Genomic DNA, 46,316 nt, shown 5'->3' with positions numbered 1-46,316 from the left:
AGATGACTAAATTCCTCAACAATCTTTAGTCTACTTCAGTAGACTTGAGCTATTAGCTTGGGAATTGATTCCCAAGCGGGTGATGAAGCCAACAGTGAAGCTAAACAAGCTTAAGTTGACACCAATGGCGTCTCGCCCGCCCCACAAGATTGGGTAATTTATTTATTGGAAGTCCCTAAGCGTCCAAGTCAGTAGATCGAAAAGTTTTCCATAACTCTTACCAGCCGTTCATTTGAGTTTAGGAACACAATTTGCTGTAAGGAGTGTTAGAGTCTATTTTTCAAGGAGCGGGCGTTGTTGGTTGGTTAAGAGTGCAGTGCAAGCGTAGGTGCAGCCCGTCGTAGACATCGCGATCATCATCCCGAAAGCGTCGGCTGAAACCCTGATCATTTCGTCAACTTACAAAAATTTTCGATCTACTGATTTTCAGATTTACTTGTTAGGCTGAGGAGTTAGCCGCAAATAGGGTTTGACTTCCTGGTAGCCTTTGGGGAATTTTTCTTTGAGTACTTCTGGATCTTTGAGTGAGGGGACAATTACAACATCGTCTCCATCTTTCCAGTCAGCTGGTGTTGCCACACTGTAATTATCAGTCAATTGCAGAGAATCAATCACCCGCAAAAGTTCATCAAAGTTGCGTCCTGTGCTGGGGGGATATGTGAAACTCAGCCGGAGTTTTTTATTGGGGTCAATCACGAAGACCGATCGCACTGTCACAGCCGCATTCGCATTGGGGTGGATCATGTCGTAAAGGTCAGAAACCTTGCGATCCGCATCCGCCAAAATTGGGTAGTTAAGGGTGGTGCTTTGAGTTTCTTCAATGTCTCCCACCCAGCCTTTGTGGGATTCTACATCATCAACGCTGAGTGCGATCGCTTTGACATTGCGCTTGTCAAATTCTGGTTTGAGCTTGGCAACTGTGCCGAGTTCTGTTGTACAAACAGGTGTAAAATCAGCAGGGTGAGAGAACAGCACAACCCAGCTGTCACCTGCCCATTGGTAAAAATCGATGTCGCCGTGTGTTGAGGCTTGCGTAAAGTTGGGTACTGTGTCACCGAGACGGAGAGCCATGTGAGATTCCCTGTATTTAGAAAAGCATATGTGTTCTACTTTGCCATCATGACATAAAACCCCTATTCCCCAATCGGAGTTTAGCAGTTTGAAACAAAATTTTAGCTTAAAAAGTAGAAGCCTCTCACCTACCCGATAGGGAGGTGATGAGATGAATACGAGTGAGTGACGAATTGACCAACTAGCGAAGTCAGTAATGTTGGTCGATGATAGCAAAGCTTCTTCGGGTACTCCCGCGTCGGAGTGAACATTTTCTTGATTAGTTTTTCTGCCGAATATTTGATATAATACTACCTAATAGGTGTAATTAAATTAAATGCTGAAAAGCAGCCTGTTGAAAAAGTTAAGAATTATTTCTAAAAGTCCCTAGGGCATAGGGCTTTAAAGCTCAGTCAATGTCCTCATAGAGGAGTCCCTGAGAAGCCCACACTCACTCTCATTGGGAGTGTGTGGAGTATGTCACGTTGTCAGCACTCTTGGATAGATGGCAATACAGTAAATATGCGTTACCCAGAACCCTTGTAGAGACGTAGCACTGCTACGTCTCTACATTTTATTGTGCTATTATCTGCGTTGGGTTAATTTGTTCCTGAGAATTTCTTGGTAAGCTTGGATTGTTTGCTTGGCGATCGCATCCCAACTAAAATTTTCCAATGCATATTTTTGGGCGTTTAATCCCCGTCGTTGGCGTTCTTGGGGATTTTCCAAAGCTTCTTGCAGTAACTCTACCAGTGTTTGCACATCTGTTGCACCTACCCAACCCGACTGACTATCGCGTATCTGTTGACAAATATGCACTTGGTCAGAAATGACTACGGGTACACCCGCTACCATCGCTTCAGCTACAGCAATGCCAAAATTTTCGTAGTAGGAAGGCAAGACAAATAAATCAGCAGATTGTAGTAAACTAACCTTAGATTCACCAGTAACAAAGCCAGTAATTGTAGTGTGCGATCGCAGTGGTGAATTTTGAATTTCGGATATTATCTTTTGTTCGTAATCTGGATCTTGGGGATTTGTCCCAGCTAAGACAAAATGAAACTGATAACCAACCGCTAACAGTTTTTCTAGCGCCGGAATCAATAAATTTAACCCTTTTTTCGGGTCGATTCGTGACATAAACAGCACTAAAGGTACATCCTTTGGTATTTTTAGCTGACTACATACATTTTTAATAGGCGATTCAGGAGGAATCACACCCAAGGGAATCACCAAATCTGGTGTAGATACTCCAAATCGTTGTGATATTTTAGCTTCTTGATTGCTGGTAAAATGAATAGCCGCCGCACCAGCTAAATTTTGACGTTCTATAATTGCGACATAAAGCCGTTTTAATTGCTTTTTCTTGCGTAAATCAGCCGGGTCGAGAGTACCTAAAGGACGGAAAATATAAGGTAGTTTTTGCTGACGACACACAATAGCAGCAGCACTACTTATGGGGGAGAATAGAGCATGAATATGTGCTATGTCAAACTTCTGAGCATGACGTTTTAGCCAGTTTAATAAATCGAGGGAAAATTTGTAGCGCCGAAATGGGGCGCAACGAAAGTAAATTATTTCATAGCCATCTTGTTTAATTGGGCAATTTAAAGGAACATCCAGAGGTGTTTGACCATTATCACCATTACTATCAGTTGTGACAATTGTAACTTCCACTCCCTCTTTTCCCAACGCTGGAGCTAATCCTAGTACCATTTGACTGGGGCCTCCGTAAATTAAAGAAATTGAAGGGATAATTTGTAATATTTTCATTTTTTTTGTCATTTGTTCTTTGTTCTTTGTCATTTGTCCAATTGTTAATGACCAATGACTAATGACCAATAACCAAATACGGTTCACAAAAGGGCTGAAACTCTTTTTTTTACGAACCACAGAGGCGCAGAGAACACAGAGAGAAGAGAGAAGGAGGAAATGCTTAACCCAAGTGTATTGACCAATGACTAATGACCAATGACCAATTCTTGATAAAACTCTAATTGTTGTTTAGCCAAAGCTTTATTTGTATATTTAATCATTGCTTTTTGATAACCCATTTTACCGAGAGAGTGAGCAAAATAGGGTTTATCCATTAATTGAACTAAGCAATTAGCAAGGGCTTGGGCATTACCTTCAGGAAATACTAAACCAGCATCGCCAATTACATAGCGAATTTCACCGGAATCAGAACCAATCACAGGTACTTGGCAAGCCATTGCCTCAATTAGCACATGACCAAATTGTTCTTTCCAACCAACAGAAGTTAAGGTTTTAAATTTGTAAGTTGTTTCTGAAGGCAATACCAAAGTACTCATTAAATTTATATAGTTTGCAACTTCGTCATGAGGGACACTTTCAACAAAAATTAACCGTTCTTGAATATTGTTTTCTGCCGCTATTTTGATTAATTCACTTTGTAATTCCCCCCGTCCCAGCAGGAGTAATTTCCAAGCTTTATTTTTCACATTTATTAAGGCTTGTAAAAGTGTTAATAACCCCTTTTCTTGCACAAAACGTCCCACAAAACCTACAACAAAATCTGCTTTTTCAATGCCCAATTTAGCTGCTAAATCTGGTTGGGCTTTGGGAGTAAATAAACTTTCATCTACGCCCAGTTGGGGCATAACTTTAATTGGGCCTTGATATCCTCTTTCTCGCAACACTTCCGCTCCATCTTCATTGCCAGAAATGATGCCGTGGCTGTGGTTGAGGTTATATTTTTCTAATAAAGCAATTGGCAATTTGAGATTATATGGTAGGTTCCACCAAGTAAAAAATACATTTTTTGCTTTGAGTCCTAATAGCTTATTTAAGGCAATCATTTGAGTATAAGCCAATGCTCTAGAGCCTTGTTCTACTTGGATGATTTGGGGACGAAATTGTTTTAATAAAGATATCAAATCAGCCCCAAATGTCAGGAGTCCCTGATGATTTTGACTAAAATTAGAAACTGGAACTATTCTAAATTTGCCTTCATCTTGGTATTCAGTTTCAATAATTCTGTTTTGTACACCACCTGGTTTCCAGCGCTTTGGAACTACAACTGTCACTTCAATGTCAGGTTCTAGTTGAGATAAAGCACGCAACTTTTCACAGTTAAGGTCTACGATATAGGTGTGACTAGCAACTAAGATTTTCATTGTCATTTGTCATTTGTCATTTGTCGTCATTTTTTTTCAATAACTAATATTCCATACCCAATGCCCAATAATTAAACTTTTTGATCCAATCGACTGTAAATTTGACCATCATTCCATATTGATTGGATGACAGTACCCAAGGCTTTGAAAAAACCCAAAGTGTAAAAAATAGCGCGAGTGGCAATTTTAATGGGGGAACCGCTTTTATGGCAAGGTGGGCGTCCCAGGACGTGACAGTCAAATAAACGGGCGTATAGGCGTAAAGCTTGAGTAGCAGTGAGGTTTTTCAGCCCCAGTAAAAAATGGTTGTGGTAAAAGGTGAGTTGGTATTTGAGCGATCGCATACTAATATCATGACAACCCCCTGTTTCTTCGCCTAAATGCACCAAATGAGCCTCTGGGTCGTACCAAATTTTATACCCTGTTTGTCGCACTCGCAAACAAAAATCTGACTCTTCGCGCACTGCACTACCGCGAAACCTCTCATCAAACCTCAGCCCGTACTTGGTAAAAATTTCGCGGCGAAATGACATATTACAACCCCTTGCTGTCAGTACTTGTTGGGGTTTGATGGTATGTACTAAATCAATATGATACCAAGCAATTCCTGGATCCATAGCTTGGGGAGGGAGATATTCAATCTGTAAATCTCCTCCAGAATCAGCCAATTTCATTCTGTCAAATACCCGTCCAGCCACAGCCCCCACCTCTGGGTTGTGCAAATAATTTTTCGCATGGGCTGCTAACAATCCAGAAGTTAACTGAACATCATCATCAATAAATAATATTATTTCACCAGATGACCGTCGAACAGCATAATTCCGCGCTCCTGGCAAACTCGCCCAATCTAAGTGCAACCATTTAATTTTACCTGCCTCCGCCATTTCTTCTAGGTAGGCTTGAATTTCTGGTTGGTGTTTTGCAGTTTGGTCTACAACTAAAACTTCAAAATTTGGATAGTCCTGTTTTAGGACATCCACAATACTATCGCGTAGCGGTTCCTCTCGACCATAGGTCGGGATAACTACAGTCATTAAAGGATAATTATAATTATTCATGATTTTTTAAGTAATTTTACTACTTGTATAATATTTTTACCCTAATCCAGAAAGTTACAATTCACATTCAGTCAATTGTTCATACTCCTGCTGTAGTATAGAGATGATCAAATAATTCATTTTGCTTTTCTGAGTTATGCACAATTTGCGCTTGAGCTAATGCTTTTGTACTTAAAAATTCATAATGTTCTCGTTTATCAGTTCTATCAAGAAATTGAATTATTTGTTGCAATGCTTGCTCTGCTAAATAGTCATAAGCGCTATTGACAATTTCCCAATATTCATTAGTTTTCGTTTTCTCTCCATGCAGCCAATTACTCCAGTGCCGAATTTCATTAATTGGTAATTCTAAAATATAGCCGTTTTCTCCATGACGAATAAACTCTGGTAAGGCGCATACATTTGTCGCAATTGCCGGAGTACCAACGGAAAATCCTTCGATGATACTATACCCATAAGTATCATGTAATGTCGCCATTAACTGAAAATGACTCTGTGATAATAACTCAATAACTTTGTCATTAGGAATATTTTTATGAAAGACAACGTTATTGAGATTAAGTAACTTTAAATCCTCTACATATTTGGTGCGATCAGGAAAATCTGTCGGAACTCCTGAACCATGTTCCAATCCCGAAATTATATGTACAGTAATCGGTAAACCTAATTTTTCAGCTTTCTTGGCGAGTCTTAAAGCAACAACTCCACCTTTGCGGGCAATGTGGTTGCCGATAAATATAAGCTGAAGATTTTCTTGTTGTTGATAAATTTTAGATTGATTAACTCTCACTGGAAAATTTGGATGAATTACATCTATTTTTTTACTTACTTGTTCTTCTATTTTCCAACCTTCTATCCGCTCAACTAATCTCAACTTGGCGTAATCAGAGATAGCAATAAGTTTTTGGCAATTCTCTTGTGCTAAACGATTATTCAATAATTCATAAATTGCAGCTTCACCTGGGTTTTGAGGATTTCTATATAAAACACGATGATCTTCAAAGGTGAGAAACCAAGGTTTATTGGTATATAAAATTCTGTTGAAAGAATGAATAACTTCGTATCTTCCCCATACAGGTTGCCAAGCAATAAAACTCCCAAAAGGATACCAAATTTTTTCTATAGGATATCTGCCTGCGGGAAAAGGCTTGGGGCGGATGAGTGTATGGCGAGAATTTCGAGGTAGGTTTGGAATGCTGAGGTGTTTTTGACCTCCGATGATAACTTTTACCATTTTTATTTGATTTAAATTGTTTTCAGAGATTTCTTCTGTTTTTTTTGCTCAGGATTGGCATCTTCGTTATCTTGTCTCTCCAGTTCTGGCAATTTAAAAAGAACTCCCGCATAAAACCAATAGTAGACAGCAACTGGATCAACATCTAGAGGATAGTAGTAGGTGTTATAGCTAATAAACAATATAAACACCCACAAAGCTGCTCCGTAACTGCGGAAATTACGGTTCTTTATGGATCGATAGGTTTTAAAGCTAATAATTGTTAAACTTGTTACCAAACCCAGAAACCCCAGCACCCCAAAAATTCCAACTTCATAAAGTACTTTCGGGTAGTAGGTTTCCACAAGCTTAGTTTTACCCATTGCACGGGCAGAGTTAGTTGCTCGACCTAAGCCACTTCCCAGAGGCCCGTCTACGTTTTTCCAATTTTCTTCAAATTGCTGGATGATAAAGTCTTGAGGTGGTGAAGCTTCCCATCGACCTGTAAAACTCTCGGTTCTCTGTTGTACGACATCAGGGTTAGTCACCATCGCAATTCCTAGAATCAAGGCAAGTCCCACACCTATGGGGATAAACCGTTTGAGGTTGGCAATTTGACCAGTAAGCAATAATAAAATAACGAAGCAGGTTGGTACTAAAGCTAAGGCGATTCTTTGTCCAGAAATTACAGCATTGATCACGACTGCGACTAAAGAACCTAAACCAACCAACCGCCACTTTATAGAAGGGTCAGTGAAGCCGGTGGCAAAGGTAAAAAAGGTGCTGGCAATTAAGAACCATGCCCACTGCCAAGGAGCTACAAATGTCCCTGGTAAGCGAATAATGCCTTCTTCGGGGCTATATACTAGCGCTCCACCAAAATAACACCTGGCTTCGAGTGTCGCTCTAAATAAGGCATCTCCTTCAAGACCTCTAGTGCCTTGACATACACCAGTTAGTAGTAAGAGGTATTGAATAAAACCCAGGACACAACAAATTAATGTGAGGACAATCTGGAGGCGCGATAAAAATAGAAAATCCCGCTTATCGCGAATTAGATAATAGGCACAAGCAATCAGGGGGACATAGCCTAAAAATACTTTCAGTCCCAGAATTCCCATGCCTACAGGTATTTCTGGGGGTGCTTTTTCCAAGAGTCCGAGACTAGGCGGGTTAAACTGCTGACCACCATTGATAAATAAGAGCGTTAGCAGACTGCAACCTAAAACAATATAAAATGGGATTTTAATGCCTTGGGGAATAATTAGGGGTAGCCCCTGTTTACGGCAAGTCTGCCAAAGTCCAATTAGCGCTGGAATGTAAAAAGCATCTTTAGCCAATTGGAGTATGGGACTATTGCCTAAATAATAAGTGATAGTACCGCCAACTGGGACGTAAATGATGAAGGCATATAGCGCTTGGCGTGGGTATTTATAGGAAAGAGACATGATCAGTATCCCTAAGACACCAGGAACTGCCGCTTTAATTCCAGCTACGAAAAAAAGTATCATGCCAAAGAAGACACCGACAAAGGTAGCGGTGCTGAGTAAGCTAGTGAATTCTTTAAGTGCTTGAGCTGCTTTGCGCTTTTGGGCTAACTGTTCTTTGAGGCTAAGAGTAGGAGTTTCTTTTTCAGCCTGTTTTTTTGATTTTTGAGATTTTGACTTAGATTTCGGCATAGTGGCGCTGTAGCCTATTAGCCTTAAAAAACATCTATAGCTTACATACAAATGGATTGTAATGGCTATAGCGTGTACAAACCGAATTCATCCTGAAGTGATTGAGTTAAGGATTTTCGATCAAAAATGCTGAAGTTTAACTTCATTGAACCGTAAAAAAGATTTTCTCCTGTTTCTACAATGTAAACTGCGCCAAGAAATGGTAATGGTTCAATAGGTTTAGCTTTGTTTTCTAGCACGCCTCTGACTTTTCCGTGGTCTATATAGTATTTGTAGTATCCATAGCCCCGATTATATTCTGCATTTTCTGGTAAAAAATTTAAGTCATATCGGATAATATTAGATGTGCCGCACATGGAATAAAAATTTTTTCTTTTAATATATATATATTTACTACCTTCTTGATATTTATAACCTTTATTGATAAACCATCCATTAGAGTTAGGATGTTGCTTAATAAATGCAGCTAAGTTTTTACTGATGCAATCATCTGCATCAACTGTCATAGTATGAGTTGGAGAAAATTGACGAGCATACATTAATCCCTTTAATATTTTGCGCCCTTTATCTGTGTCTCCTCTAGCTATAGGGTTAGTCTCGTTGGGAGGAGGAAAGTCAACTGTAAGATAAGTAATCTGGGGATGATGAAATTCTATTTTTGGCTGTTCATGGCAAACGACAATAGCTTGAAAATTAGGAGAGGTTTGATTGCAAATTGATTTGATGCATCTTTCAAATAATTGGATGACACGCTCCCAGGAATTGGAAACTTGCGGACTTTTAAGTGGGATAACAAAAACAAGCATTTTATTACCTTATAGAAGACCTGACTTTTCACGGCATCTGGAAAACCTCTCTTCTATTTCTCTCTCCTAAAAGGAGAGAGACTTTGAATTTCTGTTATAAAACAATACAGTTCAGTTAAGGCTAAAACTCTTTGCCAAAGTCAATTTTTTAACGAACCGCAATCGCGTAGCGTCTCCCCCTGGGAGAAGGACGCAAAGGACGCAAAGAAAGAGAAGAAAGAGAACAAAGAAATGCTTAACTGAACTGTATTGTGTTATAAAAGAGACTATTTATATACTAGGACTTACGCAAAAACCCTCTCAAACTCTCATTTCTCCCTGAACTCTGTGTCCTCTGTGGTTCGTTTGACCTTACCTGTGCGTAAGTCCTATATACTTAAAAGTGCAAATACTAAATTTTCCGCAGATGACCAAGGTTGGTTAATTTGCAGAAGCTACAAGAGGACTTTTTAAACATTCTCTAAGAGCAAGCTCCTCGCTTGCTCTGATGTCGCTCATGTGATTAGGAAAGGCTATATGTGTTGCTGGACTTGCGAAACTAATTCATTTGTCCAGTGGTTGGCAAGGTCGCCATTGGCAGCTTCTACCATCACCCTGATGACTGGTTCTGTGCCGGAAGCGCGAACCAAAATTCTGCCGGAATCACCCATTGCAGCTTCAGCAAGAGCGATCGCTTGTTGCAGAGGTTGACAATCTTGCCATCCTAAACGGCGATCGCGATCGATTACTCGCACGTTCCGCAATAATTGCGGATAGGTCTGGAAGCTTTGATCTACTAATTCGCGAAGAGAAACACCCGCCTCTTTCACCAAAGCTGCTATATGTAATGCTGTTAACAAGCCATCTCCAGTCACAGCATAATGACGGCAAAGAATATGACCTGACTGTTCGCCGCCTAGCATTCCCCCAGTCCGCAACATTTCGGCTTGCACATATTGGTCGCCGACTGCGGTACGAATTAACTTACCACCTTGTTGTTGCCAAGCTTTCTCAAAGCCTAAGTTGGCCATGACTGTAGATACAATCAGGTTGTCTGGCAATTGTTGGTTTTGTTGTAAGTGTCGTCCCCACAGGTAGAGAATGTAATCGCCGTTAACTTGCCTTCCTGTATTGTCTACTGCTAAGACGCGATCGGCATCGCCATCAAAGGCAAAGCCGATGTCGGCGTTGTGTTCTTGTACTGTCGCTGCCAGAATATCTAAATGAGTGGAACCGCAGTTAACATTAATGCGATCGCCATCTGCTTCATTATGCAAGCAGATTACTTCTGCCCCCATTTGGGTAAATAGTGATGGTGCTAACCCAACTGCTGCTCCCCATGCCAAGTCTAAAACAATCTTCATTCCCTGAAGATTTAGAGCAGTGTTTAACGGTTTTTTCAACGCCTCACTATAATGCCCCACTAACTCCAAACGTGAGTAATGCCGTCCGCAATTACTGACTTTAGTAATAGGTGATATCTTGCCACGTAGTCCGGCTTCTATTTCTGCCTGCAATATTTGCGGTAACTTCCCACCATTGCCACCAAAAACCTTAATTCCATTGTCTTCTGGGGGATTGTGGCTGGCAGAAATCATCACTCCGCCGATGGCATCACTGATGCTGGTGAGATAGGCAATGCCAGGAGTGGGGCATAATCCCAAATACCAAACCTCTAATCCTGCTGCTGTTAACCCTGCACTCAAAGCCATTGCCAGCATATCGCTCGAGTTTCTGGAGTCCTGTCCGAGAATGACTGGCCCGACTTGAGTAGCATGGTTACGTAAAACAATCCCCGTCCAAAAACCAACTTGTAATGCTAGGGGCGCACTCAGTAATTCTCCCACTCGTCCGCGAATCCCATCTGTGCCAAATAAGGGATTTGCTGGTAGCGGGATTAAATTCAGCCCAAAACTGCTCTCAATCTCTTTGCCCAATCCCTCTGTTTCCGAAGCAGAACCCCCCGATATGCCCAGTGCCAGAGTTATAGATGAAACCATACGTTTAAACACTCCATACAATCACACTGAAAAATAGCACTTAAGACTTTATTCAGCAATTTAGTCATGCTTTTTCTTTTTAAAAATTCATTCTAGATTAAGATGATCTTAAGTAATAATACTGAAATATTCCCTCTGTTTTTGTAAATCTTTGATGAAATCACTATTCCTTTTTACGTTATCAGTAAAGTCTCCACATTTTGCCTATTTCAAACTCAGAGACTTTACTCTGTGCGATCATCTTATCCTGTTGCGCTTACTTGTCCATGTTCTCAACAGCAGCAAGCCGGACAGCTTCTACCTCAACATTCAGTTGTTGAGCAATCTGTTCTATACTCATTCCTGTTTTTAGTAACAGTGGCACAGCTGCTTTCAATATTTCTTCTCGTCCCTCAGCTTTCGCTTCCCGATAAACCCTTGTTTGCTCTAAAGTCAGTCCCAACACGGCTTCCACTTCCTCTCTACTCAAAAACGAAAACTTGTAAACAGCGATCGTGGTCACAATATTAAAATTATAGACAGTGGAGAACGCAAGGAGTGGTTGCCTTATCACGAGGAAAAGTCAGATTTAGGAAGATATTTTCAAAAGTTTTCTTCTCCAAAAATTACAGCTAACATTGCATATCGTATTGGGAAAAAAATGTCTTAAATTAGAGGCGGTTCTTATTTTTTGCTTAATCGCTCACTGTGTACGAGCTAATAATCGTTAATTTAGGTATTTGTATGTGATCAAAGACTACTTTGTCCACACAACAAATTTGATTTATCAATGCTTTCAGCCCTTAAAAAGCCCCGACATAATACCGAGGGCTTTTTCCATTAGCTTTCGAGCGTCTGCTACAAGGGGCTTGTTATGCCGCAGCAAGTACTACTTCACACACTGCGTTTAGCCAAAACCCAAAACCACGTTTCTTAAATCGCCATTACTTCTAAACTTCTCACACAACCTCCATAATTGTAGGCAAATTGTATGATTCAACTGGATAGTTGGTGATGAACAGTTCCTTGCCTTTGTCAGCATAAGGTTGTTTGTAGTTGTTCATCCCGTATTGCAACTCCCATTCATAAATGTAGGCAAAAGAAAAGTGATGCCGCACTTGTTCACAGTTATCGTAAGTGATCAACCATTTGTGTGAACACTCCGACATCAGTTTGGCAAAGCGAGAATGGTCAAAACAGGTGTGCAAATCACCTTTCTTGCCATAAAGCTTAGATTTAGTCTTGCTGAGATAAGGTGGATCTAGAAAGATAAATACATCTTCTCCCGGTTCGGTAAGTAGGGTGCTGTAGTCGAAGTTACTCACACGGCTATTAACAAAGCAACCATTCAAAGCCGCTAGTCGCTCAATCGAAGAGTCTGTAAACCGACCTTTGAAGGAAGCACTACTATAACCGCCACTCTCAATGGTTCCTGAAAAGCTGATCCGGTTAAGAACAAAGAACCGCACACCCCGCTCTAGTGGACTCATGGTACTAGTATCTGCGGCTGCGAGAGATTTAAACAAGGCACGTCCATCTGTTGTCTGATTTTTTACTTTCCAGACTGACTCAACTAGCTCTGGTAGATTGGTTTTGACTTGATACCAGAAGTAGTACAGTTCAAGGTTTAGATCATTGACCCAGCAAGGCATACTGGGGTACTTCTGTAAAACATGAAAAAATACAGAACCACCGCCGACAAAAGGTTCACGGAATTCCTTAAATGTAGGAGGTAGATAGTGAGCAATCTGAGGAATTGCCTTTTGCTTACCGCCGGGATAACGTAATGGACTTTTAAACATAAGGAATTATCGTAGCAGTAAGCGGATTTTTTATACCAATTCTCTATAAACTTGCACTTAATGATTATCCCTTTCTTTCTTGGCGTTCTTCTCTAACGAGACGCACTCGCGTTTGCGGTTCGTCATTAAAAAATTTAGTGCATCTTCATGAAGAATTGGTATTAGTGCCTTAGTATCAAATTTTAAACAGCGCGATCGCATTCATGCAGTACCAATGTACTACATACTGTGGCATACTCAAAGGGAATTGATCAAATTAGTAACAGTAATCAGCAGTCTTATTGCTGTGTAAAAAACTACCAAATCATCGCAGCTTAAAAATTTTTAATATAAATTCTCATCAAATAGTTTTAAGGTAGCGTTTTAATGGCTTTTTTAGCCGTTAGTGAATTAAAACTCCGGCAGTTAACTTTTTAAAGTTGAGAAATTTAGCATGAGCAGCAATTTAGCAACCAAATTACGTGTAGGCACTAAAAAAGCCCACACAATGGCAGAAAATGTAGGTTTTGTCAAGTGTTTTTTAAAAGGAGTAGTCGAGAAAAACTCTTACCGGAAACTAGTTGCTAACTTCTACTTCGTCTACTCAGCGATGGAAGAAGAAATGGAAAAGCATAGCCAGCACCCAATAGTTTCTAAAATTAACTTTCCCCAGTTAAACCGCAAGTATACCTTAGAGCAAGACCTGAGTTATTACTTTGGTCTCAATTGGAGAGAGCAAATCAAACTATCTCCCGCAGGTGAAGCTTATGTAAAGCGCATTCGGGAAATATCTCAAACAGAACCAGAACTCTTAATCGCCCATTCCTATACCCGTTACCTGGGTGACTTATCCGGGGGACAAATTCTCAAAAACATTGCTGTAACAGCGATGAATTTGTCTGATGGGCAAGGAACAGCCTTTTATGAGTTTCCAGAGATTCCTGATGAGAAGGGATTCAAAGCCAAGTATCGTCAAATTTTGGATGAATTACCCCTTGATGATGCTACAACCGATCGCATAGTTGATGAAGCTAACGCCGCCTTTGGCACGAACATGAAGATGTTCCAGGAATTGGAAGGCAATTTGATCAAGGCGATCGGTGTCATGTTGTACAACAGCCTTACACGGCGTCGTACACGCGGTAGTACTGAACTCGTCACTGCTGAGTAACTGTATTGAGATTGCGGAGTATGGTGTGTGGAGTCATAAATCCAGACAGCCTGATGAAGGATAATTCATAGCTGTTTCGGAGGAAAGAGCTAAAAACGCTCAAAATATTTAGGGGTAATAGCCTTGTGACTGCTTTTTATTGGTGAAAGCAAGCATGGGGAGATTGCCCCTCAATTATTTTTAAAATTGGTATAGTTCCAAATCTCATAGTCAAATATAGTCAGACGTTTGAAATTTAGGTTTAAGCTACCCCAAATTCAGGATGGACATCCTTGGATATTGGGATTAGTGGCCTTGGATGTACTACCAGACATCCCCTATCCCTTGACGGGATTACTTTTTTTATTGATTAAGGTCTTCTTAATCAGTCTGAGGTAGCTTCTTACTGCTCTCAGTAGAGATTATAGCCATTTATTGGCTATATCTGAATAGATTTTGTTTAAAGTTTTCTAATACTCCATCGACCCTGGCTTTGGGATTGGGAGATTGGGGCGATCGCCCTTAGTACAACATTTCATAAATTCGTAGCGAATTCTCTTTGCGTTCCTACCCTACGGGAAGGCGAAGCGCCTATGCGCTTCCCTTTGCGCCCCTACCCTGCGGGAAGGCGTTCGCGTAGCGTCTCGTAGAGAAGCGCCTATGCGTTTAAATTTCAACCCTCAATTCGCCACGATTTTATGCTGCATCTGTACTTAGAGTAAATGGCTGAAAAGTAACTTATGAAGTACGTACGAATTTACCTCAAGGTCGAAAAGCTCGTGTGTTGTTTTGCATTTATGACGGAAAAACGAAAAAATAATAATAACTGAAAATCCTTCACTTGACAAAAATATGACTATTTCCCAATTATTTAACGTTGCCAATCTTTTTGTATTGCCATTTTGGGCGTTGATGATTTTATTGCCAAATTGGAAAGTGACACGGCAGATTATGTCATCATACTTACCTTTTATGCTGTTGGCTGGGGCGTATTTGTATTTGTTTATCAACAGCATTACGCCAGAAAATGCCCAAGCTTTATCCAATCCCCAACTAGCTGATATTGCGCGATTTTTTGCAGATGAAACAGCTGCTGCAACGGGTTGGATTCATTTTTTAGTGATGGATTTATTCGTCGGTCGCTGGATTTATTGGGAAGGGCAAAAAACGGGTATTTGGACAATTCATTCTCTGGCTTTGTCTTTGTTTGCTGGGCCTTTAGGGTTACTGTCTCACATCTTGACTGACTGGATTGCTAAGACATTTTTCCCGAAGTTTCAGCAGAATGAAACGGCGACGGTAGCAGAACAAGAAGTATCATCAACTGGCACATAATATAGTGGTTCTCAATTGCATGGAATCACAGACCACTCATCAGGGCACAGCATTGCTCATTGAGATCTTAAAAACGGGATAAATAGGACGAAAAGCCCCCCTTAAAAAAGGGGGGATCTCCGAGAACCAAACATACTAACCGAAGCGTATTGCCCTTACTCCCATTAATTACCTAATTTGAAAATCATTAAGCGTTATCGTGTCTATAGTCGGCATCTAACCAACAGCGTGGTAAAACTTCACCTGAAGGAAAAACAAGATTTTCTTTTTTAAAAGTATCAGCTTGTTGTTCTTCTTGACCTTCTTGGTCTTTTGCATGAACAACATCACTATTAGGGTCAAGTAATTCCTGAATTTCAACGATTTTTACCAATTCACCACTATCTTTGACTTGTAAAAGCATAGAAATTGCCTCAATAAGTTTCCATGAAAATTCAGAGCGAGTCTTAATATAAACTCGGTCACATCTAAACTGATTTAGATCGTCGATATTCCTTAATTTTTAAAGGAAAATTTTACCAAATATGGACACATATAGCGCTTCTCGAATGAAAGCAATACACTTTGACCTCTCTCCAAACCTCTCTCCTAAAAGGAGAGAGGCTTTGAGGCTTACTCCCCTTCCCTCCAAGGGTTGGGGGTGGGGGTTAGGTCTGTATTTCACACAATTGAGAACCGCTATAAATTAGACGAGATTCATCTATGTCTATCTGTATTTGTATTTTTAGAAAATTGACATAGTAAACACATTCCCAATTCAGCATCTTGAGTGAGGGAATGCTAACCGATAAAATTGTCTAATTCAAATAATCTTAGTTTTAGCGATTAGATTTCGCGTTGATATTTTTCCAGAATATCTACTAAGGTGACTTGGCATTGCAGTGGTAGTAAATCGATTAAAGGAACTTCACGTCTACCGCCGCCAATTTTTATTGGAATCGATGCCAAGACTTGTAAAACTCGGTCTTCATTTACAGCGTTGGAAGTAATTAAGGGATACAGTTGTTCGGCAACAAGAGTATGGAGTTTGGCATTAGATAAATAAAGATGCCATTTGGCAACGTCTATGTAGACGTTTTCGCCAATTTCGGCTGCTAGGGCTTCCAGTAGTTCTGTGGTGTTAGTCTTAGCCATAAAAATAACCCTACATTCAGAAAGAGTGCGAAATCTCAGGCTTTTTTACATTATCACTTAATTAACAGGCTGATTCCACTACCACAGGTTACAATCGCCCCAGCATCAGGAGTCAGTCTTCAGGTGGATTTGGGTGGAGTTTCGGTGTAGTTGGCGATCGCAGCAATATAAATTAGATGCACCAACACTAATATTGTCCAACTTGCAGTGAACCAGGGCAGCCACTCCCAGGTAGTGCCTTTTAAGATGTGGAAAAACCACAACCCAGAGTTAATAGTAGCAGCGATCGCCACATGGACGGCAAAATTCATCCGGTCATCGATCTTGCGGTAATCAGGGTCTTTGCGATCGGGTTTGCGAGGCCAACGAGGAGGCATAAATATTTGTTACAGATTTCAATACACCCTATTCATTCTAAGGTTTTTGTGGCAGCCGTTACTATTAGACTGCGAGAACTAAGTACAGATGCAGCGTAAAATCGTGGCGAATTGAGGGTTGAAATTTAAACGCATAGGCGCTTCGCCTTCCCGCAGGGTAGGGGCGCAAAGGGAAGCGCAAAGGTTCGCAGAGAATTCGCTACGAATTAATGAAACGCTGTACTAAGTAAGTTAGCGCGAAAAAATTGAGGTAGCAACTTTAAACCTTTGGGGGCGTTATAAGTGAATTGATGCACCACTATGTGCAAGAATGATAAACAGCATTGGCTGAGAGGAAAACTGCAAAGAAGTTGGCGAATCTACCTATTTTGTCGAATAGTTGGGGTAGGTTGGTAAGTTGAGTTGGATCTCAGTTGACTAATCATGAAGAATGTACCCAGAGTTAAGGCTATAGATAGGACTGCGATCGCTAAAGAGTTAGTCTTCCAAAAGCTTAGTTTCCCTTGTGTATAAGCGGTGTTGGCTATATTCACTTCCCGCCTAGCTTCTTCTAAAATTGATTGGAGAGCATTTATTTGTTGATCTTCTAGTTCTGCATATCTATCTTGTCTAAAAGCATTTTCTAGAATTTTTATCTTTTCCTCAGAAGATAATTGAGAAAGTTCTCTGGTGACAATTTCATAGGGATTAGTTTGCTTTACAGGTTGTGACGATGGAATTTGAGAGTTTGGTTGAAAATTTTGTTGATAAAATTTCTCCAGTTTTTCATGTTTGACAGGTTGTGAGGATTGATTTGGCTGAATTGGTGGTTGAATCGGAGTATCTTGTCGAATTTCTTTTTTGGTAAAACTGTAGACGTTGTTTTGCGTTCCAGGTTTTGATGATTGGTTTTGAGGTGTTTGTGGTTGAGTTGGGATACGCTGATTGTTACCTATTTCATTTGTCTTCAATGACCATTTATACTCACTATCTTGGACAACCATATTCTTTAATGAAGAATATAAGTAATGGTTGACTTCTCGTCTTTCAACTCCCAGCATATTAGCAATTTTTACTGCCTTTATGGGAGTTCCACGTTTTAATATTTCAACAATTTTAGATTCCAGACTATCCATATTAGCCACCAATTTTAACTTTATAGAATAAAGTCAGACAGTACCCTCTGCAAAACTGTCGATAATCTTTAGCATTGTTTTGTCACCTAAGCCTTTGATACGATTAACGGCATCGCTAAAGGATAAATATTTACCATTTGCTTCTCGTTCACTGAATATTTTTTCGATTATTTGAGATTTGACATTAATCCGGCTCAATTTATGAGTCAGTTTAGTTAGATTCCAAGTATTAAGTGCTTCTAATGGTTCAATTGGTTTTGGAAGTCTATTTTCCAGTTCCTTTGGAAGTCTATTTTCCAGTTCCTTTAGTTGGTTATAAATATTTTCAATTTGACCATTCAACTTCTCTTCCAATCCATTAGTGCGTTTTTCAGAACGTGATTCTTGGTCTTTCATGCGAGATTCTATCTTGATGAAACGGGGTTCAATACCATCTGAACTAACAGATACATTGTTGGCAATAGGATCTTTTGATTTTCTAAAAAATTTAACTTGCTTAGTTAAAGTTTCCTCATTTTCCGACTCAATTATAAATACTCCAATCATCTCTCCTTTACGAATATCTATTTCTCTAGCTCTAGCCGCAGCATAATACTCAAAGTCTCCATCTACTACTTCAAAAGATTGCAAACTTGTTCTGCGGACTACAATAGGGTTAATAACCCCTTCAGATTCTAAAATTAACTGAGCAGCTTGTTCTATATCATCATCTGCAAAATTTGAACGAGGCTTGCTGGGGGTAATTTTTTTGACAGCAACAAGTGATGTGGACAATTTCATTAAGTTAGCCCTATTTTTTGTAAAACTTCTATTGCTAGTAACTCAAATTCTTGTGCAGCAATTGAATCTGGCTTAAAATCAAGTACAGAAACGGGATCAGCTATCTCGATATCTCCTATCATCAGAGATTTTTCAGCACATTTTGCTAGATCCTCTCTATCGTAAATTACTGTATCCATGACTTGAAGATCATACCGTTTTGGAATTGCTTCTAATCTTTTAGGTAAAGTATGTCTCACAAATTGATTATTAGTAGATATCTTACAAGCAAGGATACCTAAAGTTTCAATAGGAGGTTTTCTTATTTGTCTTCTAAATGTATTGATACCTTTGATAAACTCTTTAACATTTGTTAATCCTTGGTTTGCAAAAGGTTTTAGATCAGACGGAATAATAAGATAGTCGGAGGTAATCAAAGCAATTCTCGCATACAGATTAAGTGATGGTGGAGTATCTATAAGGACAACATCATATTTATCTTTTACAAATTCTAACTTATCAATAAGTACCAGTCTACTACCCTCAAAAGCATTTAAATCAATTTCATTTCTCATCAAATCGATGTGCGCAGGAACAACATCAATTTCAGGATTACAGAAATTAGATTTTCTGGCTACTTCCGAAATAGGATAAAGTTCTTCAGATTGCAATATTTGAAGAAGGTTAGAATCCTTGATATCATCAAATTCTTCATCATCAAATTTGACTAAGCCTGTGGCAAAGGTAGTGTTAGCTTGACTATCAAAATCAATTACTAAAACTCTTTTACCCTTTTTTCGGATAGCAGCAGCCAGATTAACTACTGTAGTTGTCTTACCAACGCCGCCTTTGTTGTGATAGATTGCGATTATCTTCATTGAATTTTCTTTCTGAGTTTCTATAATTGAATTATTTCCATTTACTGGAATTTCCAAATTATTCTTAAACTGCCTACTTTTGAAACTATCCCTAGCAATTAAACCTTTAATTTCCTCTATTCTTGCTTCAACTTCCTTGCCAGAACATTGAAATACTAGCTGAATATCATATTGCAATTTTTGATAAATTCTGATTTCTTTGCCATTAGTCAGCAATCCATATTTGATATGCAAACTGGTTAAATAATGCCTGAGTCGGATAACATGATTATTTAAGTTTTGTTTGGGATGCTTTGCCTCCATGACGACACTCAACGGCGAATTGGCATCTAAAACAAAGGGAATCACTTGTGCGGCAAATGCTAAGAAATCTAAGCGGATACTACCAACGGCAACTTCTTGATGCCAGGTGTCAGGAGTATAACCTAGCTGCGGTAGCAAATATTGCACTATGAGTTTGCTTTCAACTTCGCTTTCGTTACGGCACAGCTCAGGATTAAAAGGCAATATTTTTTTACCTCTAAATAATTCTTGGATTTGAAACAAAACCTGATATTTGCTAGATTATGGCATAGTCTTTCTTATTAGGTGTGATATAAATCACTTAAAAAAAGCTAAAAAATCATCATAAAGTTAGTAGTTGTGCTGTTAAAGTACCAATTTTGAAAGCTAGGGCGTATTTTCAAAGTCTTATATCCCACTTAAAAAGTGGGCTTTAGGATAATTTATTTCTTGGAGTTGCCTTATGTCTCCCCTCTCTTAAACATCTACCGTGTATACACAAGTCGGCAGACCTCTCCCCAAACCCCTCTCCGAAGCGGAGAGGGGCTTTGAAGATTGACTCTCCTTCTGTTGAAGGGTTGGGGCTGTTCTTGTTAGGGCTGAGAGCGCTTTGAGCAAAATCAGGACTTACGCAAAAACTCTCTGCAACTCTTATTTCTTGGCGTACTTGGCGTACTTCTCCCTTGGCGCTAGCCTCTCCCTTTGGGAGAAGGGGAGACGCTACGCGATGGCGGTTCGTTTTTTCATGATTTTGCGTAAGTCCTAAAAATAAGTCACTTGTGTATACACCGTAGCTCCCAAACATGGGATTCGGGGAACTAGAATTATTTCTCCCCTCTCTCAAACATGGGAGAGGGGCTGGGGGGTGAGGGAAAAGAATGTAGAGACGTAGCAGTGCTACGTCTCTACAAGGGTTCTGGGTAACGCATATTTAATTTCACCAGATGTCTATTTTGCTTTTCTAATCCCAGTTATTTGAAAAATTAACTCTGCTGCTTTATTCATTAACGAAGTGTTAATCTCAAGTTGATAATTCCCCTGTTTTAAAACCTCTGTCACAACTTGACTGAAATCTGCATTACCTTTTCTCGCACCCAAGCCATTAATTGCACATTCAATTTGCCTCACACCACAACTTAAAGCAATGAGTGAATTATCTACCGCCATACCCAAATCATCATGACAATGTACTGAAACGACAGCTTCATTAATATTGGGTACTCGATTAAAAATCATTTGCAGAAGTTGCGAAAACTCTTGTGGCGATGCCAAACCTAAGCTATCAGGAATACTAACAGTAGTAGCACCACTCTTGATTGCAGTTTCAATAGATTTACACAAAAAATCAGGCTCACTTCTGGGAGCGTCAAAAGCACTCCATTCTACATCATCACAGGAATTGCGTGCTAGAGATACACTATCTTTGATTGTTGCTAATACTTCTTCTTTGCTTAATTTAGATTGATTTTTCAGATTTACGGGAGTATAAGTGTGAATTCTACCTCTTATCGCTGGTTTAATTGCTTCAGCAAGAGTGATGATTTCATTGAGATTGGAACTTGCTAGACCACAAATAATAGAATTTTTAACTATTCTAGAAATATTAAAGACTTCATCAAAATCTTTTTGAGAACTTGCTGGATAACCAACTTCAATAATATCTACTCCCATTTCTTCGAGCAATTGGGAGATGGTAATTTTTGCTTGCAGATTCATCTTGACACCAGGCGTAAGTTCTCCATCACGCATGGTGGTATCAAAAATAATTACTTTATTATGATTTTGTGACATATTGGCTAGACAAAGCGATCGCTTAGAGGTTGTTTGAAAAGTCTAATTTATTACTCGCCGGGCGACTAGAAGTCGCGGCTACACAAACAAAACCTGCCTACGCAGGTTAAAAACCTTAATTTTTCGTTAGTCCACCAAGGTGGACTTCCTTTGTGTAGTAGCGAATTATATTCGCCTAATACTTTTCAAACATCCTCTTAGAGCAAATACAATCTTAAGGAATATCCTCACTTAAGAAAACTGTCTCTAAATCCTGATAACCACTGAGAATACGTGCAACCTCCACACCGTCAACAATGGGACGATAAAATATCAAGTAATCTTTTACTGGGAAACTCCGTAAACCTCTGGCAAAATTATCGCAACTTTGCCCCATGTTAGGAAAATTAGCCAACAGTTTACACTGCTGGATAATTTTTTTGTTGAGTCTTCGAGCTGCACCAGGATTAAAGCGGGTAATATAGCTGCTAATTTCTTTCAAATCTAATCTAGCTGAAGGCGCTAAAATACACCTACTCATTATTTAGCCGCCTCTGCTTGTTGCATTTGAGCTTCAGCGCGTCGGATATCTTCCTCTATTTCTGCAAATACCTCTTCACCATCTATTCCTTCACCACGTTCGAGTTCTTCAATACCAACTTGGATTTTAGCTTTCAATTCTGCTAGGCGCTGCTCTCGAATGCGATCGCGTTCATCTAGCAATCTCAGTGCTTCACCCATCACCTCACTCACTGAGTGGTATCGACCGCTATTAACTTTATCCTTAACCAACTGCTCTAGTTCTGGGGTCAAAGATATGTTCACAACTATTACCTCATTCCATTTACTCTATATGCTAACTGAAAAGGGTTGGTTCAAGGTTAATTCGGCGATGTTTGAGCTTCTTGATAAATTATTTCTTGAAACTGGATCATATCTTTTTGTGGATCGGCGTGGCTAACTTTCACCAATATCTGTTCGCCTAAGTTTACAGAACGTTTGAAAGTCATTGGTAACTGCAAGCCCAAATCTTCTAACAAAATTAGGGCCAAGTTGCTGTCTTCGCGCAGCCACATCAACACTGTTACATCCCAAGTTTCCTCTGGATGACGGCGTAAATACTCTAGAGCATAATATCTATTAGTTTGCCGTTCCACCATTGTCACCTCTTGGGTAATGCTGGTGACAGTCATCATCACTTCTTTAAGTTGTTCTGCGGAAAATGGCAGAACTTCACCGCGCAAATGAGCTTTCAGTTGGAAGTGGGTAAGCAAGTCACTGTAGCGGCGGATGGGGGAGGTTGCTTGGGTGTAAGTATCCAAACCCAAGCCAGCATGACGCAAAGGCGTAATGCTCATTTCACTCTTGGGCATACAACGACGCATGGCGCAAGCGCGGACGAATCCAGCCGGAAGTAGGAGCAATTCTTCATCTGGAGGTAATTCTGGTTGTGGCTGACCGCGAAAGGGCAAAGGTATGTTATGAGCTTTACCATAACGAGCCGCAACTTCACCGGCAAGAATCATCATTTCTGCTACGACTTGCCGTGATGGGGAATCGTCCAAAATATCAATGTTGATCTCGTCACCTTTGACTTTGATCGTCGCTTCGGGCATAGTGATGCTAATTGCCCCTTGAGCGTAACGCCAAGCTTTGCGGCGCTGTGCCCAGGTAGCGATCGCCGCAATTTCCGGTTCTGCTTGTACCCGTAATTGCAGCATTTCATCGACATCTTCGTAGGTGAGGCGATAAGTCGGCTTAATCAAGCTGGTATGAATGCTGTAATCTTCTACTACCCCATCTGTACCTAAAACAATCCCGAAACTGAGGGCGCAACAAACCCGTCCCTGGATCAGACTCATTGGCCCAGTTGCCAATACCTCTGGGAACATGGGAATCATCCCCGTAGGTAAATAGACTGTACTACCCCGCTTTCTGGCTTCCAAATCTAATTCATCTTCCGGTACTAACCATCGAGTGGGATCGGCGATATGCACCCACAGGCGTTCCCGTCCATTGGGGAGTACTTCCCAACTTAGACCATCGTCGATCTCTGTGGTAGTTTCATCATCAATGGTGTAAACCTTCAGGTGAGTCAGATCAAGGCGGTTTGTATCTGAGTCAATGGGCGGGAAATCCAAACGCTGTTGCGCCACTTCTAATACCTTTTGAAGAAATTGAATCGGAATTGAAGAACGACGCAGGAACAAGTTTTCATAAGGACTCCAGCAACCCAAATCTACCAATAGTTGAAAGGCTCCTTGGGGTGTTGTGGGTCGTCCCAGCAAGGTCATTGTTTCTAATACTGGAGCGCTGGGCGGATAAGCGCGAGCCAAGGAGTCATAATTTACCCCCGTCCGCACCGTGTCAGCAAGTAGGGCTGCGTATTTTTCTAGTCCTTCTAAGCGCTGGCGATCGTGGCGCCCCCACTCGACTGCTTCACCTTTGAGGGCCTGCTCTACACGAGTTAAAAATTCCTGCTGTCCTTTAGCTTTTAGTACCTCTACTTCCAGTTGGTGCTTGCGTTCTGCGACTTGAGGAGCAGTCCGAGGCTCGTAAGCATCTCCTTTTTGCTTGAAATAGAGTTTGTCGTCTGATAACAAGCAATAGGCAGCGTAACAAGCAGGCGGGTCTGATTGCGAAAATAGCAGATTTGCCATTTGCTCTGGGGTGAAAGTTTCCCCATCTTCAACCAGTAATTCCCAAGCTACTTCCAAGGCAGATGGGTCTAAATAGGGCTTGACCTCCTCCAAAAAGCTGGCAATCTCAGAGGATTTGTAAGTCTGTCCGGTAACTGTATAGGTTGTTTGTCTAGGCGCGAGGCTGTAGGATTGACCACGTTCGTCTATCACAAACCAGCGGGTTTTACCGTCTGGACGTTCTACGATGCCCAGACGGCGATCGCCTTGAACCCTAAATTCAACTAGCGTCCCCTTCTCCACAACTCTCGCACTTTAATTTGGTAAACAGTTTAAATTAGTTAGGAGTGAGGAGTTAGGAGTGAGGAGTTAATTGATGACTCATAACTCATAACTCATAACTTTAAATTAGTTAGGAGTGAGGAGTTAACTCATAACTCATAACTCATAACTCATAACTCATAACTCATAACTATTTTTAGCCTTCCGCATTGATAAATGGCAACAAAGCCACAATCCGCGATCGCTTAATTGCTAATGTCAACTCTCGCTGTTGCTGAGATGTCAGCCCAGTAATCCGACGTGGCAGTATTTTACCCCGCTCGGTGACAAACTTACGCAATAAATCAACATCTTTATAATCGATTGGTTCTCCTGGCTTGATCGGAGAAAGCCGACGACGGAAATAACTCATCTCTACTTAATTTCCTTGTGAACGGTATGTTTGTTGCAGTGGGTGCAGAACTTTTTCAGTTCTAGCCGGTTAGTGGTGTTGCGGCGATTCTTGGTACTGGTATAGCGTGAAACACCAGCCGAACGCTTGTCTGAATTTGTCCGACACTCGGTACACTCTAGTGTCACGATAATGCGGGCACCTTTACTTTTAGCCATAATCTTACAAACAGTGAAGCCTGAAGAGAATTAACACAAATGATTATCTTCTCACATTTCGCCGCATATTTTCAACTAATCTTTTAATTTTTATATCGAGGGAGTAGCCACGACGCGACGAAACGATGAAAGTTCCACAATAGCGATCGTGTAAAGCCTGGTGCATCTGGGTATCAGAGAAGGCAGTGCCACAATCAATAGCTAGGGGAAGTACTAGGAGTATAGCAGTGGGATTGGCTCTAATATTGCTCAGGGCAATTGACACGAAAAGGGCACCCAAGCCAATAATCACCTCTCGCTTCACCAGTGAGAGCAAATCTGGAATTCTGCCTATTACTTGCCCATCTTCCACTGACAATACCTTTAAATCGAACGCCCAACGCCCTAAACTTTGCCCTTGATTGTTATATACCAGCAGCACCCGCAAAACTAGCCAAAATATCACAAAAACTAGGATTTGTACCAATTGAATCCCGATATCTCCGCCTCCCAGTAGGGAACTGACTAACCAGACAGCAAGGAAATCAAGTCCTAATGCCATACTTCGCCGCCCAATCTCAGCCTTGGGATAGTGTTTTTGGGGAAGTCGTTCGATAGTCATACAAAATAGGTATTTTTATTTAAGTAGGTCGGCGCAATAAAAGCTAACTGGCTAAGGCTGTCATTTGTCCTTTGTCATTTGTCATTTGTCCTTTGTCATTGGTCATTAGTAAGGGTTTTAAGCCTATTTTATGTTTCGTAACATACTTTGGTTTTTTCGCACAAACTTATTTAGGGGTTGGGAAATAGCGATCGCTCCTGTTTTTTATATTAGGGACTTCCAAATAAAAAAATACTCAACTGCTGATTGTGGGGCGCTCGTGTCGCCCACCCCACAAGATTGGGTGATTTCTAACTAGGATACAAAATCCGCGTTACTTTACGATATAAAGAAAAAAGTTGGAGGCGATCGCGATGTTATCAGTCAGCGATGCAGAAGCAATTATTTTAAATTTGGTGCAACCGTTGGATGATCAACGGGATACAGAAGTTGTAGATTTATTAGCAGCCGATAGTCGCATTTTGGCTAGGCCGATCACCAGTTCACTAGATTTTCCCCATTGGGATAATTCGGCAATGGATGGTTATGCAGCTCGCTACGAAGATGTGCAGCACTCTAGCACTGAAAAACCAGCCGTTTTAGAAATTGTTGAAGAGATTCCGGCTGGCTACCAGCCCAAGTCTACCATTCAAACAGGGCAAGCAGCAAGGATTTTTACAGGTGCGGTACTTCCAGCAGGTGCGGATACTATAGTCATGCAAGAGAAGACACGCCAAGAAGACAAGCGGGTATTTATCCTGGATGCGCCAAAACCGCAAGAATTTGTCAGACACAAAGCAGCTTTTTACCAAGCTGGAACACAACTACTACCAGCAGGAATTAAGTTAAATGCCCCAGAAATTGCCGTATTGGCAGCAGCACAATGTTCGCAATTACGTGTTTACCGCCGTCCGCGTGTGGCAATTTTTTCTACTGGTGATGAGTTATTAGCAATTGATCAACCGCTACAACCAGGGCAAATTGTGGATTCTAATCAGTATGCGATCGCCGCGTTGGTGAGACAAACTGGCGCAGAACCGTTAATTTTAGGTATTGTTAAGGATGATCCAGTTGCTCTGGAGATGTCTATTACCCACGCCATTGCGATCGCTGATTTAGTTATCTCTTCTGGTGGTGTCTCGGTGGGAGATTATGACTATGTTGACAAAATTCTAGAGTCACTACAAGCAAAAATCCACATTCGCGCTGTCCAAATTACTCCCGGAAAACCCCTCACCGTCGCCACTTTCCCAACTCAAAACTCAGCACTATACTTTGGTTTACCAGGAAATCCTGCTGCTGTGTTGGTGACATTTTGGCGGTTTGTCCTACCAGCAATCAAGAAACTTTCGGGAATTAGTGAAGGTTGGGGGCCAGTATTTTTGAAAGTGCGATCGCATGATGAATTGCGATCGCATGGTCAGCGCGAAACTTACCTTTGGGGTAAATTGCATTTAATTGATGGAGTTCACGAATTTCACAAAGCTGGTGGTAGTCATAGTTCCGGCAATTTAATTAATTTAGCTCAAACTAATGCTTTGGCTGTTCTACCGATAGGTAAAACATTAATTTCTCCACAAGAAGAGGTGCTAGTTTTGCAGCTTAGTAATGGGTAATGGGCAGGGCTATTTCATTCTCATCTAGCCCGCCTCAGAATGAATTCACCTCTCTTATAGCGAAAGTTGTCTAAGAGGATGTTTGAAAAGCCCTGGCACAGGTGCGGCTACACAAACAAAACCTGCCTACGCAGGTTAAAAACCAATACGCTTGGGTTAAGACTAAAACCCTTGTCCACTGGACAGTGTAGAGACGTTGCATTGCAACGTCTCTACAGGCCTATGGTTCTCCAGAAAATCCTTAACCCAAGCGTATTGCAATAAAAGTCAGTTTTTTTTACGAACCGCTAAGGACGCAAAGGGCGCAAAGAGAAGAAAGAAATGCTTAACTGAACTATATTGGGTTAAAAACCTTAATTTTTCCTTAGTCCACCAAGGTGGACTTCGTTTGTGTAGACCTGTAGAGACGTGTTAGCGTAGCGGGACGAAGTTCAATTTCGCGTCTCTACCAAGGATTTTGGGCTTAAGTGAAGCGTATTGGGTTATAGTCCGTTTTAACGGACTTTAGCTATGAGCCAGGAACTTCAGTTCCTGGTGGTTTATGTCTCAATACAGTTCACTTAAAATGTCTGCTCAAACGCTTCAATCAAGCTGTTAACTTCCTCAATGGTGTTGTAATGCACCATACTCACCCGAACTATTCCACCTTGGGATGCTAACCCCAGGTATTCAATCAGCCGTTTAGCATAAAAGTCTCCGTAGCGAATCCCAATGTAATGTTGGTCAATTTTTGTCGGAATGGTTGAGCTATTGATCCCATCGACGACAAAAGATATAGTTGGCACACGACATTGGCAATCAGCCTTTGATTGACCAATCACTCGCACATTCGACTTGCTGTTGAGGTAATTTAGTAGGCGATCGCTAATCTTTTCTTCATGTATGCTAATTAAATCAAACGCCTGCACCATCTGATTTCTCAAATCAGGTGCAGTTTCATTCCCATAGTGGAGTCGTGCTAATTCACTTAAATAATCACATAAACCTAACATTCCATAACTTAATTCAAAATTGACATTCCCTAGCTGAAATTTATAAGGTATATCTGTCTGTTCAATAAAATAATGATTAAGACTAGGCAATCTTAATAGATGTTCTTCTTTGCCATAAAGTAAAGCATGATGTGGCCCATAGACTTTATAAAAACTCAAAGCATAGAAATCAACATCTAAATCTTGCACATCAACTAATCTATGGGGTGCATAAGCTACACCATCCACACAAATCATCGCGTTGCGATCGTGTACAAAGGCAGCAATTTCTTTGATGGGGTTGATGGTTCCCAGAACATTAGAAGCATGAGTCAGGGCTACCAGTTTGGTGCGCTGACTCATCAGTGGTTCTAAATCTGCTAAATGAAGTTCCAAACTATCCCGACGAACTTGCCATACTTTAACCTTCATCCCTTGTTTTTCCAGAGCGAGCCAAGCACCAATATTGGCCTCATGGTCACAATTAGTCACAATAATCTCATCACCCGGCGTGAAGGTTTGACCCAGACAAATTGAGAGGACTTTCAACATCATTGTAGTAGATGGGCCCATGACCACTTCTTTAGAAGAATTAGCATTAATCAAAGTAGCCATTCCCCTTGTTGCTCTCGCCAATCTTTCTCCTGCAAGTTGGGAAACTGCATAAGAAGCTCCCAACTGGACATCAGAACTTAGGAGAAATTCGCTAATTCTATCTACTACTTTTTTCAGAGTTTGTGACCCGCCAGCATTATCAAAAAAAGCCCATTCCCCAGCGAGAGCGGGAAAATATTGGCGAACTTTATCAATATTCAGGAGCATAATATAAATCCTCTAGAGAATGTTCTTTACCCTAGCCTACCTTTTGGCAAGTTGCCCAGATAGCATCTACATCCTATTTTGGTATTTACAGCTGATTGTGCCAGCCTTCTTGCTCTGCAAGAATCTCTCTCAAGAGGGTATATTTTGGGACTCAAAGAGTATCTTACTAAGATATCTAACTTCCAGCAAGGGTTAATGTCTTGATTCTTCACAATTGTCGCTAATTTTATTTGATAAGTTTAAGATAGAGTCAAAGCAACTATTGTTTTAATTCTTAATTCCTTGATTAAAAATAAAGGAACGAGCTATGAACACTACAGTTAAATACGGCATCGAGGTTATTCAGGAAGAAGCGCTTGAACTTGTTAAAAGGGGACTTGTTAACCGTCAGCAGTCAATTTATACCCTTTGTAAATATATTCCTCATCATGACTGGGTTAATTTGGAGCTTGAGTTAGAAAAAAATGAATTTCTACTCAGAGATAGAATTATCGACCTACTCAATCATGAATCTTGGGAAGACGATTCAGGCTGCATCTAGAAGCTAAACCTCATTAGCAGAATCACACTAGACTCGTCCTAAAATTAAATTTTTCTAAAAATAGAAGTTGAAGAAGAATCCAGAAGCCAGAAGTCAGGAATCAGAATCAATTAGTGGGGGATTCAGACGGGAGCATCTCAATGAGTGTAAAAACACCCTTGCCCTGGCCAATGGAATTCGCGGCTACACAAACTTTCGTCCGCCTACGCAAACTCAAAGAATTTGAAACCCAGGTCGGTGGGTTTTGTCTGTATAGCCGTGATTTCTAATCGCCAGGTATATTTGCAAAGGTGAGATGCTCCCGTCCCAATACTGCGTAGGTTTTGAAAAATCGTAGGTTGGGTTGAGGCTCTGCGAAACCCAACAAAGCCCCCCAAATGTTGGGTTTCGTTCCTCAACCCAACCTACACGGGTTAAGGTTTTTGGGCTTAACCGAGCAGTATTGGCTCCTGTCCCGTTCGCGGAGTGTTTCCGTACGTAGGGTAGCCCTTACTACAAACTAAAAGCTTTTATTTTTTGTGACACTTGCGTAAGTCCTAAAAAATACTCAACTACTTCTTGTGGGGTGGGTAAGATGCCATTGGTGTCAACTTAAGTCAGGAAGCTCATTCCACAGTCATTTTACCCCACCCCTCAATCCCCTCCCCGTTCACGGGGCTACGGTGTACACACAAGTCCAATTACCCCCCTTAATCCCCCCGATAGATTGGGGGGAAACAAGAAATCCAGTTCCCTCCCCAATACATACGGGGAGGGTTAGGGTGGGGTAAAACCTTCGTTAATCAAACTTTTTCAGACTTGTGTGTACACCGTAGGTTCACGGGGAGGGGAGATTTTGTCACTAGACAAAAGCGGGGTGGGGTTGCCAGAGCATAATTAGTAATTGAGTAGACTTGGTATCTGACAATTCAGGTTATGTGGAAAAGTCTACCAAAAACCTAACCCCCTTCCCGATACGGGAAGGGGGAAATTCAAAGTCTCTCTCCTTTTAGGAGAGAGAAATAGAAGAGAGGTCTTCCAAATGCCGTGAAAAGTCAGACTTGGTATGAGGCCATTGCAAGGGTTTCACGTTAAGTTGACACCAATGGCAAGATACCTACCCCACCAATACTGCGTAGGTTTTGGAAAATCGTAGGTTGGGTTGAGACTCTGGGAAACCCAACAGAGCCCCCCAAATGTTGGGTTTCGTTCCTCAACCCAACCTACACGGGTTAAGGTTTTTGGGCAAAACCTACGCAGTATTGCCTACCCCACAAGATTGGGTAATTTATTTGTTGTCAGTCCCTTAGCTGTGATTTTAGGGTTTTGAACCTTTACTTTTTTGATAAAATTTTGTTTTTATAAATCTTAATTTTTACTATAGTGTTTACATACTTTTGGTGTAGGCGTAGCGCGTCCTAGACATCGCTACTCAACTACCATTAGCCCCACGTTTGTAATGTTGAAAGATTACAAAATGAAGTGTGCAAAACGACACTTTGTAGGTTTTGCTTAAAAAATAAAAATGTGTAGATTGGGTTTCGCCACGAACATTTTTAACCCAGCAGTATTGGTGGGGAATATGGATTTAATATTTCCACTGATCAACAGACATCTGGTCAAGAGTGTGTTGCAGAAGCTGTAACACACCACTCGAAGGTTTTGGTGCATAAGGGACTTGCAAAAAATAAATTATCCCAATTGATTTGTCGATTTGTAGGGGCGCAAGACCTTGGGCCCCTAGAATGGGGTGTTTTTTTACTGGAAGTCCCTAATGTTTTGAAATCACAGTTCCTCTATCTCTAATTTGACAATAGAATGAGTTCACCGACTCTAAAAGTCTATATACTGACTCGGTTTATTACTAACTTGCATTGTCTCTCCTGTTTTAGGACTTGCAAGATTTACATGGTGTATTATGGCGTGGGCATCAAGACATCTGCTTGATTTTCTCTCAGCGAAAATAAACTTAATTTTTAACAATTTACTAACTCTAGCTTCTGCTAGTCGTCGTGATATTAAAAAACTCATTATAATTGGCGAATTAACTATGCGATTCATGGAAGTTAATCAGGAACTTCAGCAAACTCTCGAAGAACTCCAGGTAGTGGAAGAAGAACTGCGTCAACAAAACGAAGAGTTGGCAATTGCCCGTGAGCTAGTAGAATTGGAGCGCCAACGTTACCAAGATTTATTTGAGTTCGCTCCTGATGGTTACTTGGTAACTGATACCGCAGGTATTATCCAAGAGGCTAACCGAGCCGCCGCAACCTTGCTGGCTGTCCGCCAAAAATATTTAATAAACAAACCATTAATTTTATTTATTGCTTCCCAAGACCGTCAGACTTTTATTACCCAACTGAATAATTCGCAGCAGGTACAGCAGTGGGAAGCTTACTTCAAACCACGGAGAGGTAAAGCTTTCCCGGCTAGTATTAGAGCCTCTGTCATGTACGATTCAGAGGGTAAGCAAGTTGGTTGGCGCTGGTTAATTCGCGATATTAGCGAACACCAACAGGCCAAGGAATTACTGCGCCAAGCTTCCGATGAGTTAGAACAACGAGTGGCAAAACGGACAGCAGAACTTATGATGTCCAACATCCTGTTGCAACAAGAAATTAGCGATCGCCAACGCGCAGAAGTTGCATTACAACAAAAGGAAAATCTTTATCGTCATCTGGTGGAAAGCCAAACTGACATAATTATCCGCGTTGATTTGCAAGGGCAGATTACTTTTGCCAATGTGGCTGCTTGTCAAACCTTCGGCTGGACACAACATGAGTTTGCTGGTCAGTCATTTTTCCAGTTTCTTCATCCAGATGATTTGTCTGAAGTGACGGAAGATATGACAACTTTAGGATCTTCATTCTATCACTTGACTAATCGTGAGCGACGTGCATTGACAGTCAACGGTATTCGCTGGTTTCAATGGAATGCGATGGCAATTCATGATCACAAAGGAGAGGTTGTTGAAATCCAAGGGTTAGGTAGAGATATTACTGAACAGCAAGCGGCGCTACAGGATGTCTACGAGGAGCTTCGCTTACGCCAACTTGCAGAAGTTGCACTGCGCCAAAGTGAGGAGAAATTTCGCACTTTTGTCGAAAACACCGACGCACTCATCTGGATTGGTAGCCTAGATTCATTTAAACCCTTGTACATTAGTCCTGCTTATGAGAAGATTTGGGGTCGAACTTCCCAGCATCTGTTTGAGGATCCAGACTCCTGGATAGACAACATTCATCCAGAAGATCGCGATCGCGCCACCCAAAAAATCTGGCAACTACTTAGTGGTAGTCAATCTATTTCAACAGAATATCGGATTTTGCGGCCGGATGGATCGGTGCGCTGGATTTGGAATCGGGGCTTTGCTGTCGATGATGACCAAGGAAAAATTAACTACTATGGTGGCATTGCCGAAGATATCACCGAGCGCAAACTGGCTGAAGAGTCATTGCGTCAGAGCGAGGAGAAATTTCGTACTTTTGCCGAAAATACCGACGCAGTTATCTGGATTACCAACCAAAATAATATATTCCGAGTCTTGTACGTTAGTCCTGCTTATGAAAAGGTTTGGGGTCGCTCTTGCCAAAGTCTATTGGAGCAGCCTGAGTCCTGGATAGACGCAGTTCATCCAGAAGATCGCGATCGCCTCGCCAATGTTGCCAAACAACAGCTTAATGGTGAGTCGGCTTCAGTAGAATATCGAATTTTGCGACCTGATGGATCGGTGCGCTGGATTTGGAATCGGAGCTTTACTGTCTATAATGACCAAGGAAAAGCTAGCTACTATGGTGGCATCGCTGAAGATATCACCGAGCGCAAACTGGCAGAACAAAAAATCTCCGAACAAGCCGCCCTACTTGATATTGCCACCGACGCGATATTAGTTCGAGATTTCCAATCTCAAATCTTATTCTGGAATAAAGGTGCAGAGCGGATGTACGGTTGGCTCTCTACTGAGGTGATCGGAAAAGACCTCCACGAGATTTTGTACCCAGCAGAAACTCGGCAGCAACTGGAAGTACCATTAAAAAGCGTAATTGAGAGTGGCTCGTGGCAAGGTGAGTTATATAAAGTGACCAAATCCGGTCAGAAAATTGTTGTGGGAAGCCGTTGGACATTGATGCGTGATCCTGCCGGAAAACCCAAATCTATCCTGACTGTTGACACTGACATCACCGAAAAGAAACAACTCCAAGAGCAGTTTTTTCGCACCCAGCGATTGGAAAGTCTTGGTACTCTAGCAGGTGGTATTGCCCACGACTTGAACAATATATTGACACCAATTATGGCAGCAGCTCAATTGCTACAGGGAAAAATTGTCCAAGATCAGGAGCGTTCTGCGCAACTGCTGACACTTGTAGAGATCAACGCCAAACGCGGAGCAGCTCTAGTCAAACGAATCTTATCCTTTGCGCGAGGATATAAAGGAGAGCCAACAATTATTCAAGTCCAGTACTTGATTTCAGAAATTATCCAAATTGCTCAACACACATTTCCCAAATCTATTGAATTTTCCACATTTATCCCAAAAGATATTTGGGCGATCGCTGGGGACACGACACAACTGCATCAAGTGTTGATGAATCTGATTGTAAATGCCCGCGATGCTTTACCAGATGGCGGCAATATCAAAATCTCTGTGGAAAATAAGTTTATTGATGAAGCTTATACCAAAATGAATCTCAATGCCAAAGTTGGCGATTATATTGTGATTACTGTCGCCGATAATGGAACTGGGATACCGCCAGAAATATTAGATAGAATTTTTGAGCCATTTTTCACCACAAAAGAGGTAAATGCAGGTACGGGACTCGGACTTTCAACAGTGCTGGACATCATTAAAAGCCACAACGGTTTTATCGAAGTGTCTAGCAATGTTGGTAGAGGTAGCAAATTTGAGGTATTTCTACCAGCAGTGGAAGTAACCCAAGAGTTGGAGATAGAACACCTGGATCTGCTACCAGGAAAGGGAGAATTGATTTTAGTTGTAGATGATGAAGCCGAAATTCGCGAGATTGCCACAATCATTCTAGAAAACCATAACTATAAGATACTTACTGCCAGCAATGGCATAGAGGCGATCGCACTTTATGCCGAACACAAGCATCAAATCAATGCCGTAGTGATGGATATAATGATGCCGGAGATGGATGGAATCACCGCCATTCGCACCTTGCAAAAAATGAACCCGCAGGTTCAAATTATTCTCTGTAGCGGACTGAACTCAACGGACGTGTTTGCTCAAGCAGAGGAAGTTAATGTCCAAGCAGTTTTATCAAAACCCTATACAGCCAGAGAATTATTGAACAGTTTGCACCACCTATTTTCCTAATTCCTAAGAGGATGTTTGAAAAGTCCTTTTCCTGGTAGCAAAACGTTCTAGATCCCAATACGGTTCATAAAGGGGCTGAAACTCTTTTTTTTACGAACCACAGAGGCGCAGAGAACACAGAGAGAAGAGAGAAGGAGGAAATGCTTAACCCAAGTGTATTGTTCTAGATCCCTCTAAATCCCCCAATTTATCGGGGGACTTTAATTCTTCCCCCTTTTTAAGGGGAGCCAGCGCGGTCTTGGGGTCTCCCCAAGTAGAGCGACTGGCGTGGGCTAGGGGGGATCGAATTCTATGCAGCTTCATAAAAATTGGTATTACGCAATAACTCTCTAAAACTCTTATTCCTTTGTGTCCTTTGCGCCCTACCCTGCGGGAAGCCGCTCCGCGTCTATGTGGTTCGTTTTTTCATTATTTCGCGTAAGTCCTATCCTATATTTATCCAAATCTGCCGCTAACGTAATCTCGCGTGTCTTGCTGCTTAGGATTGTTGAAAATTACTTCTGTTGCGTCGTACTCTACCATGTAGCCGCTACGACCACTTGTCTCTGTAGTCCGAACATTAAAAAAGGCTGTTTTATCAGAAACCCGCGCTGCTTGCTGCATATTATGGGTGACGATAACGATGGTGTATTGCTCTTTAAGTTCGTGAATCAGTTCTTCAACCCGCAAGGTAGAAATAGGGTCGAGAGCGGAGCAAGGTTCATCCATTAGTATAATTTCAGGTTGTACTGCGATCGCACGAGCAATACATAACCGTTGTTGTTGTCCACCGGATAAAGACGATCCGCTTTGCCGTAGTTTATCTTTGACTTCATCCCACAAAGCTGCTTTTCTGAGACTGCCTTCTACCAATTCATCTAAATTTCCTTTGTAGCCGTTGATTTTGGCTCCAAAAGTAATATTGTCATAAATTGATTTGGGAAATGGGTTTGGTCTTTGAAACACCATCCCAATTCTCCGACGTACTTCTACAGGGTCGATGTCGGATGCATACAAATTTTTATCGTAAAAAAGTATTTTACCTTCTGCCCGAAATGACTCAATCAGGTCATTGAGACGGTTATAGCATCGCAATAATGTACTTTTACCACAACCAGAAGGGCCGATAAAAGCTGTCACCTGATTTCTCGGTATATCTAGCCAAATATTCTGTAAAGCTAAAAACTTCCCGTAGTAAACGTTAAGATTTTCGGTGCGTAAAACTGTTTCAATATCATTCACGGTGCTAGTGTTGGTAGCCATAAATTAAATCTAGTGTTAGTTTGAGGAATGGGTATCTGCACTGTGAATGGTTGCTCACTAAGCTTTTTGACGAGTTGCCCAGCGAGCGATGATACTTGTGACTAGAACCATCAACACCAAAATCAAAGATGCTGCCCAAGCTAGAGATTGCCAATTTTTAAACGGTGAAATAGCATATTTGTAAACCAAAACAGCCAGAGAAGCTGTTGGTTCAAATAAACCATCGGGCCAAAAGTTAGAAAACAGAGCAGTAAATAGCAAAGGTGCGGTTTCTCCAGATGCTCTGGCGATCGCTAGCGTTGCCCCAGTTACAATAGCTGGTAAAGCTGCTGGTAAGACTACTTGACTAACTGTTTGAAAGTTAGTCGCTCCCAACCCTACAGATGCTTGTCGCAAATCCTGCGATACTAGCTGCAAGGCTTCATCAGTAGTTCGCAGAATAATTGGCAACATCAAAATTGCCAGTGCAAACCCTCCACCAAGGGCTGAATATGATCCTAAGTTCAACTTTACCAGTGTTAAAACTACAATGCCATAGGCAAATACCCCAGCAATAATTGAGGGGACTCCACTAAGAACGTTAGCCGCAAAACGCACCCATCTGGCTACCTTAGCTGAACTAAATTCTGTGATGTAAATCGCCCCCAATACTCCAAAGGGAATGCTAATCAAGGCAGCGATTCCTACCATTAGTAGAGTGCCTAAGATTGCATTACCAAAGCCTCCTCCCTTTTGTAGAGCTTTGGGTGGCAATTCCACAAACACAGCCAGATTCAGACTGCTAAAGCCTTTAATAACTACGTAAGAAAGCACTGCTAGCAAAGGTAAAAGTGCCAATACTCCGCAGGTAAATGCAACTACGGTCATCACTGTATTAAACAGTGTTCTTTGAGATGTGGGAGAGCGAGTTAAACTGCGCTCTGGAAAATTAGAAGTCATAATTTAACCCAAAACTAAGTACAACATTTCATTAATTCGTAGCGAACTCTCTGCGAACCTTTGCGCTTCCCTTTGCGCCCCTACCCTGCGGGAAGGCGAAGCGCCTATGCGTTTAAATTTCAACTTTCAATTGGCCACGATTTTATGCAAAGCTGTACTAATATCTTGATCCCCCTAAATCCCCCTTGAAAAGAGCGACTTTGATAGATATTTTTCCGGTTCCCCCCTTATTAAGGGGGGCTAGGGGGGATCGAATTCTATGCAGCTTCATAAAAAATTGGTATAAGCTATATTCGCTTGACTCTCACAACGATCAACTCTGCCAGAATATTGACTACCAGTGTCAAGAAAAATAGAACTAAAGCCGCGTACATTAAAGCCGCAACTTGCAAACCACTCGCTTCTGAGAATTGATTTGCCAGTAGAGAAGAAATCGTATTAGCTGGTGCTAAAAGAGAAAGACTGATATTGTTGGAGTTGCCAATTAACATCGTTACAGCCATTGTTTCTCCCATTGCCCGGCCCAGAGCCAGCATTACAGCACTAACTATACCCGAAAAGGCTGCTGGGATCAGAACTTGCAAAATCGTTTCCCAGCGCGTTGCTCCTAATCCTATAGAGGCTTGGCGCAAACTAGGAGGTACAGAAATCAAGGCATCGCGGGATAAAGCTGTGATGATGGGCAAAGTCATAATCGCTAATATGACTCCCGCCGGCAACATTCCTGGCCCTGTAGGAGAAGTGCTAAAAAATGGCAGCCAGCCAAAGTAACCATTAAGCCATCTACCCAAGCTGGTTAATATTGGCACCAGAACGAAAATACCCCACACGCCGTAGACAACGCTGGGAATAGCTGCTAGTAGTTCTACTGCAAAAACCAGTACCAGCTTCACTTTAGAGGGTAAAAAATCCTCGCTCAGTACAATAGCAGTACCAACACCAATTGGAACTGCTATTAGTAGACCAATAAAAGAACTCAAGAGAGTTCCATAAATTTGAGGTAGCACCCCATAGCTATCATTAACCGGGTTCCAAGTTGCGTTGGCTAAAAAGCCGATACCAAACTGTTGGATGGCAGGCCAAGCGCCAATTGCTACCTGTGACCCGATCCATAATAAAGTGCCAGCAACCCCAAAGGCGAAAATTTGAGTCAGCCAAATAAAACCCCGATCTAGCGACTTTTCTACTTCAGAGCGGTTTCTAATAGCTGATGACAGATTTTGAGAATTTGTAGTCATAGATACCGACTTTCATAATTCAATCAGAGAAAAATATGGGAGGCAGCCAAATTAGTTAGGACTTACGCAAGTGTCACAAAAAATGAAAGCTGTTGGTTTGTAGTAAGGGCTACCCTACGGGAACGCTCCGCGAACAGCCCTGATTTTGAGGACTAAAGTCCTCACTACAAACTCCAAATAATATGCCAGTTGCGTAAGTTCTATTAGTAAAATTGCCTCATCATCTATTTAAACTGATATATTTGGCAACTCAGTATTTACAGATACTAATTGTTAGGCGTGTTTGATACTTACTTGTTAGCGCTAGTAGCACTGGCAACGGAAATTTTATACTCTGGACTCATTTGATCGGCCGCAGCAGCCACCTTTGCGATGACGTTTGCGGGTAGAGGAACATACCCTAGTGCAGTAGCCTGCTTCTGTCCTTCAGTTAAAGCGTATTCGATCGCGGCTTCCATCGCCTTGGCTTTTACCGCATCGGCATATTTCTTGTAAGCCAAAATCCAGGTATAAGTGACAATGGGATAGGAATCAGCTCCTTCGGGATCGGAAATGAAGGCGCGGAGATCTGGCGGTAGAGTTACTGATGCGAGAGTTTTAGAGGCTGACTCTTCAGTAGGTACAACAAACTGACCACCTTTGTTTTCCAAGGCAGCAAACTTGAGACTATTTTGTTTGGCATACCCGTACTCGACATAACCAATAGAACCTTGAGTTTGTTGGATTTGGGCGGTAACACCCTCATTACCCTTAGCACCCACTCCTGTAGGCCAGTTGACAGTTTTGCCTTCGCCAACTTTACTCTTCCACTCCGGGCTGATAGCGCTCAGGTGTTTTGTGAACACACCCGTGGTTCCGCTACCATCAGAACGAGAAACAACTGTAATCGCCTGTTTAGGAAGTTTTGCACCTGGGTTAGCCTTGGCAATTTGGGCATCATCCCAAGACTTGATTTTACCTAGTAAAATATCGACGTAAACAGCCCGTGGTAGCTTGAGTTCTGGAACATCTGGCAAGTTGTAAGCTAGCACGATACTACCAGCAGTTACAGGCAGTAAAATAACGCCCTTATCTGCTGGCACTTTCTGGATTTCTTCATCCTTCATCGCAACATCGCTGGCACCAAAGTCTACAGTGCCTTTGATAAATTGCTCAACTCCAGCACCGCTACCAACTGATGCATAGTCAATTTTCAGATTTGGATATTTTTTGTTTAAATCCGTAAACCAGGTATCGTAAAGTGGTGCAGGGAAAGACGCACCAGCCCCGGTTAACTTGACAGTTGTGCCGCCAAAATCTAATTTAGCTGGGCTAGAGGCAGTAGTATCTGTAGCAGTGCCAGAAGGTGCATCCTTGGTAACTGTGCTATCTGGTGTTTGCTGTCCGCCACAAGCTGCTAGGCTGATTGTCAGTGCTAACACGGAAATTGTACCTGTGAGGCGGCGAGTTTTTATTGCACTAAGACGTGAGAGCATTGCTATAAATTTTTTAGTAATTTTTTAGGTTAGCGTTTCTAAGATACCCTTAAAGGACAACGTTTGAGATTAACAATAGGTTAATAAGTCCAAAATAATGCTTGTTTTTTTGATCAAGAGCAAATCCTTATTTCTAGTTTTGGTTGATAAATTTTATACTTATACCTGATTCTAGGAGCAAGGCAAGAGGAGTAAGATTCAAAGCCTCTCTCCCTTTGGGAACTTCCAATAAATTATTCAATCTTGTGTGTGGGGTGGGCGACACGAGCGCCCCACAAGAAATAGTTGAGTATTTTATAAAATCAGACAATAGACATCTAAGCCGCAATTCGCACAACTGAAAAATTACATACCAAAAAGGCAAAATAAAATATGCTAGTTCTTAAGATGTCAGCACAAATTTAATTTCAATATTAATAGACATAGGAGTGAAAAAGAATGTAAGACGTAGCACTGCTACGTCTCTACAAGGGTTCTGGGTAACGCATATTTAATTTCACTAGATGTCTAATGTTTATACTGGTTGCTGTTGGTTTTACTTTTTGCCTTTTCCTGGTCGGCTGATAAATGTTTGCAGCTTCCAATCAATTACTATGGTCTATGATTGGCTTACTCCTAACAATGGGTGGCACCTTCTTAGAAGTTTATGGCATCACCTTACCTTGGACTTGGAGTCAGCACGGAATCCAGACTTTTTCTTTAGGTGTCAATTTTCAAATTGGCGCAGTACTGTTGGTGGGTTGTTTAGGGGGCAAAAGTGCCGGTGCGCTCTCACAAATTGCCTACTTAGTCATGGGGTTAACCTTATTACCTGTATTTGCCGATGGCGGCGGTATTGGTTATGTCAAGCTATCTCAGTTTGGCTATCTACTAGGCTTTATTCCTGGAGCTTGGATTTGTGGCTTGTTCGCCTTTAAAGCTAGACCTCGACTAGAAACTCTTGGCTTTAGTTGCATCTGTGGCTTGTTAACTCTCCACGTATGCGGTATTACTTATTTGATTATTAGTTATCTTTTTCAGTGGAAAGGCACAGAAAATCTACCCTTGATGCAAGCAATGCTCAGATACTCCTGGTTTGCACTACCAGGACAACTAACTGTGGTCTGTGCCGTTACTGTAATAGCATATGTATTGCGTCACTTAATGTTTTATTAGTTCATTGTCCTTCGTCCTTTGTCATTTGTGAAAAACTCATGACCAATAACCAATAACCAATAACCAATAACCAATGACCAATGACCAATGACCAATGACCAATGACCAATGACCAATGACCAATGACTAATTCACCATGCGTTTAAAAAATCGCCTTTTTTGGATCGCTGCCTTCATAGCTTTTTTCTTAGACCAAATAACAAAATACTGGGTGGTGCAAACCTTTAGCTTGGAGCAGACACTTCCACTTTTACCTGGAATATTTCATTTTACCTATGTGACTAACACTGGTGCCGCTTTTAGTCTATTCACTGGGAAAGTAGAGTGGTTGCGCTGGCTATCTTTAGGGGTGAGTTTAGTATTGATAGGATTAGCTTCCTTTGGCCCAACGTTAAATTTCTGGGATCAGTTGGGCTATGGTTTGATTTTAGGCGGAGCAATGGGCAACGGTATTGATCGCTTTGTTTTAGGCTACGTAGTTGATTTTCTTGATTTTCGCCTGATTAACTTTCCTGTGTTTAATATCGCAGATTCATTTATTAGTATCGGTATTGTTTGCCTGTTAATGGCTTCTTTGCAAAAAACACCGACTTCAAATAGCAGGTGGGATTAAATCAGTGAACAGTTAACAGTTAACAGTTATCAGTGATCACAGTAACAGTGCGGGGATTTGACCCCGACACCAAACACGCCATTTTTAGAAATGAGGGACTCTAACTCAATACGGAAAAATTAACTGATAATGCGGATACTTGATAACTGTTAAAGTAGTAAGCCTGGGATTGATTATCCCAGGCTATCGATTACTGAAATCCTTGCTCAGTGCTATATGCGAAGACTTGATCTACGGGTTCCAGAGATTTTGATCGTACACCAGTTTTGAGAAGTGGTGCAAAAAGTCAAGGTGTACTGGCGATCGCTGATGGCAAACTAGTATTCAGATTATGCCCCAGCTTTTAATTTAATTACCTGTGCTAGGAGTTGTTGGCGAACTAGAGCTGGGAGTACTGGGAGAGCTACTTGGTTCGGTGGTGCTGCCAGGGGTGCCAGACTCAGGTGGAGTTGCGCTTCCTGGTTCGGTAGTGCTGCCAGGAGTGCCAGATTCTGGTGGGGTGACGGTTCCTGGTGCTGGATTTAAGTTGGTAGGAGCGCCAGGTTCAGAAGGGGTAACGGTTTCTGGTGCTGGAGTTGTGCTGTCAGGAATGCTAGATCCAGGTGGTGTGGTTTCTGGTGCTGGAGTTAAGTTGGTAGGAGCTTCAGGTTCAGAAGGGGTAACGGTTCCTGGTGCTGGAGTTGTGCTGTCAGGAATGCTAGATCCAGGCGGTGTAATGGTTTCTGGTGCTGGAGTTGTGCTGTCAGGAACGCTAGATCCAGATGGTGTGGTTTCTGGCGTAGTTGTAGTGCTTCCAGATGGCGTGGTTTCAACTGGTGCTGTACTGCTACTAGGGCCGTTAATTGGTGTGCCATTGGGACAGCGAGAATTTTGCGGGGAGCGCTCACACAGGATTTCCAGAGCGCCTGGACCCAAGTAGACTTCCGTTGAACTGGTGGAGTTGCTACTGGATTGGGCTATGAAGGATTTACTAGATTCAGCAACAGCAATATTTGTGGTCAGTGCCAAAGATAAAGCTGTACCAATCAGGGTCAGAGATTTTCCCATCATTCTGAAATTAACCTCAACGGAACACTCGACCTATTAAAACACATAATGAGATTTTAGAAAACCTTCCTAAATGAAGATATTTAAGTTTGTTTCCGAATATGTGGATTGTAAAATTGGCAGAAATTGAATATGTTGTTTATTGATAATTAGTGTTTAAATTTACAAAAAGAAAAATAAGACTTGTAGTTATTGAATTACTAAATGTTTAGATATAATAAGCCTTTGACAATGGATAGAAATTTGTGATTGTAGAAAGAAGTGACGAAAATAACAAATTAATAATGATGCTGATCAGCTAATTTTAAGTATAAACTAGATCAAAAAGTTACGTATAGCCAATTTATGCTTTGGCTTATGAGTAAAATGATGGAAGATTAACATCCAAATTCTAATTCGCCCGATTCTTCACTAAAAACTATGATGTAAATAGCCGATGAGTTCTCCCCAACCCCCTCACAAGCCACAAACGTTACTAGGTCAACTGACTCAAGCAGTACATACTATTCAAGCTAGGGTCGATTTTTCCAAATTGGCCCTCAAGCCTAATGCCAAGGTACCAGAACTTTGGGTGCAGGATGCGGGGGCGGATAAGGCAGAGGTATATCCACTGTTGGGCGATCGCTATATTTTAGGCCGTAGTTCCAAATCCAGCGATATCGTCATCCGTAACCCTGTTGTCAGCCAAATTCACCTGTCGCTATCGCGGAATTATACTCATAGCACCTCAGTTTTCGTCATCAAAGACGAAAACTCCACCAATGGCATTTATCGGGGGAAGCGTCGCATTAATTCCCTGGAACTACGTCACGGCGATATTCTGACTCTGGGCCCCCCAGAACTCGCCGCTTCCGTGCGGTTGCAATACGTCGATCCACCAGCCTGGTATGTCAAAGCTACAAGTTGGACAGCTTATGGTATCGGTGGCGTCAGTGCCCTGTTAGCCTTAGTGATTGGTGTCGAATGGCTGAAATTTTCAGTTAAACCTTTACCTACAGCTACACGCGCCCCAGTAGTTGTTTACGCCCGTGATGGAGCCACTCCCCTGAGAGAGCCTCGGACTACCTCTCATGTAGACATGAAACGTTTAGAGGAATTTGGCCCTTATTTGCCTGCTGCGGTGGTGGCTTCAGAGGATAGTCGTTATTATTGGCACTTTGGGGTTGACCCTCTGGGGATCTTACGAGCCGTATTGATCAATAGCCGCAGTGGAGATGTACAACAAGGAGCCAGCACTGTTACCCAGCAAGTTGCCCGCAGTTTGTTCCGCGAGTATGTAGGCAGACAGGATACCCTTGGACGCAAATTGCGGGAGGCCGTTGTCGCCCTAAAGCTTGAAACCTTTTACAGCAAAGATGATATTTTGCTGATGTACTTAAATCGGGTTTTTTTGGGGGGAGATACCTCTGGCTTTGAGGATGCAGCCCGATATTACTTTGAAAAGTCGGCTAAAGACTTAACTTTGGCAGAAGCAGCAACATTGGTAGGGATTCTACCAGCTCCCAACGGGTTCGATTTTTGTGGAGATGGGCCAAATAAGCTAGAAGCAGCCGAATACCGGAATCGCGTGATTAAGCGGTTGCTGGAGATGGGCAAAATTAAACCTGAAGATGCTAACCGAGCGAGACGCTCCACCGTTCAAGTTAGTCCTAAAGTCTGCGAACAGCAAGCCAAAACCATCGCTCCTTATTTTTACAGTTACGTCTTCTCTGAACTGGAATCAATCTTGGGGGAGGGAGCTGCAAGGGAAGGAAACTATATCATTGAAACCAACCTTGATCCAGCCATACAAAGGCAAGCAGAAGCAGCGTTGAGTAATTCGGTGAACAACGCTGGTAGAAATTTTAATTTTTCTCAAGGGGCTTTGGTAACTCTTGACTCTAGTACAGGCAGCATCCTAGCAATGGTGGGCGGGACTGATTATAGAAAAAGTCAGTTTAATCGTGCTGTTCAAGCCAAAAGACAGCCAGGTTCCACTTTCAAAATCTTTGCTTACACCGCCGCTATTCAACAGGGAATTTCACCATCAAAAAGTTATTCCTGCGCTCCTTTCACTTGGCAAGGCTTTACTTATAAACCCTGTCGTGCTGGTGCAGACACTAGCTTAGATATTGCCACCGGACTAGCGCTTTCAGAAAATCCCATCGCCCTGCGAGTTGCCAAAGAAGTCGGGCTGGATAAAGTCGTGGCAATGGCGCAGCGTTTGGGGGTAAAGTCAAACCTCGATCCGGTTCCTGGCTTAGTACTAGGTCAAAGCGTGGTCAATGTTTTGGAAATGACTGGTGCTTTTGGCGCTATTGGTAATCGAGGTGTGTCGAATCGTCCCCATGCCATCAATCGAATTTTAGATAGTGGTGATTGCCGCGATCGCAATGATATCAAAACCTGTCGTGTAATCTACTCCTTCGACCAAGATCCGGCTGCTAACAAACAAGTGCTGACAAATGGCGTCGCCGATGAAATGACTAGTTTGATGCGCGGCGTAGTCACAAGAGGTACTGGTCGTAGTGCTGCCATTGGACTAGGGGAAGCTGGTAAAACTGGCACGACTGATAAAAACGTTGATTTGTGGTTCATAGGTTTTATCCCCAGTCAGCGACTTGTAACTGGCGTTTGGCTGGGAAATGACAATAATTCCCCGACATCTGGTAGCAGCGCTCAAGCAGCTCAGTTATGGGGCAATTATATGCGGAGAATTGCGCGGTGATTTCAGGGCTATTTCATTCTCATCTAGCCCGCCTCAGAATTAATTCTGAGTCTAATAGCGAAAGTGGTCTTGCTCGGCTGTAATTTTAGGCACTTTTAGATCCCCCCTAACCCCCCTTAGAAAGACACAAGTCGGCAGACCTCTCCCCAAACCCCTCTCCGCTTCGGAGAGGGGCTTTGAAGATTGGCCAACCCTTCAAGGGTTGGGTCTGTTCCAATACGCTTGGGTTAAGGCTAAAACTCTCAGTAAAAGTGAGTTTTTTTAACGAACCGCAAACGCGAGTGCGTCTCCCCCTGGGAGAAGGACGCCAACGCGAGTGCGTCTCGTAAGAGAAGGACGCAAAGGAAGAGAAGAGAGAAGGAAGAAATGCTTATCCCAAGCGTATTGGGTTATAGTCCGTTTTAACGGACTTTAGCTATGAACCCGGAACTGAAGTTCCGGGTGGTTTATGTCTAGGCTGAAATACCCCTGGCGGTAATTTGGCATTGGGGATAATGATTTTATCGTGACGTACCTACACCGCCTGAGTACAGGTCGGTGTAGGCTTCTCAGAGACTCTTGAATGAAGACATAACCTGAGCTTTGAGGGCGTGCGTCCCACGCGCCTTTATGTTTATAGAGGCATTCAGATCCCTGCACAAACTAACTTTACAATTAGGGCAATTGTGCGTTCTTTCTGACAGCGACTTTATTACCTTAGTGCCACAATTAGAACATTCAGAGCTTGTGCCGTTTGGGTTTACAGCAATTACTTTGAGTCCAGCATTTTCGGCTTTGACTGTTAGTATTGAGAAAAACTGTCCCCATCCGGCAGACGCTCGAAGACTCGCTAACGCTACGCTATCGTTTACACTTTTAGCCAATCTTGTTTTAGCTAGTCCTTTGATATTCCATTTTTCTACTGCGACAACATCATACTTTTTGAGTAAGTTGTTTGCTGTCTTGAAGTGAAAATCCTTTCTAGTATCAGCGACTTTCTGATGTTGTTTACCTAACTTTATAATCGCTTTTTTACGTCTATTACTTCCCTTCTTTCTTCTA

At 41.8% G+C, this 46,316-nt stretch carries 37 protein-coding genes and 1 pseudogene; 8 read left to right on the top strand and 30 right to left on the bottom strand.

The annotated features are described in order from the left end of the window. Window positions 1-432 precede the first annotated feature (432 nt). From LC605_RS10665 to LC605_RS10620, 10 genes and pseudogenes are all read right to left on the bottom strand, one after another. Window positions 433-1,071: a peroxiredoxin gene (locus LC605_RS10665; RefSeq protein ID WP_229547519.1), complete on the bottom strand. Its 639-nt coding sequence runs from the start codon at window positions 1,069-1,071 to the stop codon at window positions 433-435. Between the two features lie 564 nt (window positions 1,072-1,635). Next, window positions 1,636-2,823 (bottom strand): hormogonium polysaccharide biosynthesis glycosyltransferase HpsP, encoded by a 1,188-nt coding sequence (hpsP, locus tag LC605_RS10660; RefSeq protein ID WP_229547522.1) that lies wholly within the window; start codon window positions 2,821-2,823, stop codon window positions 1,636-1,638. Window positions 2,824-3,011: 188 nt separating this feature from the next. Continuing rightward, a complete protein-coding gene (gene hpsO, locus LC605_RS10655; RefSeq protein WP_229547521.1) occupies window positions 3,012-4,187 on the bottom strand; it encodes a hormogonium polysaccharide biosynthesis glycosyltransferase HpsO in 1,176 nt (391 codons plus the stop codon). Between the two features lie 71 nt (window positions 4,188-4,258). Continuing rightward, complete coding sequence (gene hpsN, locus LC605_RS10650) at window positions 4,259-5,245, bottom strand: hormogonium polysaccharide biosynthesis glycosyltransferase HpsN (RefSeq protein WP_229547518.1); 987 nt, start codon at window positions 5,243-5,245, stop codon at window positions 4,259-4,261. Between the two features lie 79 nt (window positions 5,246-5,324). Next, entirely contained in the window at window positions 5,325-6,479 is a 1,155-nt protein-coding gene (locus LC605_RS10645) for a glycosyltransferase family 4 protein (protein ID WP_229547517.1), read from the bottom strand. 11 nt (window positions 6,480-6,490) lie between these two features. Then, window positions 6,491-8,137 carry a hormogonium polysaccharide biosynthesis protein HpsL gene (gene hpsL, locus LC605_RS10640; RefSeq protein ID WP_229547516.1) on the bottom strand — a complete coding sequence of 549 codons (1,647 nt, stop codon included), beginning with the start codon at window positions 8,135-8,137 and terminating at the stop codon, window positions 6,491-6,493. 65 nt (window positions 8,138-8,202) lie between these two features. Continuing rightward, the gene (locus LC605_RS10635; RefSeq protein WP_229547515.1) at window positions 8,203-8,943 is read right to left on the bottom strand and encodes a glycosyltransferase family 2 protein; all 741 of its coding nucleotides are present in this window, start codon (window positions 8,941-8,943) and stop codon (window positions 8,203-8,205) included. 512 nt (window positions 8,944-9,455) lie between these two features. After that, the gene (glmM, locus tag LC605_RS10630; protein WP_229547514.1) at window positions 9,456-10,922 is read right to left on the bottom strand and encodes a phosphoglucosamine mutase; all 1,467 of its coding nucleotides are present in this window, start codon (window positions 10,920-10,922) and stop codon (window positions 9,456-9,458) included. A 256-nt stretch (window positions 10,923-11,178) separates the two neighbouring features. After that, window positions 11,179-11,430 (bottom strand): annotated as a pseudogene (locus tag LC605_RS10625) (hypothetical protein); the annotation flags it as partial. Between the two features lie 430 nt (window positions 11,431-11,860). Beyond that, window positions 11,861-12,703 carry a DNA adenine methylase gene (locus LC605_RS10620; RefSeq protein ID WP_229547513.1) on the bottom strand — a complete coding sequence of 281 codons (843 nt, stop codon included), beginning with the start codon at window positions 12,701-12,703 and terminating at the stop codon, window positions 11,861-11,863. Window positions 12,704-13,136: 433 nt separating this feature from the next. On the opposite strand from LC605_RS10620, the gene LC605_RS10615 reads away from it, so the two are divergent. Beyond that, on the top strand, window positions 13,137-13,853 hold the full coding sequence (locus LC605_RS10615) for a heme oxygenase (biliverdin-producing) (RefSeq protein WP_229547512.1): 717 nt from the start codon (window positions 13,137-13,139) through the stop codon (window positions 13,851-13,853). Window positions 13,854-14,684: 831 nt separating this feature from the next. After that, the gene (locus LC605_RS10610) at window positions 14,685-15,167 is read left to right on the top strand and encodes an ABA4-like family protein (RefSeq protein ID WP_229547511.1); all 483 of its coding nucleotides are present in this window, start codon (window positions 14,685-14,687) and stop codon (window positions 15,165-15,167) included. 187 nt (window positions 15,168-15,354) lie between these two features. Here the strand turns inward: LC605_RS10610 and LC605_RS10605 are convergent, their stop codons facing one another. The 13 genes from LC605_RS10605 to LC605_RS10545 form a co-directional block, all read right to left on the bottom strand. After that, window positions 15,355-15,570, bottom strand: coding sequence for an acetyltransferase (locus tag LC605_RS10605; protein WP_229547510.1), 216 nt, complete (start codon window positions 15,568-15,570; stop codon window positions 15,355-15,357). A gap of 422 nt (window positions 15,571-15,992) precedes the next feature. Beyond that, on the bottom strand, window positions 15,993-16,301 hold the full coding sequence (locus tag LC605_RS10600) for a DUF3181 family protein (protein ID WP_229547509.1): 309 nt from the start codon (window positions 16,299-16,301) through the stop codon (window positions 15,993-15,995). Window positions 16,302-16,420: 119 nt separating this feature from the next. Continuing rightward, entirely contained in the window at window positions 16,421-16,678 is a 258-nt protein-coding gene (locus LC605_RS10595) for a hypothetical protein (protein WP_229547508.1), read from the bottom strand. A 359-nt stretch (window positions 16,679-17,037) separates the two neighbouring features. After that, the gene (locus tag LC605_RS10590; RefSeq protein ID WP_229547507.1) at window positions 17,038-17,793 is read right to left on the bottom strand and encodes a hypothetical protein; all 756 of its coding nucleotides are present in this window, start codon (window positions 17,791-17,793) and stop codon (window positions 17,038-17,040) included. A gap of 33 nt (window positions 17,794-17,826) precedes the next feature. Further along, the gene (locus LC605_RS10585; RefSeq protein ID WP_229547506.1) at window positions 17,827-18,573 is read right to left on the bottom strand and encodes a ParB N-terminal domain-containing protein; all 747 of its coding nucleotides are present in this window, start codon (window positions 18,571-18,573) and stop codon (window positions 17,827-17,829) included. Continuing rightward, on the bottom strand, window positions 18,573-19,937 hold the full coding sequence (locus LC605_RS10580) for an AAA family ATPase (protein WP_229547520.1): 1,365 nt from the start codon (window positions 19,935-19,937) through the stop codon (window positions 18,573-18,575). The genes LC605_RS10585 and LC605_RS10580 overlap by 1 nt, the downstream gene beginning before the upstream one ends. A gap of 723 nt (window positions 19,938-20,660) precedes the next feature. Continuing rightward, window positions 20,661-21,503, bottom strand: coding sequence for a 2-isopropylmalate synthase (locus LC605_RS10575; protein ID WP_229547505.1), 843 nt, complete (start codon window positions 21,501-21,503; stop codon window positions 20,661-20,663). 214 nt (window positions 21,504-21,717) lie between these two features. After that, on the bottom strand, window positions 21,718-22,023 hold the full coding sequence (locus tag LC605_RS10570; protein WP_229547504.1) for a type II toxin-antitoxin system RelE/ParE family toxin: 306 nt from the start codon (window positions 22,021-22,023) through the stop codon (window positions 21,718-21,720). Beyond that, window positions 22,023-22,307 carry a type II toxin-antitoxin system ParD family antitoxin gene (locus LC605_RS10565; protein ID WP_229547503.1) on the bottom strand — a complete coding sequence of 95 codons (285 nt, stop codon included), beginning with the start codon at window positions 22,305-22,307 and terminating at the stop codon, window positions 22,023-22,025. Before LC605_RS10565 ends, LC605_RS10570 begins: the two co-directional genes overlap by 1 nt. A gap of 56 nt (window positions 22,308-22,363) precedes the next feature. Then, window positions 22,364-24,424, bottom strand: coding sequence for a ribonuclease catalytic domain-containing protein (locus LC605_RS10560; RefSeq protein ID WP_229547502.1), 2,061 nt, complete (start codon window positions 24,422-24,424; stop codon window positions 22,364-22,366). Between the two features lie 175 nt (window positions 24,425-24,599). Continuing rightward, window positions 24,600-24,815, bottom strand: coding sequence for a 30S ribosomal protein S18 (gene rpsR / locus LC605_RS10555; RefSeq protein WP_012411240.1), 216 nt, complete (start codon window positions 24,813-24,815; stop codon window positions 24,600-24,602). Window positions 24,816-24,817: 2 nt separating this feature from the next. After that, on the bottom strand, window positions 24,818-25,012 hold the full coding sequence (gene rpmG / locus LC605_RS10550; protein WP_094333178.1) for a 50S ribosomal protein L33: 195 nt from the start codon (window positions 25,010-25,012) through the stop codon (window positions 24,818-24,820). A 43-nt stretch (window positions 25,013-25,055) separates the two neighbouring features. Further along, window positions 25,056-25,613 (bottom strand): RDD family protein, encoded by a 558-nt coding sequence (locus tag LC605_RS10545; protein WP_229547501.1) that lies wholly within the window; start codon window positions 25,611-25,613, stop codon window positions 25,056-25,058. A 353-nt stretch (window positions 25,614-25,966) separates the two neighbouring features. Here LC605_RS10545 and glp point away from each other — a divergent pair, with 353 nt between their 5' ends. Then, complete coding sequence (glp, locus tag LC605_RS10540; RefSeq protein ID WP_229547500.1) at window positions 25,967-27,208, top strand: gephyrin-like molybdotransferase Glp; 1,242 nt, start codon at window positions 25,967-25,969, stop codon at window positions 27,206-27,208. Between the two features lie 560 nt (window positions 27,209-27,768). Here the strand turns inward: glp and LC605_RS10535 are convergent. Beyond that, complete coding sequence (locus tag LC605_RS10535) at window positions 27,769-29,001, bottom strand: cysteine desulfurase-like protein (RefSeq protein ID WP_229547499.1); 1,233 nt, start codon at window positions 28,999-29,001, stop codon at window positions 27,769-27,771. Window positions 29,002-29,308: 307 nt separating this feature from the next. Here LC605_RS10535 and LC605_RS10530 point away from each other — a divergent pair, with 307 nt between their 5' ends. Together LC605_RS10530 and LC605_RS10525 are read left to right on the top strand one after the other, a co-directional pair. Next, a complete protein-coding gene (locus LC605_RS10530) occupies window positions 29,309-29,542 on the top strand; it encodes a DUF4327 family protein (RefSeq protein WP_229547498.1) in 234 nt (77 codons plus the stop codon). 1,897 nt (window positions 29,543-31,439) lie between these two features. After that, window positions 31,440-34,859, top strand: a complete 3,420-nt coding sequence (locus LC605_RS10525) for a PAS domain S-box protein (RefSeq protein WP_229547497.1) — start codon at window positions 31,440-31,442, stop codon at window positions 34,857-34,859. Between the two features lie 435 nt (window positions 34,860-35,294). Here LC605_RS10525 and pstB read toward each other — a convergent pair whose 3' ends face one another. The 4 genes from pstB to pstS all read right to left on the bottom strand — a co-directional run bounded on the left by pstB (window position 35,295) and on the right by pstS (window position 39,753). Then, window positions 35,295-36,101, bottom strand: a complete 807-nt coding sequence (gene pstB, locus LC605_RS10520; protein WP_229547496.1) for a phosphate ABC transporter ATP-binding protein PstB — start codon at window positions 36,099-36,101, stop codon at window positions 35,295-35,297. A 57-nt stretch (window positions 36,102-36,158) separates the two neighbouring features. Then, window positions 36,159-37,040, bottom strand: a complete 882-nt coding sequence (gene pstA, locus LC605_RS10515; RefSeq protein ID WP_229547495.1) for a phosphate ABC transporter permease PstA — start codon at window positions 37,038-37,040, stop codon at window positions 36,159-36,161. 287 nt (window positions 37,041-37,327) lie between these two features. Then, window positions 37,328-38,278, bottom strand: coding sequence for a phosphate ABC transporter permease subunit PstC (pstC, locus tag LC605_RS10510; protein WP_229547494.1), 951 nt, complete (start codon window positions 38,276-38,278; stop codon window positions 37,328-37,330). Between the two features lie 290 nt (window positions 38,279-38,568). Further along, on the bottom strand, window positions 38,569-39,753 hold the full coding sequence (gene pstS / locus LC605_RS10505) for a phosphate ABC transporter substrate-binding protein PstS (protein WP_229547493.1): 1,185 nt from the start codon (window positions 39,751-39,753) through the stop codon (window positions 38,569-38,571). A gap of 567 nt (window positions 39,754-40,320) precedes the next feature. Here pstS and LC605_RS10500 point away from each other — a divergent pair. Then, window positions 40,321-40,908 (top strand): biotin transporter BioY, encoded by a 588-nt coding sequence (locus LC605_RS10500; protein WP_229547492.1) that lies wholly within the window; start codon window positions 40,321-40,323, stop codon window positions 40,906-40,908. Between the two features lie 136 nt (window positions 40,909-41,044). Then, window positions 41,045-41,521, top strand: a complete 477-nt coding sequence (gene lspA, locus LC605_RS10495) for a signal peptidase II (RefSeq protein ID WP_229547491.1) — start codon at window positions 41,045-41,047, stop codon at window positions 41,519-41,521. A gap of 348 nt (window positions 41,522-41,869) precedes the next feature. Here lspA and LC605_RS10490 read toward each other — a convergent pair whose 3' ends face one another. Further along, window positions 41,870-42,571, bottom strand: coding sequence for a hypothetical protein (locus tag LC605_RS10490; protein WP_229547490.1), 702 nt, complete (start codon window positions 42,569-42,571; stop codon window positions 41,870-41,872). A 433-nt stretch (window positions 42,572-43,004) separates the two neighbouring features. Between LC605_RS10490 and LC605_RS10485 the strand changes: the two genes are divergently transcribed. Continuing rightward, a complete protein-coding gene (locus LC605_RS10485) occupies window positions 43,005-45,275 on the top strand; it encodes a transglycosylase domain-containing protein (RefSeq protein ID WP_229547489.1) in 2,271 nt (756 codons plus the stop codon). A gap of 548 nt (window positions 45,276-45,823) precedes the next feature. Here the strand turns inward: LC605_RS10485 and LC605_RS10480 are convergent. Then, the coding region (locus LC605_RS10480) for an RNA-guided endonuclease TnpB family protein (RefSeq protein ID WP_229547488.1) at window positions 45,824-46,316 on the bottom strand (493 nt) is incomplete at its 5' end.

The sequence above is a fragment of the Nostoc sp. CHAB 5836 genome, assembly GCF_020829445.1.
Lineage (GTDB): Bacteria > Cyanobacteriota > Cyanobacteriia > Cyanobacteriales > Nostocaceae > Nostoc.
Note: the sequence above shows the minus strand (reverse complement) of the source record. Positions and strands in the feature narration are given on the sequence as shown.

Coding starts and splice junctions, on each gene's coding strand:
- LC605_RS10665 (WP_229547519.1), bottom strand. CDS start 1,071: ATGGCTCTCCGTCTCGGTGACACAGTACCCAACTTTACGCAAGCCTCA.
- hpsP (WP_229547522.1), bottom strand. CDS start 2,823: ATGAAAATATTACAAATTATCCCTTCAATTTCTTTAATTTACGGAGGC.
- hpsO (WP_229547521.1), bottom strand. CDS start 4,187: ATGAAAATCTTAGTTGCTAGTCACACCTATATCGTAGACCTTAACTGT.
- hpsN (WP_229547518.1), bottom strand. CDS start 5,245: ATGAATAATTATAATTATCCTTTAATGACTGTAGTTATCCCGACCTAT.
- LC605_RS10645 (WP_229547517.1), bottom strand. CDS start 6,479: ATGGTAAAAGTTATCATCGGAGGTCAAAAACACCTCAGCATTCCAAAC.
- hpsL (WP_229547516.1), bottom strand. CDS start 8,137: ATGCCGAAATCTAAGTCAAAATCTCAAAAATCAAAAAAACAGGCTGAA.
- LC605_RS10635 (WP_229547515.1), bottom strand. CDS start 8,943: ATGCTTGTTTTTGTTATCCCACTTAAAAGTCCGCAAGTTTCCAATTCC.
- glmM (WP_229547514.1), bottom strand. CDS start 10,922: ATGGTTTCATCTATAACTCTGGCACTGGGCATATCGGGGGGTTCTGCT.
- LC605_RS10620 (WP_229547513.1), bottom strand. CDS start 12,703: ATGTTTAAAAGTCCATTACGTTATCCCGGCGGTAAGCAAAAGGCAATT.
- LC605_RS10615 (WP_229547512.1), top strand. CDS start 13,137: ATGAGCAGCAATTTAGCAACCAAATTACGTGTAGGCACTAAAAAAGCC.
- LC605_RS10610 (WP_229547511.1), top strand. CDS start 14,685: ATGACTATTTCCCAATTATTTAACGTTGCCAATCTTTTTGTATTGCCA.
- LC605_RS10605 (WP_229547510.1), bottom strand. CDS start 15,570: ATGCTTTTACAAGTCAAAGATAGTGGTGAATTGGTAAAAATCGTTGAA.
- LC605_RS10600 (WP_229547509.1), bottom strand. CDS start 16,301: ATGGCTAAGACTAACACCACAGAACTACTGGAAGCCCTAGCAGCCGAA.
- LC605_RS10595 (WP_229547508.1), bottom strand. CDS start 16,678: ATGCCTCCTCGTTGGCCTCGCAAACCCGATCGCAAAGACCCTGATTAC.
- LC605_RS10590 (WP_229547507.1), bottom strand. CDS start 17,793: ATGGATAGTCTGGAATCTAAAATTGTTGAAATATTAAAACGTGGAACT.
- LC605_RS10585 (WP_229547506.1), bottom strand. CDS start 18,573: ATGAAATTGTCCACATCACTTGTTGCTGTCAAAAAAATTACCCCCAGC.
- LC605_RS10575 (WP_229547505.1), bottom strand. CDS start 21,503: ATGTCACAAAATCATAATAAAGTAATTATTTTTGATACCACCATGCGT.
- LC605_RS10570 (WP_229547504.1), bottom strand. CDS start 22,023: ATGAGTAGGTGTATTTTAGCGCCTTCAGCTAGATTAGATTTGAAAGAA.
- rpsR (WP_012411240.1), bottom strand. CDS start 24,815: ATGAGTTATTTCCGTCGTCGGCTTTCTCCGATCAAGCCAGGAGAACCA.
- rpmG (WP_094333178.1), bottom strand. CDS start 25,012: ATGGCTAAAAGTAAAGGTGCCCGCATTATCGTGACACTAGAGTGTACC.
- LC605_RS10545 (WP_229547501.1), bottom strand. CDS start 25,613: ATGACTATCGAACGACTTCCCCAAAAACACTATCCCAAGGCTGAGATT.
- glp (WP_229547500.1), top strand. CDS start 25,967: ATGTTATCAGTCAGCGATGCAGAAGCAATTATTTTAAATTTGGTGCAA.
- LC605_RS10535 (WP_229547499.1), bottom strand. CDS start 29,001: ATGCTCCTGAATATTGATAAAGTTCGCCAATATTTTCCCGCTCTCGCT.
- LC605_RS10530 (WP_229547498.1), top strand. CDS start 29,309: ATGAACACTACAGTTAAATACGGCATCGAGGTTATTCAGGAAGAAGCG.
- LC605_RS10525 (WP_229547497.1), top strand. CDS start 31,440: ATGGCGTGGGCATCAAGACATCTGCTTGATTTTCTCTCAGCGAAAATA.
- pstB (WP_229547496.1), bottom strand. CDS start 36,101: ATGGCTACCAACACTAGCACCGTGAATGATATTGAAACAGTTTTACGC.
- pstA (WP_229547495.1), bottom strand. CDS start 37,040: ATGACTTCTAATTTTCCAGAGCGCAGTTTAACTCGCTCTCCCACATCT.
- pstC (WP_229547494.1), bottom strand. CDS start 38,278: ATGACTACAAATTCTCAAAATCTGTCATCAGCTATTAGAAACCGCTCT.
- pstS (WP_229547493.1), bottom strand. CDS start 39,753: ATGCTCTCACGTCTTAGTGCAATAAAAACTCGCCGCCTCACAGGTACA.
- LC605_RS10500 (WP_229547492.1), top strand. CDS start 40,321: ATGTTTGCAGCTTCCAATCAATTACTATGGTCTATGATTGGCTTACTC.
- lspA (WP_229547491.1), top strand. CDS start 41,045: ATGCGTTTAAAAAATCGCCTTTTTTGGATCGCTGCCTTCATAGCTTTT.
- LC605_RS10490 (WP_229547490.1), bottom strand. CDS start 42,571: ATGATGGGAAAATCTCTGACCCTGATTGGTACAGCTTTATCTTTGGCA.
- LC605_RS10485 (WP_229547489.1), top strand. CDS start 43,005: ATGAGTTCTCCCCAACCCCCTCACAAGCCACAAACGTTACTAGGTCAA.